Annotated in this window: 52 protein-coding genes and 2 pseudogenes (2 of these 54 cut by a window edge); 16 read left to right on the top strand and 38 right to left on the bottom strand. The window is 63.8% G+C overall.

The window, feature by feature from the left end:
• The 3 genes from ACO550_RS23295 to ACO550_RS23285 all read left to right on the top strand — a co-directional run.
• Positions 1-1,322 carry the 3' portion of a L,D-transpeptidase family protein gene (locus tag ACO550_RS23295; protein ID WP_315594442.1) on the top strand. 334 nt of this gene lie to the left of the window's left edge, so 1,322 of the gene's 1,656 nt are visible here — the last part of the coding sequence; the start codon falls outside the window, past its left edge; the stop codon is at positions 1,320-1,322.
• A gap of 25 nt (positions 1,323-1,347) precedes the next feature.
• Positions 1,348-1,914 carry a peptidoglycan L,D-endopeptidase MepK gene (gene mepK, locus ACO550_RS23290; RefSeq protein ID WP_315594441.1) on the top strand — a complete coding sequence of 189 codons (567 nt, stop codon included), beginning with the start codon at positions 1,348-1,350 and terminating at the stop codon, positions 1,912-1,914.
• Between the two features lie 130 nt (positions 1,915-2,044).
• The gene (locus ACO550_RS23285) at positions 2,045-4,012 is read left to right on the top strand and encodes a phosphatase PAP2 family protein (RefSeq protein ID WP_315594440.1); all 1,968 of its coding nucleotides are present in this window, start codon (positions 2,045-2,047) and stop codon (positions 4,010-4,012) included.
• Positions 4,013-4,159: 147 nt separating this feature from the next.
• Here ACO550_RS23285 and ACO550_RS23280 read toward each other — a convergent pair whose 3' ends face one another.
• Positions 4,160-5,101, bottom strand: a complete 942-nt coding sequence (locus ACO550_RS23280; RefSeq protein WP_315594462.1) for a helix-turn-helix domain-containing protein — start codon at positions 5,099-5,101, stop codon at positions 4,160-4,162.
• 110 nt (positions 5,102-5,211) lie between these two features.
• Between ACO550_RS23280 and ACO550_RS23275 the strand changes: the two genes are divergently transcribed.
• Complete coding sequence (locus ACO550_RS23275) at positions 5,212-6,012, top strand: SDR family NAD(P)-dependent oxidoreductase (RefSeq protein WP_315594439.1); 801 nt, start codon at positions 5,212-5,214, stop codon at positions 6,010-6,012.
• A 3-nt stretch (positions 6,013-6,015) separates the two neighbouring features.
• Here the strand turns inward: ACO550_RS23275 and ACO550_RS23270 are convergent, their stop codons facing one another.
• The 6 genes from ACO550_RS23270 to argH all read right to left on the bottom strand — a co-directional run bounded on the left by ACO550_RS23270 (position 6,016) and on the right by argH (position 12,266).
• Positions 6,016-6,870 (bottom strand): transporter substrate-binding domain-containing protein, encoded by an 855-nt coding sequence (locus ACO550_RS23270; protein WP_315594438.1) that lies wholly within the window; start codon positions 6,868-6,870, stop codon positions 6,016-6,018.
• The gene (locus tag ACO550_RS23265; RefSeq protein WP_315594437.1) at positions 6,863-7,648 is read right to left on the bottom strand and encodes an ABC transporter permease subunit; all 786 of its coding nucleotides are present in this window, start codon (positions 7,646-7,648) and stop codon (positions 6,863-6,865) included. Before ACO550_RS23265 ends, ACO550_RS23270 begins: the two co-directional genes overlap by 8 nt.
• Positions 7,645-8,520, bottom strand: coding sequence for an ATP-binding cassette domain-containing protein (locus ACO550_RS23260; protein ID WP_315594436.1), 876 nt, complete (start codon positions 8,518-8,520; stop codon positions 7,645-7,647). The genes ACO550_RS23265 and ACO550_RS23260 overlap by 4 nt, the downstream gene beginning before the upstream one ends.
• 13 nt (positions 8,521-8,533) lie before the next feature.
• The gene (locus ACO550_RS23255; protein ID WP_315594435.1) at positions 8,534-9,613 is read right to left on the bottom strand and encodes an ABC transporter substrate-binding protein; all 1,080 of its coding nucleotides are present in this window, start codon (positions 9,611-9,613) and stop codon (positions 8,534-8,536) included.
• A gap of 116 nt (positions 9,614-9,729) precedes the next feature.
• A complete protein-coding gene (locus ACO550_RS23250; protein ID WP_315594434.1) occupies positions 9,730-10,698 on the bottom strand; it encodes a tripartite tricarboxylate transporter substrate binding protein in 969 nt (322 codons plus the stop codon).
• A 59-nt stretch (positions 10,699-10,757) separates the two neighbouring features.
• Positions 10,758-12,266: an argininosuccinate lyase gene (gene argH, locus ACO550_RS23245; protein ID WP_315594433.1), complete on the bottom strand. Its 1,509-nt coding sequence runs from the start codon at positions 12,264-12,266 to the stop codon at positions 10,758-10,760.
• 149 nt (positions 12,267-12,415) lie between these two features.
• Between argH and ACO550_RS23240 the strand changes: the two genes are divergently transcribed.
• Entirely contained in the window at positions 12,416-13,291 is an 876-nt protein-coding gene (locus ACO550_RS23240; RefSeq protein WP_315594432.1) for a LysR substrate-binding domain-containing protein, read from the top strand.
• 6 nt (positions 13,292-13,297) lie between these two features.
• Here the strand turns inward: ACO550_RS23240 and ACO550_RS23235 are convergent, their stop codons facing one another.
• Positions 13,298-13,939: an FMN-binding negative transcriptional regulator gene (locus tag ACO550_RS23235; RefSeq protein ID WP_315594431.1), complete on the bottom strand. Its 642-nt coding sequence runs from the start codon at positions 13,937-13,939 to the stop codon at positions 13,298-13,300.
• Between the two features lie 101 nt (positions 13,940-14,040).
• Here ACO550_RS23235 and pdxR point away from each other — a divergent pair, with 101 nt between their 5' ends.
• Positions 14,041-15,513, top strand: a complete 1,473-nt coding sequence (gene pdxR / locus ACO550_RS23230; protein WP_315594430.1) for a MocR-like pyridoxine biosynthesis transcription factor PdxR — start codon at positions 14,041-14,043, stop codon at positions 15,511-15,513.
• A gap of 78 nt (positions 15,514-15,591) precedes the next feature.
• Here pdxR and ACO550_RS23225 read toward each other — a convergent pair whose 3' ends face one another.
• Positions 15,592-16,587, bottom strand: coding sequence for a substrate-binding domain-containing protein (locus tag ACO550_RS23225; RefSeq protein ID WP_315594429.1), 996 nt, complete (start codon positions 16,585-16,587; stop codon positions 15,592-15,594).
• 294 nt (positions 16,588-16,881) lie between these two features.
• On the opposite strand from ACO550_RS23225, the gene ACO550_RS23220 reads away from it, so the two are divergent.
• Positions 16,882-18,021, top strand: a complete 1,140-nt coding sequence (locus ACO550_RS23220) for an L-talarate/galactarate dehydratase (protein WP_315594428.1) — start codon at positions 16,882-16,884, stop codon at positions 18,019-18,021.
• A 39-nt stretch (positions 18,022-18,060) separates the two neighbouring features.
• Positions 18,061-19,017 carry a tripartite tricarboxylate transporter substrate binding protein gene (locus ACO550_RS23215; protein WP_315594427.1) on the top strand — a complete coding sequence of 319 codons (957 nt, stop codon included), beginning with the start codon at positions 18,061-18,063 and terminating at the stop codon, positions 19,015-19,017.
• Between the two features lie 89 nt (positions 19,018-19,106).
• Here ACO550_RS23215 and ACO550_RS23210 read toward each other — a convergent pair whose 3' ends face one another.
• From ACO550_RS23210 to ACO550_RS23145, 14 genes are all read right to left on the bottom strand, one after another.
• Positions 19,107-20,096: a DUF58 domain-containing protein gene (locus ACO550_RS23210; RefSeq protein ID WP_315594426.1), complete on the bottom strand. Its 990-nt coding sequence runs from the start codon at positions 20,094-20,096 to the stop codon at positions 19,107-19,109.
• Between the two features lie 10 nt (positions 20,097-20,106).
• On the bottom strand, positions 20,107-21,087 hold the full coding sequence (locus ACO550_RS23205; protein WP_315594425.1) for a MoxR family ATPase: 981 nt from the start codon (positions 21,085-21,087) through the stop codon (positions 20,107-20,109).
• Positions 21,088-21,101: 14 nt separating this feature from the next.
• Entirely contained in the window at positions 21,102-23,618 is a 2,517-nt protein-coding gene (locus ACO550_RS23200) for a fused MFS/spermidine synthase (protein WP_315594424.1), read from the bottom strand.
• A 29-nt stretch (positions 23,619-23,647) separates the two neighbouring features.
• Positions 23,648-25,456: an arylsulfatase gene (locus tag ACO550_RS23195; RefSeq protein WP_315594423.1), complete on the bottom strand. Its 1,809-nt coding sequence runs from the start codon at positions 25,454-25,456 to the stop codon at positions 23,648-23,650.
• A 32-nt stretch (positions 25,457-25,488) separates the two neighbouring features.
• Positions 25,489-26,580 carry an HAD family hydrolase gene (locus ACO550_RS23190; protein ID WP_315594422.1) on the bottom strand — a complete coding sequence of 364 codons (1,092 nt, stop codon included), beginning with the start codon at positions 26,578-26,580 and terminating at the stop codon, positions 25,489-25,491.
• Between the two features lie 67 nt (positions 26,581-26,647).
• Positions 26,648-27,841: a formylglycine-generating enzyme family protein gene (locus ACO550_RS23185; RefSeq protein WP_315594421.1), complete on the bottom strand. Its 1,194-nt coding sequence runs from the start codon at positions 27,839-27,841 to the stop codon at positions 26,648-26,650.
• Positions 27,842-27,976: 135 nt separating this feature from the next.
• Positions 27,977-29,035, bottom strand: a complete 1,059-nt coding sequence (locus tag ACO550_RS23180) for a BatD family protein (RefSeq protein WP_315594420.1) — start codon at positions 29,033-29,035, stop codon at positions 27,977-27,979.
• Entirely contained in the window at positions 29,032-30,612 is a 1,581-nt protein-coding gene (locus ACO550_RS23175) for a vWA domain-containing protein (RefSeq protein WP_315594419.1), read from the bottom strand. Before ACO550_RS23175 ends, ACO550_RS23180 begins: the two co-directional genes overlap by 4 nt.
• Positions 30,609-31,625 (bottom strand): VWA domain-containing protein, encoded by a 1,017-nt coding sequence (locus tag ACO550_RS23170; RefSeq protein ID WP_315594418.1) that lies wholly within the window; start codon positions 31,623-31,625, stop codon positions 30,609-30,611. The genes ACO550_RS23175 and ACO550_RS23170 overlap by 4 nt, the downstream gene beginning before the upstream one ends.
• A complete protein-coding gene (locus ACO550_RS23165) occupies positions 31,622-32,110 on the bottom strand; it encodes a DUF4381 family protein (protein ID WP_315594417.1) in 489 nt (162 codons plus the stop codon). Before ACO550_RS23165 ends, ACO550_RS23170 begins: the two co-directional genes overlap by 4 nt.
• 115 nt (positions 32,111-32,225) lie before the next feature.
• Positions 32,226-33,854 (bottom strand): tyrosine-type recombinase/integrase, encoded by a 1,629-nt coding sequence (locus tag ACO550_RS23160; protein ID WP_315594416.1) that lies wholly within the window; start codon positions 33,852-33,854, stop codon positions 32,226-32,228.
• A gap of 112 nt (positions 33,855-33,966) precedes the next feature.
• Positions 33,967-35,301 carry a HAMP domain-containing sensor histidine kinase gene (locus tag ACO550_RS23155; protein ID WP_315594415.1) on the bottom strand — a complete coding sequence of 445 codons (1,335 nt, stop codon included), beginning with the start codon at positions 35,299-35,301 and terminating at the stop codon, positions 33,967-33,969.
• Complete coding sequence (locus tag ACO550_RS23150) at positions 35,298-35,969, bottom strand: response regulator transcription factor (protein WP_315594414.1); 672 nt, start codon at positions 35,967-35,969, stop codon at positions 35,298-35,300. Before ACO550_RS23150 ends, ACO550_RS23155 begins: the two co-directional genes overlap by 4 nt.
• Before the next feature lie 6 nt (positions 35,970-35,975).
• The gene (locus tag ACO550_RS23145; protein ID WP_315594413.1) at positions 35,976-36,290 is read right to left on the bottom strand and encodes a PepSY domain-containing protein; all 315 of its coding nucleotides are present in this window, start codon (positions 36,288-36,290) and stop codon (positions 35,976-35,978) included.
• Between the two features lie 178 nt (positions 36,291-36,468).
• Here ACO550_RS23145 and ACO550_RS23140 point away from each other — a divergent pair, with 178 nt between their 5' ends.
• Complete coding sequence (locus tag ACO550_RS23140; protein WP_315594412.1) at positions 36,469-36,609, top strand: hypothetical protein; 141 nt, start codon at positions 36,469-36,471, stop codon at positions 36,607-36,609.
• A gap of 16 nt (positions 36,610-36,625) precedes the next feature.
• Here ACO550_RS23140 and ACO550_RS23135 read toward each other — a convergent pair whose 3' ends face one another.
• The 3 genes from ACO550_RS23135 to ACO550_RS23125 all read right to left on the bottom strand — a co-directional run bounded on the left by ACO550_RS23135 (position 36,626) and on the right by ACO550_RS23125 (position 40,663).
• On the bottom strand, positions 36,626-38,272 hold the full coding sequence (locus ACO550_RS23135) for an S-layer protein (RefSeq protein WP_315594411.1): 1,647 nt from the start codon (positions 38,270-38,272) through the stop codon (positions 36,626-36,628).
• Between the two features lie 193 nt (positions 38,273-38,465).
• The gene (locus ACO550_RS23130) at positions 38,466-39,437 is read right to left on the bottom strand and encodes a transporter (protein ID WP_315594410.1); all 972 of its coding nucleotides are present in this window, start codon (positions 39,435-39,437) and stop codon (positions 38,466-38,468) included.
• A gap of 164 nt (positions 39,438-39,601) precedes the next feature.
• Positions 39,602-40,663, bottom strand: coding sequence for an SMP-30/gluconolactonase/LRE family protein (locus tag ACO550_RS23125; RefSeq protein ID WP_315594409.1), 1,062 nt, complete (start codon positions 40,661-40,663; stop codon positions 39,602-39,604).
• Between the two features lie 227 nt (positions 40,664-40,890).
• On the opposite strand from ACO550_RS23125, the gene serA reads away from it, so the two are divergent.
• Both serA and ACO550_RS23115 read left to right on the top strand, forming a co-directional pair.
• Complete coding sequence (gene serA, locus ACO550_RS23120) at positions 40,891-42,096, top strand: phosphoglycerate dehydrogenase (RefSeq protein ID WP_315594408.1); 1,206 nt, start codon at positions 40,891-40,893, stop codon at positions 42,094-42,096.
• A 168-nt stretch (positions 42,097-42,264) separates the two neighbouring features.
• Positions 42,265-43,248: a tripartite tricarboxylate transporter substrate binding protein gene (locus tag ACO550_RS23115; RefSeq protein ID WP_315594407.1), complete on the top strand. Its 984-nt coding sequence runs from the start codon at positions 42,265-42,267 to the stop codon at positions 43,246-43,248.
• A 61-nt stretch (positions 43,249-43,309) separates the two neighbouring features.
• Here the strand turns inward: ACO550_RS23115 and ACO550_RS23110 are convergent.
• The 3 genes and pseudogenes from ACO550_RS23110 to soxR all read right to left on the bottom strand — a co-directional run.
• Positions 43,310-43,549 (bottom strand): annotated as a pseudogene (locus ACO550_RS23110) (DUF4148 domain-containing protein); the annotation flags it as partial.
• Positions 43,550-43,588: 39 nt separating this feature from the next.
• Positions 43,589-43,798: pseudogene (locus ACO550_RS23105) on the bottom strand (DUF4148 domain-containing protein); the annotation flags it as partial.
• A gap of 110 nt (positions 43,799-43,908) precedes the next feature.
• The gene (gene soxR / locus ACO550_RS23100) at positions 43,909-44,427 is read right to left on the bottom strand and encodes a redox-sensitive transcriptional activator SoxR (RefSeq protein WP_315594406.1); all 519 of its coding nucleotides are present in this window, start codon (positions 44,425-44,427) and stop codon (positions 43,909-43,911) included.
• A gap of 131 nt (positions 44,428-44,558) precedes the next feature.
• On the opposite strand from soxR, the gene ACO550_RS23095 reads away from it, so the two are divergent.
• Positions 44,559-44,984, top strand: a complete 426-nt coding sequence (locus tag ACO550_RS23095; RefSeq protein ID WP_315594405.1) for a Rid family hydrolase — start codon at positions 44,559-44,561, stop codon at positions 44,982-44,984.
• A 50-nt stretch (positions 44,985-45,034) separates the two neighbouring features.
• Here the strand turns inward: ACO550_RS23095 and ACO550_RS23090 are convergent, their stop codons facing one another.
• On the bottom strand, positions 45,035-45,307 hold the full coding sequence (locus tag ACO550_RS23090; protein ID WP_315594404.1) for a hypothetical protein: 273 nt from the start codon (positions 45,305-45,307) through the stop codon (positions 45,035-45,037).
• A 72-nt stretch (positions 45,308-45,379) separates the two neighbouring features.
• Complete coding sequence (locus ACO550_RS23085) at positions 45,380-46,816, bottom strand: BON domain-containing protein (protein WP_315594403.1); 1,437 nt, start codon at positions 46,814-46,816, stop codon at positions 45,380-45,382.
• Positions 46,817-47,072: 256 nt separating this feature from the next.
• Here ACO550_RS23085 and ACO550_RS23080 point away from each other — a divergent pair, with 256 nt between their 5' ends.
• Both ACO550_RS23080 and ACO550_RS23075 read left to right on the top strand, forming a co-directional pair.
• Positions 47,073-47,426 carry a hypothetical protein gene (locus tag ACO550_RS23080; RefSeq protein WP_315594402.1) on the top strand — a complete coding sequence of 118 codons (354 nt, stop codon included), beginning with the start codon at positions 47,073-47,075 and terminating at the stop codon, positions 47,424-47,426.
• 318 nt (positions 47,427-47,744) lie between these two features.
• A complete protein-coding gene (locus ACO550_RS23075) occupies positions 47,745-48,230 on the top strand; it encodes a hypothetical protein (protein ID WP_315594401.1) in 486 nt (161 codons plus the stop codon).
• A gap of 19 nt (positions 48,231-48,249) precedes the next feature.
• Here the strand turns inward: ACO550_RS23075 and ACO550_RS23070 are convergent, their stop codons facing one another.
• Entirely contained in the window at positions 48,250-48,762 is a 513-nt protein-coding gene (locus tag ACO550_RS23070) for a malto-oligosyltrehalose synthase (RefSeq protein WP_315594400.1), read from the bottom strand.
• A 232-nt stretch (positions 48,763-48,994) separates the two neighbouring features.
• Here ACO550_RS23070 and ACO550_RS23065 point away from each other — a divergent pair, with 232 nt between their 5' ends.
• The gene (locus tag ACO550_RS23065; protein WP_315594399.1) at positions 48,995-49,303 is read left to right on the top strand and encodes a hypothetical protein; all 309 of its coding nucleotides are present in this window, start codon (positions 48,995-48,997) and stop codon (positions 49,301-49,303) included.
• Positions 49,304-49,416: 113 nt separating this feature from the next.
• On the opposite strand, the gene ACO550_RS23060 is transcribed toward ACO550_RS23065, so the two are convergent.
• The 6 genes from ACO550_RS23060 to ACO550_RS23035 form a co-directional block, all read right to left on the bottom strand.
• On the bottom strand, positions 49,417-50,259 hold the full coding sequence (locus ACO550_RS23060) for a BON domain-containing protein (protein ID WP_315594398.1): 843 nt from the start codon (positions 50,257-50,259) through the stop codon (positions 49,417-49,419).
• Positions 50,260-50,453: 194 nt separating this feature from the next.
• Entirely contained in the window at positions 50,454-51,827 is a 1,374-nt protein-coding gene (locus tag ACO550_RS23055; RefSeq protein ID WP_315594397.1) for an MFS transporter, read from the bottom strand.
• A 319-nt stretch (positions 51,828-52,146) separates the two neighbouring features.
• Positions 52,147-52,596, bottom strand: a complete 450-nt coding sequence (locus ACO550_RS23050) for a short-chain fatty acid transporter (RefSeq protein WP_315594396.1) — start codon at positions 52,594-52,596, stop codon at positions 52,147-52,149.
• Positions 52,597-52,748: 152 nt separating this feature from the next.
• The gene (locus ACO550_RS23045) at positions 52,749-53,276 is read right to left on the bottom strand and encodes a helix-turn-helix domain-containing protein (protein WP_315594395.1); all 528 of its coding nucleotides are present in this window, start codon (positions 53,274-53,276) and stop codon (positions 52,749-52,751) included.
• 47 nt (positions 53,277-53,323) lie between these two features.
• Positions 53,324-54,862, bottom strand: coding sequence for a DHA2 family efflux MFS transporter permease subunit (locus ACO550_RS23040; protein WP_315594461.1), 1,539 nt, complete (start codon positions 54,860-54,862; stop codon positions 53,324-53,326).
• Positions 54,863-54,954: 92 nt separating this feature from the next.
• Positions 54,955-56,088 (bottom strand): HlyD family secretion protein, encoded by a 1,134-nt coding sequence (locus tag ACO550_RS23035; RefSeq protein ID WP_315594394.1) that lies wholly within the window; start codon positions 56,086-56,088, stop codon positions 54,955-54,957.
• 170 nt (positions 56,089-56,258) lie between these two features.
• Here ACO550_RS23035 and ACO550_RS23030 point away from each other — a divergent pair, with 170 nt between their 5' ends.
• On the top strand, positions 56,259-56,282 hold the beginning of the coding sequence (locus tag ACO550_RS23030; RefSeq protein WP_315594460.1) for an efflux transporter outer membrane subunit. It continues 1,422 nt past the right edge of the window; only the first 24 of its 1,446 coding nucleotides appear in the window; it begins with the start codon at positions 56,259-56,261; the stop codon falls past the right edge of the window.

Raw genomic sequence — 56,282 nt, 5'->3', positions numbered from 1 at the left:
AAGCCGATGCGGCGCAGCGCTTCGACAGCGCGCTAACCGCCGCGATGACCCGCTATCTGGCCGATCTGCACCGGGGACGGGTCGATCCACGCAAGGTGCATGCGAATTTTTCGGCGAGCAATCTGCCGCCGTTCGATCCCGACAGCTATCTGCGCAATGCCATGGCCGCCAACCGGCTCGCGGACGCATTGCACGAGGCGGCCCCTTCGTTCCCGCTGTACGGCACGCTGCGCGAGGCGCTGGCACGTTATCGCAAACTGGCCTCGCTGCCGTATTGGGGCACGCCATTACCCGGGTTGCCGGAAGGCAAGCTCAGTGCGGGACAAGCTTACAAAGGACTGCCGCAACTGGCACAGCGACTTGAAGCATTGGGAGACCTGCCGCCCGGCACGGTGGTGCCGCAGCGTTATGAGGGCGCGCTGGTCGACGCGGTCAAGACTTTCCAGACGCGCCATGCGCTCGACGCCGATGGCGTGATTGGCACCGGCACGCTCGCCCAGCTCAATGTCGCGCCTGCCGCGCGCGTGAAGCAGATCATGCTGACCATGGAGCGGCTGCGCTGGACGCCGTTGGCCGAAGGCCCGCGCATGATTGTGGTGAACGTGCCCGAGTTCGTGCTGCGCGCCTATGACTACGAGAATGGCAAGCTCGATATCAAGCTGGAAATGAAGGTGATCGTCGGCAAGGCGCTCGATACCCGGACACCGTTGTTCAAGGAGGACATGCGCTATATCGAGTTCAGTCCCTACTGGAACGTGCCGTCGTCGATCACGCGCCGCGAGGTCATTCCGCGGATACAGCGCGATCCGGCATATTTCACGAAGCAGGGCTTCGAGTTCGTGAATGGCACCCAGGCCAGCACCGCGGTGAGCCAGGCCAATATCGATGCGGTGCTGAACGGGCAGGCACGCATCCGGCAGCGGCCAGGTCCGCTCAATGCGCTGGGCGATATCAAGTTTGTGTTCCCGAACAACCAGGCCATCTATCTGCACCATACGCCATCGCCACAATTGTTCAGCCGTGGGCGGCGCGATTTCAGCCATGGCTGCATCCGCGTCGAAGCGCCGGTTGAACTGGCCAAGTTCGTGATGCAGGGCATGCCCGAATGGACCGAGCCACGCATTCGTGAGGCAATGTCGGCTGGCAAGTCGAAGACCGTGTCGCTGCAGCAGCCAATTCCGGTGGTATTGGCGTACGGCACGGCCATCGCGCGCGCCGATGGGCGGGTATACTTCGTGCCTGATATTTACGGTCAGGACCAACTGCTGGACCAGGCGTTGCGGCAACGCGCTGGTACCAGGCCTGCCGTTCGGCCTTCCTGAATGCCGCCCCGTTGTAGAAATTTCCATGCCTGACTCGAATCCCAGCCAGCGTCGCCGTTTTTTGCATCGCACCGGCGCCATCGCACTTGGCGCCGGACTTACCACGCTGGCACCACGGCTTGCGCTGGCGTCCCAGAGCCCCGATGCGCGTTCGCTGTCGTTTGAACACACCCATACGGGTGAACACCTGTCGCTGGTCTATGCGATGGGTGACGAGGTGATTCCGCAAGCGCAGGCCTCGCTCAATCATTTCTTGCGCGATCACTACTCAGGCACCGTGGGCCAGATCGATCCCCAACTGTTCGGCCTGCTGTTCGCACTGCGCCGGGAGGTCGGCAGCGACGCGCCGTTCCAGGTCATTTCCGGTTATCGCTGCCCGATCACCAACGACCGCCTGCGCCGCACACGCGGCGGTGGCGTGGCAAAGCACAGCCTGCATATGGACGGCATGGCGATCGACGTCCGCTTGCCCGGCGTGGCACTGGCAGACCTGCGCGACGCCGCGCAGTCATTGCAGGTCGGCGGTGTCGGGTTCTACAAGACCGAGAACTTCATCCACGTCGATACCGGTCGCGTACGTCGCTGGGGCTGACGCTCGCTGCCGCCAATTAGTGGCACTCCACTAAGCTGGTGCCGCCCTCTTCACATAACTGACATACGACAACCCTAGACTGCGTCCTTTTTTGGCGGACCTTTTCCGCCGCGTTTTCCAAGGACCAGTCATGTCTTATTCCAAGCCGGGAATGCCGTCGGCCATTGCGGTCGCCTGCCTTGCCTTCCTGCTCAGCGCCTGCGGCGGTGACGACAATAACCAGAACAACAGCACCAATGCCACGCCGCTGGCAGTTCCGGCGGCGCCGGCCGACCCGGGCTTTGTCGATAGCGCACCGGTGCAGGCATCGGTAGTGCCGTTTGTCGACAATATCGCCAGCAACCAGCGCGGCCTGGCACGCTATGCCACGCTCGATACCAATGCAGGTGTACGACTGATGGCCCGCTTCCTCGACGTGTGGGAGCCGCTCACGCGTATCGTCGACGCTGGCCAGACCGCCCCGGCAGACGGTTCGTATCCGGCCGTGGTGGCATCCTCGTGGACTGGTGTGCCTACCGACGGTACCCCCGGCGGTACCGTGGTCAATGCCGCGGTTCACAATGCCAACGTGCAATACGTGGTGAATGCCACTACGTCGCGCACGGCCGCACAGGCCGACGCTGCCTACTACGATGACCGTCGCGGCAAGAACTACAGCGTGACCGACGGCATGGGTCCGCTTACGGCCGCATGGCGTGCCGCCGCGCAGCAAACCACCACGATCAACTCGATTCCGGCCGACGCCACCACCGTGCTGTACAACGACGGCGGCAACAATACCGGCGTGGCTGGCGCCACCAACGCGACGTTCGGCGATGTCATCACCATGGTCAACAAGGTGGGTGACAACGCATCGACCGAGCCGGCCAAGCGCTTCTACAAGTACGCACGCCCGTTCCGCTGGAGTGCCAGCGTGGTGGTCGCGCCGACGCTGGTGCCGGCTGAAAGCCCGACCCCGACCACCGATGGTGGCTTCGTCAGCGGCCATACCGCCGAAGCGCTGCGCAACGCCGTGGTGATGGCTTATCTGGTGCCGGAACGTTTCCAGGAAATGTTGAGCCGTGGCATGGAGCTTGGCGAGAACCGCATCATCGCGGGCATGCACTCCCCGTTCGATGTCATCGGCGGACGCATGCTCGGTATCGCCTCGGCTGCGGCCAACCTGTACGAACCCGCCAATGCCACGCTGAAGGCTTCGGCCTATACGCAGGCGCATACTGCACTGATGGCCGCGACTGGCACAACGGCGGCTACCTTCCGCACCTTTGCGCAATCGGGCACGGCCAGCAACGACCGCTTTACCGACTACGCCAGCAACAAGGCCAACTTCCTGCGCCGCATGACGTATGGCTTTGCACAGATCGGTTCCACCACGGTTGATCCGGTGGTGCCCAAGGGCGCTGAAGTCATGCTCGAGACCCGCTTCCCGTATCTGAGCGCCGACCAGCGCCGCGTGGTGCTGAAGACGACTGAAATCGCCTCGGGCTACCCGGTCATGGACGATGCCGAAGGCTGGGGTCGCCTGAACCTGTTCGCCGCGGGCGACGGCTATGGCGCCTTCAACGGCAATGTGGTGGTGTCGATGGATGCCAGCAAGGGTGGCTTCAATGCGACAGATATCTGGCGCAATGACATTGCAGGCGCGGGCAAGCTGACGCTGGCGGGTACTGGCAATCTGAAGCTCGGTGGTGCCAACACCTATTCCGGTGGCACGCAGGTCGCAGGCGGCGCGTTGGAGGCGGCATCTGCCAAGGCATTTGGTACCGGTGACGTTTATCTGGGCGCCGGTTCGGTGATCATCAACGCGCCAGCCAGCGTGGCCATTGCCGGCAAGTTCACGCAGCTTGCCGATACCACGCTTGACCTGCGCGTAGGCCCGAATGGCCAGGGCCGCATGACGGTGGCAGGCATGACGACCATCGCCGGCGGCACCTTGCGTATCGCATTTGTCGACGGCTACGCGCCCAAGGCCGGCGACACGATTGCCGTCATCACCGGCAGCAGCATCCGCGGCCAGTTCACCACGGTCACCGTCGACGGTTTCAAGGCCACGGCGCTTTATACGTCGAATGGCGTGCAGGTTCGCATCGACGGTTGAAACATCACCGCCGGTTTGCTCCCCTCTCCCATGCAATGGGAGAGGGGCGGGGGGAGAGGGCTTGGCGGTTCAAATTGCCGAGATCGGGTCTTGACGCGCTGGCCCTCTCCCCCGCCCCTCTCCCGCGCGCGGGAGAGGGGAGACAACCTACCCTCTTGCCTCGCGTCGTACCGCTTGCGGTGGCAGGCCGAAGCCGCGCATGAATGCTTCGCGCAGATGGCGACGGTCACGGAATCCCGTTTCCTTGGCCACCACATCCAATGAATGCCGGCTTTGCTCGACCATCAACCGTGCGGCTTCCAGCCGCAGGCTTTCTATCGCCTTGGCTGGCGACTGCCCCGTTTCCGCAGTGAACACCCGGCTGAACTGGCGTGGACTCAGATGGACTGTTTCGGCCAAGTCCTCCACAGTCAGTGAGCGGTGCAGATTCTTGCGCGCATAGTCGAGCGCGCTCTGGATACGGTCTGACTTCGGCGCCAGGTCCAGTAGTTCGGAATGTTGCGACTGCCCTCCTGAACGCCGCTGGTGCATCACCAGCTTGTGGGCGACCGAACGCGCCACGTCGGCGCCAAGATCCATTTCGACCATTGCCAGTGCCAGATCCAGACCTGCCGTCATGCCGGCCGAGGTCCAGATTGGCCCGTCGACGATATGGATGCGATCATCCTCGACCTGAATCCGCGGATGGAGTCGCTGCATGTCTCGTGCGAAAGCCCAGTGCGTGGTGGCGCGGCGCCCATCGAGCAAATCAGCTTCCGCGAGAACGAACGCGCCGGTACAGATCGATGCCACGCGACGTGCCCGGGGAGCCGCCTTACGAACGAATCCGAGCACCGGTTGCGGAGTTTGCACGGCCAATGGATCGCCAACACCGGTCAGTATCCAGGTGTCGATAGCCACTCGCGTGCTGGCTGCCCGGGTATCGACCAACATCCCAAGCGAGGACCGCACCTGGCCGCCGTCCACCGAAAAATTATCGATCCCGTAAAAAGGCTCGCCAGTCACCATATTGGCGTACTCGAATACGCTTTGTGCCGCCAGCGCCATGACCTGGAAGCCATCCATCAACAGAAATCCCACCCGATGCATGCCGGTTTCCTTTGTCATGACCGATGTCCTGAAAACTGACTATATACGTCATTTCAGCCAACGCCAACCCGGTCTACGATGCTTCCATACTCAATCAAAGGAGCAGCAACATGACCACGCAGCAACACGTTGGCACCGCCCTGGTGACGGGCGCATCGTCAGGCATTGGCGCGATCTATGCGGAGCGCCTGGCGCGCCGTGGCTACGATCTGGTCCTGGTGGCCCGTAACCGCGACAAGCTCGATGCACTGGCGCAGCGCATTTCGAACGAAACCGGGCGGGCCGTGGAAGTATTTCCCGCCGACCTCAACGATCGCACATCGCTGGCAACCGTCGAGAAGAAGCTGCGCACCGATGCCAGCATTACGCTGCTGGTGAACAATGCCGGTGTCGGCACGCATACGCCGCTGCTCGACAGTGATGTGGACCAGATGACGCGCATGATCGAGCTGAACGTCACCGCGCTCACGCGGTTGACCTACGCTGCCGTGCCGGGTTTCGTAGCACGCGGTAGTGGCACGATCATCAATATCTCTTCGATCGTTGGCATCGCACCGGAGATCCTCAACGGCGTCTATGGCGGCAGCAAGGCGTTCGTGACGGCCTTCAGCCAGTCACTGCATCATGAACTGGCCGCCAAGGGCGTACGCGTGCAGGCCGTACTGCCCGGCGCCACGGCCACCGACTTCTGGGAGACCGGCGGCCTGCCAGTGGAACATCTGGATCAATCGATCGTGATGTCGGCCACGGACATGGTCGATGCAGCGCTGGTGGGCTTCGACAACGGCGAACTGATCACGATCCCGCCGTTGCATGCCATCGAGCATTGGAACGCGTACGAGGCAGCGCGCGGTGCGATGGCCGGCGAATTGTCGCGCAATACACCGGCACCGCGTTACCTCAGGTCCTGAACCTCACGAGTGGCAGACCAATCCGTCCTGCAACTGGCTGGCCTCGAAGGCGATATCGCCGGCGCGCTGCTCGCGGGCGCGCTCCAGCGCGCCATTGCGGCGCCAGTCGCGTACGGCACGGTCCAACCATGCGGTGGATTGCGGGTCAGGCACGTGCAAGGCAATGCGGGCACCATTGCCGTCCGCTTGCACGACGGTGTCCAGCGCGCGATAGAAGCGCCATTCCTGCAGCGTGAGCAGCCGCGCGATCACGGGCTGGTCATCGGCCAACGCCTGGCATTCGCCTGCCATGAAGCCGCTGGCAGCACGAATCGACGAGGCATAGATCTTCGGCACCGCCTGCGCGTCGCGTTCAAGTTGCGCCACGTAGGCACTGCCCTGCCCTACGCACACCGGCTTGCCGCGCAAGTCGCTGGCGTGTTGATACGGGCTGCCGCGCAGGACCAGCAAAGTCCCTGCACCAGTGGCGTAGGCCGCTGGAGCCGTGGACATGCCATCGCCGGCCCGCGTGGCCCCTGCAACCACGATATCGACATTGCGCTGCGCGGTATGCCACGCCGCGGAACCGGGCTCTCCCGGCAGACCAACTACCTGGAGTTCGACGCCAAGCCGCTCGGCGATAAAACGCGCCATTGCCACGTCGAAATGATCGGGCTCCGGCGCGGTTGGCGCCTTGGGCGGTGCTGGACGCGCATACTGCCGCACGCCGACCACCAGCTTGCCGCGCGCCATGACCGCTTCAAGCAGCGGGCCTTGCGGCTGCGGACGGACCAAGCCGTAAGCGACCGAGATCGCCACGCCGATGCCGAGCAGGAACAAAGTCGCGGCGCTCCACCAGAAACGGCGCGGCCTAGGCATTGAGCGTCAACCCCTTGCGCCAGCGCGTCAGGCGGCGCTCCACCACGGCGAGCACATAGTTCAACGCCAGGCCCAGCAATGCCAGCAACAGGATGCCCGCATACATGGTCGGAATCTGGAACACCTCCTGCGAATTCAGCGTCAGGAAGCCCAGGCCCGAATGCGCACCAATCATTTCTGCGGCCACCAATGCCGTGATGCAGTAGGTGCCGGCCAGCCGCACGCCGGTGAAGATCGATGGCGACGCTGCGGGCAGCACCACCTTGCGGAACACGAACAGGCGGTTGGCGCCCATCGAGCGCGCAGAATCGATCAGCAGCCGATCCACCTGCTTGACCCCGCTGATGGTGCTGAGCAGTACCGGCCAGAACGACGCCCAGAAAATGATCGCCACTTTCGATGTCTCACCGATCCCGAGGAACAGGATAAACACCGGGAACAGCGCGAAGGCCGAGGTTTGCCGGAATAGTTGCAGGATCGGATCGACAATTGCCTCGAAGCGCGTAAACCAGCCCATCAGCAGGCCCAGTATCACGCCCAGCAAAATTGCCGACAGCAGCCCATACAACGAACGCTGCAGGCTGGCCAGCAGATGCTTGAACAGCGCGCCGCTGCTGACCAGATCCCAGATCGTGACCAGTACCTGCGAAGGCGGACTCAGGTAGGCTTCGCTGATGATGCCGAGCCGCGGCACCAGTTCCCACAGCACCAGGAAGCCGAGGATGCCAAGTATTCCAAGCGCGCGGTCTCCCACGCGCGATGACAGCGCGCGGCTCATGATGCCACCCTGGCGACTGCCGGTTCGCCATGCAGGCGCTCTGTCGGATTGGCGGTGGCGCCTAGCGGGCGTGGCGCGGTTGCGGCATTGGCAAATTGCACTTCGTCCTTCAGGATGTCCCACGCTTGCTGGCGCAAGCGGATGAACGCCTCGGAATTACGCACTTCCGGCGCACGCGGGCGGGGCAACGGAATATCAATGATCTGCTTGATGGTGCCGGGGCGGCGCGTCATGACCGCGATCCGGTCGGACAGGAAAATCGACTCGTCCAGGCTGTGCGTGATGAACACGATGGTCTTGCGTCGTTGCTCCCAGATGCGCAGCAGTTCGCCTTGCAGGATTTCGCGCGTCTGCGCGTCAAGCGCGGCGAACGGCTCGTCCATCAGCAAGACTTCAGGCTGGTAGGCCAGCGAACGTGCGATGGCCACGCGCTGCTTCATGCCACCCGAGATTTCGTGCGGATAGCGTTGACCGAAGCCTGACAGGCCCACCAGTTCGAGATACTCTTCGGCGATCTGGCGCCGCTTCGTGCGCGCGACGCCACGGATTTCAAGCCCGACCTCGATATTCTGCAGCACGGTGCGCCAGGGAAACAACGCGTAGCCCTGGAACACCACGCCCTGCGCGGGATGAATGCCCTTGAGCGGCTGGCTGTCGATGCTGATCTCGCCGCCGGTACGGTCGGTCAGTCCGGCCAGAATGCTCAGGAAGGTCGACTTGCCGCAGCCCGATGGTCCCAGGATGGACAGGAACTCTCCCTCGCGGATATCGAGGTCGAAGTCGCGTAGCACCGACACATTGTCGGGTCGCCCGGCTTCATTGCGCACGGCGTAGTCCATCGTCACGCCGCGCGCCACGATCTTGTGGCTCATGATGGTTGCCGCCTTATGCCTTGGCAGGCTTCGCGAACGGATTGAACTCGTTCGTATAGATATCGCGCGCGGCGACCTTGCCCTTCTGGAGCTTGCCTTCGGCTTCCAGAACGTCGATGTAGTACTGGATCGGCGGTTCGGTCACCACGAGATTGTCGACGTAGGCATAGCGATCGACAAAATCGAGCTGCAGATTGATGCGCTTCGACACCAGCTTGCGCGCTTCCTCAGGATTCGCATTGACCCAGTTCGCCGCCTTGGCCAGCGCGGCAACTACATCGCCCACCGACTCCGGGTGTTCACGCATGAACTTGCCGTGCACGCTGTAAGGCTGCATGCCGCCGAGCCCGCCATCGAGGTCGAAATCGCTCCACAGGCGCGTGAGCTTGTCAGCATGATCGGCGCGGCCCGAGAACGGTGCGTGGATAATGGCCAGGTCGGTATTGCCGGTGGCCAGCGTCTGCTCGGCCTGGTCATCGGGAATCACCACGAAGTTGATCTTGTTGACGTCGACGCCCTTCTGACGCAGGAAGGTCTTGGTCACGAACTCCGCGCACGCGCCAAAACTGTTGATGCCGATGGTCTTGCCTTCGAGATCCTTGGGTGCACGGATGCCGGAATCCTTGCGCACGAAATACTTCATGTGCGGGGCATCCTGCAGCGTCTTGTTGCCGGCCGCCACTATCTTGATGTCGGCGCCACTGGCCACGGCCGAGATCACAAGCGGCACCATGCGCGAGCCGAAGTCGATCTCGCCGGTACCGGTCAACGGAATGATCTGCGGCGCCGCCACCTTGCCGATGTAGTTCGGACGCGTATTGGTACCTTCGAAATAGCCAAGCTGATCCGCCAGGTACACCAGGTCGAAAGTCGGATTGTCCGGATAGCGGAAGCTGACCTTGTCGCCAACCTTGCCGACCACGGCCGGCGCCGCAGGCTGGGCGGCCTGCTTGCCGCCCTCGTCGGCACCCTTCGAGCACGCCACCAGCAGCGAACCCATGCTGCCGGCTACCGCCAGCGATGCCAGTTGTTTGAGCGCGCCACGGCGCGCGGGCGCAGGTAACGTTTGCGGCGTAAGGTCGGTCGAGGCCATAGTCAGATCTTCTAGTTGTGTGATGAGTGCAGTCCGGTTCGCAGTATTGCGAACCGGCGCACATCCACACAACGAAGACTTTTGACTATCGATATTGCCTGGTTGATGTGCCTATATCAGTCGATGCTGGCACCGGAATCGCGTACCAGCTTCGACCACTTCACGGTGTCATGGCGAATCAGGCCCGAGAACTGTTCCGGCGTCGAGGTCAGCGGCGATGCGCCAGCCTGCAGCAGCTTGTCGCGCATAGCCTTGTCCTGGGCTATGCGTGTGATTTCGCCGGACAGCTTGCCGACGATGTCAGCCGGCATACCCTTGGGACCGACCACGCCGAACCACACATCGGCTTCGTAACCGGTGATGCCGGCCTCTGCCATGGTCGGCACATCGGGTAGCGCCGGCGAGCGCATGGCGCTGGTCACAGCCAGTGCGCGCAGGCGGCCAGCCTTCACATGGGGCAGCGAACCGGGCAGGTTATCGAACATCAGCTGTACCTGGTTGGCCAGCAGGTCGGCCATCGCCGGGCCGCTGCCCTTATAGGGCACGTGCACAATCTGCACGCCCGCCATCGACTTGAACAGTTCGCCAGACAGGTGGTTGGTGGTGCCATTGCCGGCCGAGCCCATATTCAGTGCATTCGGGTGCGTCTTGGCGTAGTCCACCAGTTCCTTGACGTTCTTTGCCGACACCTTGGGATTGACCACGAGGATGTTCGGCACACCGGCAAACAACGCAACCGGCGTAAAATCCTTCTGTGCGTCGAACGGCAGGCGCTTGTAGAGCGAGCTGTTGATCGACTGGGTGCCCACCGTGCCGAACATCAGCGTATAACCGTCGGCCGGCGCTTTTGCCACCACGTCGGAACCGATCGTGCCGCCGGCGCCCGGACGGTTATCGACGATGACCTGTTGCCCAAGGGTTTCGGACAAGCGGTTGGCCAGCACGCGGCCCAGCAGGTCAGTGGTGCCGCCCGGTGGAAATGGCACTACCAGCCGGATCGGCTTGTCGGGAAAAGTCCCGGCAAAAGCCAGGGTGGTGCCTAGTGTGAGACAAACGGCAACCAGTGCACGCGCAATCGGTTTCATAGGGGCAGATCTCCGGGTCAAACATCCAAACCATCGTGGAAAAGAAAGTCGCTTGCCTGCTATGCACACAGGCTGGCGAGTTGTTCGACCGCATGCTTCATGGTGGCACGATCCGTGCCAATGCGGTTGCGCAACGTGTCGATTGCGTGCCGGTCGGTGGTCAGTTCAGCAAGCTGGGTCGCCACCTGGTCACGTACCAGGATTGGTGCTGGGCCACCTGCAGCCAAGCGTGCCGCGACGCCCTGCTCCGGGTCCAGACAGCGCGCCACTACCGTGGCATCGAGGTGCAAGGCGCGTCCGGTGTGATGCAAGGCGGCCTGGTCGACCATTGCGCTGTCGATCTCGCACGCGGGAATATGCCGGTCGAGTGCATCACGCACCACGGCACCCACCACGTGGTGCGCCTCGCGGAACGACATGCCGGCATCGCGCACGAGCAGGTCGGCCAGATCGGTTGCCGATGAGAAGTCACGGCGCGCACGCGCCAGCATGTTGGCCCGCTGCGGCGTCGCGTTGCCAAGTACCAGCTTCAGCAGGTCGGCGCAACGCAGGCTTTCGTCGAGCGCTTCCCAGAAACCACGCATGCTTTCGCGATTGCCATCGCCGCTGTGGGTAAAGTTGCTGCCCTTGAGCGCGGCCAGCGACGCAGTCAGCAGGCCGATCAGATGTCCGCCCTTGCCCTTCAGGTATTCGAGCACTACCGGGTTTTTCTTCTGCGGCATGATGCTCGACGTGCCAGCCACGCTGTCAGGAAAATCGATCAGGCCGAACTCGGGGGTCGACCAGATATACAGATCCTGCGCCACGCGACCCCAGGTGACCGTGGCAATCGTGATCGCGGACAGGATCTCCCATGCAAAATCGCGTGAAGCAACTGCGTCCAGCGAATTCGGCGCGTAGGTGGAAAACCCGAGCCAGCGGGCCGTGGCCGCGCGATCGATCGGAAAGGCCGTGCCGGCCAGTGCTCCAGCACCAAGCGGGCAAGCATCGAGCCGGTCCAGCGCATGGCGCAGGCGTGCCATGTCGCGCCCCATTGCTTGCGCCACGCCGGAGAGGTAATAGCCGAAGGTAATCGGTTGCGCTGCCTGCAGGTGCGTGTAGCCCGGCATTACGGTATCGGCGTGGGCGCTTGCCTGTTGCAGCACCACCTCACGTGTATCGGCCAACGCGCCAAGCAACGCCAGTACGCCATCGCGGGCGCGTAGCCGGTCTTGCGTGGCCAGGATGTCGTTGCGGCTGCGTGCCACATGTAGGCGGCCGCCGGCGTCGGCTCCCGCCACTTCCATCAACCGGGCTTCGTAGTTGAAGTATGCGTCTTCGCGTTCGGGATCAAGCGGTACGGCGTCGGGCCCTTCCTGCTCGATACGAACCAGTGCCTGCGCCAGCGTTGCCGCCACTTTGGCGGGAATCAGGTTCGCACCATGCAGCATCAGCAGGTGCGCCTGGTTGATATCGGTGAGATAGCGAAACCCGGGGCCGAACTCGCGCGTGAGGCGCGGCATGTAGATATGCGCGCAGACCTCGGGGGCCGTGGTTTGCGTCAGGCGACGGCTTACCTTCGATTCCATACAACGATCTCCTCTGTGTTGGAGACCAGTATGGGAATCGGGTGCTCATATCGTCAAATCAGTAGTTTCGTCCTCCACATACGGATTTGATATACCATCGATGCACCACTCCCTGGCACTTGGTCGCATTCCATGGCCGCCGATGCACGATGAATTTCAAGCAGATCGAAGCGTTTCGTACCGTGATGCTGTCCGGTTCCATGACCGTCGCCGCCGCGCAGCTTCATACCTCACAGCCGAATATCAGCCGCGTGATATCGCAACTGGAACGTGAAAGCGGATTCAAGCTGTTCACGCGCATCGCGGGTCGACTGACTCCGACGGTAGAGGCGGAGGCATTGTTTCGCGATGTCGAGCGCGCGTTCGTGGGGCTCGACAGTCTGCAGGCTTCGGCGCGCTCGATCCGGGAATCAGGCGTGGGCACGTTGCGAGTAGGTACTGTGCCGTCGATCGCGATGACCGTGATGCCACTGGCCATCGCACGCTTTCGGGAGCGGCATCCCGATGTGCCGATCGCCATGCATACCAGCGATTCGCCCACCGTGGCCAAATGGACTGCCGCGCGGTTTTGTGACTTCGGACTGGTGTCTTACCTGGCTGAGAGCGCGGGTATTCGCAACGAGCCGCTGCGGCGCGAAGCAGGCGTGTGCATTGTGCCGACCGGCCATCGGCTGGCAAGAAAGCGCCGGGTGCGTGCCGAGGATCTCGCCGGAGAGCGTTTTATCTCGCTGACGTATGGTGACGGCACGCGCGCGATCGTCGATGCCGCCTTCGTGCCTGACCGCCGCGTGCTCACGCTTGAAACTCCCTACGCCGCGACGATCTGCACCATGGTCGAGATGGGGCTCGGTGTCAGCGTGGTGAACCCCGTGGTCACTCGCAGCCTCAAGCTGCCAGGCGTCAAGGTGATCCCGTTCGAGCCGGCCATTTACTTCGAAAGCTATGTGTTGCACAGCCAGCAGCACCCGGTGCCGGCGCTGGCGCAGGAATTCCTGGACTGCGTGCACCACGTCACGCGAAGTTGAGGTTGATTACCCGCGCTCTTTCTGTTCCGCACTCGCCAGCATGGCCTGCCCGATGGCCGTGCTGCCCTGCTCCATCAGCGCGTTGCCGGCACCGCGGATATCGCGCACCTCCTTGTTCTGGCTCAGCTTTGATTTGCCCTGCAGCCGCGTGATCTCGATCTCGATGCCGACAATGGCCTTGACCAACGTATCGGTGAAATCGGCGGGCGCATCGGACATTTTCCATGGGCGCGGTTGCGCCGCTTCATGCCTGCGCGTCAGGCGCGCAACCACGCCGCGCACATAACGCTCGTCATCGTGGATCGTGATCCGCCCATGCGCATGCACGACCTGGTAGTTCCACGTGGGTACCTGCTTGTGCGCTTCGTGCTTGCTCGGATACCAGTTGGGCGAAATGTAGGCATCGCCTGCGCGAAACACCACCATCACTTCGTCGCCATTGGCCACGTCCTGCCACACGGGGTTGGCACGCGCCACATGGGCCTTGAGCATGCCCAGTTCGCCGCGATCGGCATCGAGTTCGAACGGAATATGGTTGGCGTCGAGGCCACTCGCACTGTGCGTGAACAAGGTGCCGAACGGGTGCTCGACCATCAGTGCGTGCATGGTCTGGGTACTGGAAACGTCGAAATGGGCGGGAACGTACATGACTGCTCCGGGAATTCTGGCGGACGATGGAACGGATTGTCGCGGTTAACTGGAGTAGAGTGTAGGGCCAGTTTATGTGTTTTCCACCAGACCACTTTGCCATGTCCAGAACCGCCAAGGTGCCCGAGATCCCCTTTATTGGCACGCTGCAGCGCGATGCGGGCCCCCTGAGCCGGCAACTGGTACAGGCCATGCGCGACGCCGTGGCACGCGGCGACCTGAAGCCCGGCGAATCCCTGCCGTCCACGCGGGCGCTGGCCGAGGCGCTCGGCGTGTCGCGCGGCACGGTGGTGGATGCCTTCGAACAACTGGTGGCGGAAGGCATTTTCTCGGCACAGCATGGTGCCGGTACGCGTGTGGCGGCAATGGCGAGTGCCCAGCCGGCGCCGCGCCGTCAGCGCAAGGTGGCCAATCTGCCGCCGTCCGCGCAGTCGTTTGCAGCGATTGCCAAGGAGTTCACGGCCTTGCCGCAAGCGCCGTTCGCGGTGTCGGTACCGGCCGGGGCTGCCGCGCCCAACGAGGCATGGCGCAAGCTCGGCAACCGCTTGCGCGCCGGCGGCCTGGCCGCACCGGCGGGCTATGGCGAACCGCAAGGCGCGCTGCCATTGCGCGAGGCCATTGCCGACTATCTGCGCCGGTCACGCTCGGTCCATTGCGATGCGAGCCAGATCGTGATTACCACCGGCACACAGCAAGGCTTGTTCCTGTCGTGTCAGGTGTTGCTCGACCACGCGGATGCGGTATGGGTGGAGAACCCCGCCTATCGCGGCATCACCGCCATTCTGGAAAGCATCGGGCCGCGCGAGCGCATCGTGCGCGTACCGGTCGATGACGGCGGAATCGATGTCGATGCCGGCACCGCCCTTGCCCCCCATGCCCGCGCCGCGTTCGTCACGCCCTCGCATCAGTATCCGCTCGGCATGCCACTCAGCATGGCGCGCCGCAAGGCGTTGCTGGCATGGGCCGAGGCCAACCAGGCATGGGTCGTGGAAGACGACTATGACAGCGAACTGCGCTACGCCGGCCATCCGTTCCCGTCGCTGCAAGGGCTGGCGCCCGAGCGCGTGGTCTACCTTGGCACGTTCAGCAAGATCCTCTATCCGTCATTGCGACTTGGCTATGCGGTGGTACCCGACGCATTGGTCGACGCCTATCTTGGCGCCCGCATCCTGATGGATCGCCATCCACCAACCGCCGACCAGCATGTGCTGGCCGCATTTATCGACGAAGGCCATCTCGACCGGCATATCCGTCGCGTACGCGGCGTTCATGCCGAACGGCGCGCATTCGTGATGCAGACCATCGAAAGCACCATCCCTGCCGATCTGGCATGGCTCCAGCCGTCGGACCAGGGCATGCATCTGGTGCTCTGGCTGGCGCCGGGCATCGACGATCGGCAGGTTGCAAAAGCAGCCGCCGACGTTGGCGTTGCGGTGCGCGCGGTATCGCCGATGTACGCGGACGGGAAAGGCCCGGCGGGGTTGATACTGGGCTTTGGCGGGTTCGGGGATCGGGAGATCGAGGTGGCGGCGGGGAGATTGGGTGGGGTTATTGGCAAAGCTGTTTGCGAGTAGTGGATGGGTATGTCGCATGTTGATGCGCCGGCCCTCTCCCCCGCCCCTCTCCCGCGTGCGGGAGAGGGGAGAGCACAATCACGTCGACTCGCGCTCGACGATGCGGAAGCCCATGTCGATCACTGATTCGGGGACCGTTTCGCCACGGCAGCGTTCCAGCAGCAGGCGTGCGGCGGTCTTGCCGATCATTGCGCCGTCGATCTGCACCGTGGTCAGCGATGGCGCCATATCGGCGGCAAAATCGGCGTCGCCGAAGCCACAGATCGCAAGATCCTCGGGGATGCGCAATCCGCGCGCCCTGGCCTCTTCGATCACGCCTTGTGCAAGCTGGTCCGAACTGCAGAAGATGGCCTCGATGCCGGGGTCCTGTGCCAGCAGATCGCGTAACGCCTGGCGGCCCAGCCCGAGGCTGCTTGGTGATGGCACGCGGGCGGTGGGCACAGCATGGCCCAACGTCGAGAGAAACCCCTCTGACCGGACGGCCGCGCGTTGATCGTCGCCAGTGGCAATGCCAAAGCGCCGCCAGCCCTTGTTAAGGAAATAGCCGGCCACGGCACTGCCAACTTTGAGGTGCGAGAACCCGACCACCATGTCGACCGGGCGGTCACTGAGGTCCCAGGTTTCCACCACTGGAATGCCCGAGCGGCGCAACTGATCGCGTGCGACCTGCGAGTGCACCAGGCCGGTAACGACAATACCGTCGGGGCGTCGGCTGATCATGGTGCTGAGCAGCGCCTCTTCGCGGGCGTGGTCATAGCCGGTCTGCCCAAGGATCAACTGGTATCCGGCCGCGTCGAGCGCATCGGTCAATGCCTTGACGGTCGGGATGAACTGCGCCACAGCGATGTTCGGCACCAGTGCCGCCACGGTCAGGCTACGGCGCGACTTGAGGCCGCCAGCGAGCAGGTTCGGGATATAGCCGGTGGCCTCCACGGCCTGCTGTACGCGGGCGATGGTCTTGGCCGAGACCAGGCCCGGATTGCTGAGCGCACGCGACGCAGTGATCAGCGAAACCCCTGCTTCGCGCGCCACATCGTGCAGCGTGACGGACTTGCGCCCGGATGAATCGGACATGCCAACTCTGGAAAATATTGGATTGGTGCGGGTAAACGACTACGCGATGTGCCCCCGTAGCAGTTGACCCGCCAAAATGACAACGTTAGCATTCATCCCACCTGCTGTGCGAGGCAATTGCCTTGAACCTGCAGCCCGAATGCATTTTCGTTGCCGTTGAGCGCCATTGTTGTGTAAAGAAACGCTGCGGCCCGCATTATAGCAACGCTGTCCGGCCAATTTCTGGCCGTTTTTTGACAACGATGTCATACGATGTCCGAAGTCTGTGATTGTTGATTCAGGATGCTCCAGCCCATGACTACCTCGCCCTCCGCCGACGCCATTACCTCGATTCGCCTGTCGTCCTGCTACCTGCCGCTGGCTACGCCGATCAGCGACGCCAAGGTGCTGACCGGCCGTCAGAAGCCGATGACCGAAGTGGCGATCCTGTTTGCCGAGATCCGCACCGCCAGCGGTCACGAAGGGCTCGGGTTCAGCTACTCGAAGCGTGCCGGTGGCCCTGGCCAGTTCGCGCATGCAAGGGAAATCGCCCCTACCCTGCTGGGCGAAGACCCAAGCGATATCGGCAAGCTGTGGGACAAGCTCTGCTGGGCCGGTGCATCGGTGGGCCGTAGCGGCCTGTCGACGCAGGCCATCGGCGCATTCGACGTGGCGTTGTGGGACCTGAAGGCGCGGCGCGCGGGACTCTCGCTGGCCAAGCTGCTGGGCTCGCACCGTGACTCGGTACGTTGCTACAACACCTCGGGCGGTTTTCTGCATACCCCGCTGGACCAGTTGCTGGTCAACGCCGCGGCGTCGGTGGAACGCGGTATTGGCGGCATCAAGCTCAAGGTCGGTCAGCCGGACGGCAAGATCGACATCCAGCGCGTCTCCGCCGTACGCGAGAAGCTGGGTGATGGCGTGCCGCTGATGGTCGATGCCAACCAGCAATGGGACCGTCCGACCGCGCAGCGCATGTGCCGCACCTTTGAAGCGTTCAACCTGGTCTGGATCGAGGAACCACTCGATGCCTATGACCACGAAGGCCATGCCGCGCTGGCGCAACAGTTCGACACGCCGATTGCCACGGGAGAGATGCTGACCAGCGCCGCCGAGCACTGGGACCTGATCCGTCACCGCGCTGCCGACTACCTGATGCCTGACGCACCGCGCGTGGGTGGTATCACGCCGTTCCTCAAGGTATGTGCGCTGGCCGAGCATGCGGGCCTGATGATTGCGCCCCACTTCGCCATGGAGCTGCACGTGCATCTGGCCGCCGCATATCCGCGCGAGCCGTGGGTGGAGCATTTCGACTGGCTCGAACCGCTGTTCAACGAACGCCTGGAGATCGGCAATGGCCGTATCAAGGTGCCCACCCGACCGGGCCTGGGCCTGAGCATCAGCGAGCAGGCACGTGCGTGGACGCGCGAGCAGGCCGAGTTCGGTACGCATTGAACAGCCAAATCTAATCCAATCAAACAAGAGGAGACAACCATGAAAAAGATGCTGGTATCGCTGTTGCTGGGTGCGACGATGACTGCCGCGCAAGCGGCCTGGCCCGAAAAGCCGGTCACGCTGGTCGTGCCGTTCCCGCCCGGTGGTTCCACCGACAATATCGCGCGCATCCTGAGTGCCAAGTTCCAGTCGACGTTCGGCGGCAGCTTTGTCGTGGATAACCGTCCCGGCGCGGCCGGCATGATCGGCGCCGCCGCCGCCAAGCGCGCGCCGGCTGATGGCTATACGCTGTTCGTATCGTCGCTCGGCCCGTTCGTGATCGGCCCGCACCTGACCAAGAACGCGGGATATGACCCGACCAAGGACTTCGACTACATCAGCGTCGCGGTGCAGGCGCCCAATGTGCTGGCGGTGCCCGCCAGTTCGCCGTACAAGTCGCTGCAGGATGTCATTGCGTTTGAAAAGGCCAATCCGAACAAGATGACCTTCGCATCGGCTGGCAATGGCACCAGCGACCACCTGACCGCCGAACTGTTCTGGCAACAGACCAATACCACCGGCCTGCATGTGCCGTACAAGGGCGGCGCTCCGGCGTTGAACGACCTGCTCGGCAGCCAGGTCGATGCGACGTTCATGAACATCAACACCGCCGTGCCGCATATCAAGGCCGGCAAGCTGCGCCCGCTGGCCATCACCAGCAGCAAGCGTTCGCCCATCCTGCCGGACGTGCCGACCATGGAAGAGCTGGGCTACAAGGGTGTGACGGTCTACTCGTGGCAGGCCATTGCCGCGCCCAAGGGGCTGCCCGCCGATATCAAGGCCAAGCTGTACAACGCCGTGGTGGCCGCGATGAACGACCCGGCGGTCAAGCCGAAGTTGCTGGAACTGGGCTTTGAAGTGGTTGCCAGCACGCCGGAGCAGTTCACGGCGTTCCAGGCATCGGAGTTCCAGCGCTGGAAAAAGGTGATCCAGACCGGCAACATCACGGCAGACTAAACCTGCTCGTAGCCTGTCTTGCTCCCCTCTCCCGCGATGCGGGAGAGGGGCCGGGGGAGAGGGCACGGCGATTCAAATCGCGACCAGTTTCAGAGCGAACCGCCAGCCCTGCCAAGCAAACGGCGCAATTGCGCTGCCGTATCCTCGGCAGCGGACAACGGCAGCAGCGGCACGCCAATGCCCTTGTGCCAGTCCATCAGCGCGGCACTATGCGCATCGGCAAAGCTGCGCACGTTGCGCCGCAGTGCTTCCTGCCCCAAACCAAGCTCGACTTGCAGCTCGCCGTCGCTGACCACCAGATGGCCCGATGGCGGAAGCTCGAGCAGGAAGGGGTCGTAGACCAGCACCGACAATATGTCGTTACGGCCGCGCAGCGCCAGCATCAGGTCACGCGTGGCGGTATCGCCGCCGTCGAAATCGCTGATCACGATTACCAGATGATCATGATGGGCCAGCCGCAGCGCGCGCTGGAGCGCGGCGTTGAGTTGGACCGCGCCACGCCGCGCCGGCGCGTCGGCGCGCAGGCGCTGGTTGTGCCGGGCCAGCTCTCCGAGCAGGTGCAATACGCCATGCCGGCTGCGTTGGGGCGCAACATTGCTTTGCTCGGTGTCGCCAAACACCACGCCGCCGACACGATCGCCGTCCGACAGGATGCGCCACGCGGCCAGCGCGGCTGCTTCGGCGGCCGTCACCGACTTCATGGCGCGCCGGCTGCCAAAGAACATGTTCATGCGCTGGTCCACCACCAGCAGCACCGGCCGCTCCTTCTCCTCGGCATAAATCCGCACATGCGGCTTGCCGGTACGCGCCGTGACACGCCAGTCGATGGTCCGCACATCATCGCCGGGCAAGTAAGGCCGCAGCTCCTCGAAAGCCAGGCCGCGGCCGCGCACGCGCGACCCATGGCGCCCGGACAGCAGGCTATGCACGGGCTGGCGCGTGCGAAAGTGGAAGTCACGTACGCTGGCTTCAAGCGCAGCCAGCGCGGCCAGGTCCACGCTGACGCCGGGCACGGCCTCTGAGGTAGCGGCCGGCGCATCCACATGGGTGCGTGCGCGCGCGGCGGTATCGCTGACCATGGTCGGCTCCCTACGCCACCGCCACGCGCTGCAACAGTCGATCGATCACCGCATCGGCTGCAATCGCCGCTGCGTGGGCCTCATAGGACAGGATCAGCCGATGGCGGAACACATCGTGCACCACGGCCTGTACATCCTCTGGCGTGACGTGGTCGCGGCCGCGCAGCCACGCTATCGCGCGCGCCACCTTGTCGAGTCCGATCGAGCCACGTGGACTCACCCCCACCTGGATCCAGCGTTTGAGCTCATCATCAAAGCGCGCCGCATCGCGCGTGGCTTGCACGAGCGTGACGATATAGCGCTCCACGGGCTCGCTGACGGTTATGCCATGAATCGCTTCGCGCGCGGCAAAGATGATCTCCGGCGACAGGCGCGCTCCGGCACCCTGCCCGCTTGCCGCGCCCCGTGTGGCGGCCTCTTCCGCGCGTGCCAGCCGGACGATCTGCACTTCGGCGGCGGACTCCGGATAACCGACGTTCACGTGCATCAGGAAGCGATCCATCTGCGCCTCGGGCAGCGGATATGTGCCTTCCTGCTCGATGGGGTTCTGCGTCGCCATGACCAGGAACAGCGATTCAAGCCGATGGGTGTTGCCACCCACCGTTACCTGCCGTTCCTCCATGGCTTCCAGCAATGCCGCCTGCACCTTGGCAGGCGAGCGATTGACTTCGTCGGCCAGGATCAGGTTGGCGAACAGCGGCCCCGGCTGGAAGCGGAACTCGCCTTTGCCGCCGTCGGTCACGTAGATGTCGGTGCCGGTGATATCGGCAGGCAACAGGTCCGGCGTGAACTGCACGCGCGACAGCCGCGCATCGAGTTGCCTGGCCAGGCTCTTGATCGCGCGGGTCTTGGCCAGTCCTGGCAGGCCTTCCACCAGTAAGTGCCCGTCCGCCAGCAGGCCCAGCAGCAGCCGCTCGATCATCCGTTCCTGTCCGACGATTGACTCGCCCATACGCGCTTGCAGCGCCAGGATCTCGTCGCGCGCGCTCATGGCATGCCTCCGTCTCAGTGGCCCGGCCGGCCGCCGGTGAACCAGTTGTAGTAAGGGTTGTCGGGGTCCGCACGCATCACTGCCGTGATGTCGCGCAGCCATTCCTCGCGGTCGCCGCGATAGGCGTCGAGCCCGGCGGCATAGAACGTCTGCAGCGTGGCGCGTTCGCGGCGGATGTCCTGGAACAACGCATCGCTGGCGCCGACCAATGGCGGGTCCGACGACAGGTCGATCAGTTCACGCAGCACCGGTGGAAAATCCTGGCGCCGCACCCAGGTCGCATATTCGATGCGCGGACGGTCATCGGTTACGGCCGGCGCATCACCGGCAAACCAGTCCAGCCCCGCGCGATCGGTGACATAGGTGGCCAGCAAGGCGGCGGGCGACGCCACGCCCACCGCACGTAGCGCAGCGGACACCTCGGGCTGGGCAAAACGCGACGCGATGCGTGCGGCATCGAGCGTCACCGGTTGCAGCGATCCAACCAACAGCATCTCGTGCAACTCGGTGGTCCATAGCGTGGCGTGCGGAAACACATCCAGGAAGCTGCGCACCAGCGAGCGCGTGTCGTCGCGGTTCTGGGTAGGCAACGGCAACCATTGCGCCACGATGCCGCCGTCCTGCAAACGCGCCGCAGCCAGCCGATAGAACTCGCGCGAGTAAAGGTTGACCACCCCACTGGCCGATGGTGGCGGCGGCTCCAGCGTGATCAGGTCATAGCGCTGCGAACTCTGCAGCAGCTCGCGACGCCCATCACGCAGGCGCACGTCGATGCGCGGATCGGTGCTTGCGCCATAGTTGCCCTGGAAGCTCGGTACCGCGCGTACCACGGCCGGCAGCAGCTCGGCCACCACGCGCTGCTCCAGGCCTGGATACTGCAACGTGGCACCCGCCGTGATACCGGTGCCAAGCCCGATCACCAGCGTGGCGCGCGGCGTACCGTTGTGCACGATCAACGGCAGCAAGGCCTGCAAGCGCATATAGCGCAGCGACGTCATGGTGTCGCCGGAGTTGGAGACACCCTGGATATAGAGCCGGTGAAAGCGTTGCGACGCCTTGCCCTGCTCCACCACGGCCACCGTGGCCCCACGGCTTTCTTCATAGAACACCAGCGATCCGCCACGCGACTTGGCCAGCAAGGTGGCGAAGCGGTCGGCAGGCGTGGCCACCGCCACGATCAGCGTGATCACGGCCAGCAACGGTACGGCAAACCGCGCGCGGCGTTGTACGCCATCACCAAACGCCACGGCCAGCACCGCGACAAAGCCGCCTGCTGCGGCCAGCACCCCGAGCGTCTCGACCACGCCAAGCCATGGCACCAGCACGAAGCCAGCCAGCACCGAACCGGCGATGCCACCGACCGTATTCAGCGCAAGCACGGTGCCGACACCCGTACCGACGCGTGCGGGATCGACCGACAAGCGCACCACGTACGGAAACGCCGCGCCCAGCAACAGGGTCGGCACGAAAACCACGCACAACGCCGCCACCGCAAAACTGGCACAGGTAGCAGCCAGCAAACTGCCGGTGGCCCCTAGCACGCGCTGCGACACCAACTGCTGTGCGGCCGGTAGCCATTCGCCAAGCCATGCGAATTCAACCAGCGCCGCGAGTCCGGCGCCCACGATCAGCAGCGCAAACATTCCCCAAGGGTCGCTGGTGCGGTCGACGCGCCTGGCCACCATGGCACTGCCGATTACCAGACCGGCCAGATAGGTGGCCAGCATCACCGCAAACGCAAAGGCGCGCGTGCTCATGAACTGGACCATGGCTTGCGACCAGACCACCTCATAGCCGAGCGCGATGCCGCCGGCCAAGGCATAGAGGCCCAGCGCAAGCATGCGCTGGCCAGACCTATGGGAAGCGGTCGCGCCGGCTGTGGGGGCATCACCACGCGTCAACGTCGCACCCCTGCCGAACCACCACGCGCCGAACGCCGCCAGCGCATTCAGCAATGCCGCGGTCACGGCGCTGCCCGTGATGCCGAACTGCGGAATCCAGACGAATGCGGCAAGCAGTGTCCCGACAATCGCGCCGGCGGTGTTTACCGCATATAGCTGACCACCATGCGCGCCCAGTTGCGCACCCTCGGTACGGATTGCGCGCATCAGTGCGGGCAGTGTTCCACCCATCGCGATGGCCGGCAGGCCCACCAGCAATACCGGCAAGGCCCATGCCGCGGCGCCAACGCGCAATTCCAGCCACGCAAAAGGCGCGGCCGCATGAGCCAGGCCCAGGGTTGCGCCAATCGCCAGCACGGCGATCGCGCATTCCAGCCACAGGTAGAGCCGCCATGCCGACGTTGCTCGATCCGCGAGTCGGCCCACTACCCAGCCGCCGAGTGCCAGCCCACCAAAAAACGCGCTGATGCCAATCGTCACGGCGTGTATGTCAACACCCACCACCAGCGACAACTGTTTGATCCACAGCACCTGGTAAACCAGGCCGGCCACGCCGGAAAGGAACAACAACGCCGCAGCCTGCCAGAGGCCGCGGCGCATGCTGGCACGATGCGCATGATTGCGTACCATGCCAGCTCCCAGTTTGCGGCTATTCGCCGTCACTTCTTCTGCTGCTGTTGCTGCTTCTGAAGCTGATCCGCTACCTGACGCTTGATCTTCTCGCTGGCCTGGTCGATGGTGAAACTTGCCGGGATCTGGCTCGGCGGGTAATCAACAAAGGTCTGCAGGAAATTGATCGCGCGGCGGTTGCCCTCGATAAACAGGTACGGATTCTCGGTCTCCAGCTGGTGGTAGAGGTTGGTCGGGCCGGTATCGGCACGTTCGTACGGATCCATCCTCAGATTGAAGTACTTCGGCGCGCGCAGGCATGTGAACGGCTCCTTCCAGACCATGAACCCACCCGGCGCCCGTTGCTCGCAGAAGACCACCTTCCACGCCGTGGGCGTGGTGGCGCCTTGCGTCAACACGTCGTAACGCATGGCTACCAGTTCGGCATCGTCATTGAAGTAATAGAACTCGCTTCGCGCACTCTTGTCGGTCTGTCCAGTCAGCATGGGCAGCTGGTTATAGCCGTCCAGATGGACCTTGAAGCTCTTGCCGCCAAGGCTTGCTCCTTTCAGCAGCCGGTCCTTGACGTCGCCGTCACCAGCAGCCGCAAGCAGTGTCGGGAACCAGTCGAGGCCCGACATCAGACCGTTGCTGACACCGCCGGGCTGGATCTTGCCCGGCCAGCGGATCATCGCCGGCACCCGGTACGCACCTTCCCAGTTCGAATCCTTCTCGCTGCGGAATGGTGTGTTGGCGGCATCGGGCCACGTGAAGAAGTTCGGCCCATTGTCGGTGGTGTAGACCACGATCGTGTTGTTGGTGATACCGGAGTCGTCCAGCGACTTGAGCAGCTTGCCCACGTTCTGGTCCATCTCCCACATGCCATCGGCGTACTCGTGTCCCGCGCCGAGTCCGGCCTTGCCGCGGTTTTCGGCGCGCACATGCGTGAACAGGTGCATGCGCGTGAAGTTCATCCAGACAAAGAACGGTTGCTTCGCATCGGCCTGCTTCTTGATGTAGTTGATCGCGGCGCCGGTGGTTTCGTCGTCGATCGTTTCCATACGCTTGCGGTTCAGCGGACCCGTATCCTCGATCTTGCCATCCGCGGTGCTGTGCATGACGCCGCGCGGGTTGTAGAACTTCAGGAAGTCGGGGTTGTCCTTGGGCCAGTACGGACGCTCAGGCTCTTCCTCGGCATTCAGGTGGTACAGGTTGCCGAAGAACTCGTCGAAACCGTGCTTGGTCGGCAGGAAGCGGTCCTGGTCGCCAAGGTGGTTCTTGCCGAATTGCGCGGTGGCATACCCCAACGGCTTCAATGCCTGCGCGATGGTTACATCACGGTCCTGCAGGCCAACCGGCGCGCCTGGCAGGCCCACCTTCGACAGGCCGGTACGGAACACGGTCTGGCCGGTGATGAACGTCGACCGACCCGCCGTACAGCTGTTCTCGGCGTAGTAGTCCGTCATCATCATGCCTTCGCGCGCGATGCGGTCGATGTTCGGCGTCTTGTAGCCCACCACGCCGTGACTGAACGCGCTGACATTGCCCAGCCCCACATCGTCACCAAAGATCACGAGGATATTGGGCTTGCCGGTCTGCCCGCCCTGCGTACCGGCGGGCGTGGCCGCCACCGGCGAGGCGCCGGCAGCGTCGGGCGCGGATGCCACCGGTGCTGGCGTGACCGGTGTTGCCGGCACCGATGCCGTCGGCGGTGGCGCAGCAGGAGCCGGTGCCTGTGCGGCGGGCGTCTGTGCGGGCTTGTTCTCGTCGGCCTTCTTGCAGCCGGCCACGGCCAGGATCGCAATGACCGCTGCGGTGGTGGCCAGCCTGCGCAGGCGGGTACGCGGTATGGGGCTCATCGATTGCTCCCGTTGTTGTGGACGTTATGCGTTCACGGTTGGGGTCGTGCGGGCGGATAGATCTGCGACCAGTCCTGCTGCATGCTGATGACGGTCCAGCCACGTGCCCTGGCTTCGTCCAGGGCACGGTCGAGCTTGCCGATACCGGACTTGCGGTCATAGGCGAACTCGCGCTCGGCGTCGTCGTGGTGCACCAGCACGGCCAGTCGCGAGCCCGTGCCAGCCATCGTGTACTGCAGCATCTGCAAGTCGCCGTCGGAGTTGCCCACGGCCAGGATCGGCCGTCTGCCGATCTGGCGGTAGATGCCCACTGGCTTGCCGGCGCCATCGTTGATGAATTCAAGCTTGGGGCCGCGTACCAGCGTGGGCTGGCCGCCACGCATTTCATAGGTCACCGACTGTGTGGACCCGACCACCTGTTCCGGCGGAATGCCATACACGCGCTCGGACCACGGGCGCATGAACTCGATGGTGCCGCCGGATACGATAAAGGTCTTGAAACCATTGGCGCGCAGGTAGTTCAGCAATTCGAGCTGAGGCTGGAAGACCAGGTCGGTATAGCGCCGGTTGAACTTCGGGTGGCGCGCGGTATCGAGCCACGCGCGGATCGTGCGATCGTATTCGTCAACCGTCATGCCACTGTTTGCCTGGGCAATCAGCGGCAGCAGGCGCTTTTCCTCGCGCATCAGGCCAGCCATGTCGTTGGCCATGATGGCCTTGAAGGCAGGATTGCTTTTCCATTCGGGATGCTGCGGCGCCGCGGCGCGCACCTGGTCAAGCAGGAAGAAGAACTGGAAGTACAGCGGCTGCTCGCTCCATAGCGTGCCGTCGTTGTCAAAGACCGCAATGCGCTCGGCTGGTGGCACGTACTCGGGCGAGCCCTGCCGCGTAACGCTTTCCACGAAACGGACGATGGTCTGGCGCGACGCGCCGTCACGCCACGACGGCAGTGCAGTGGCGGCACTCGCGGCGTTGGCTGCGCCGGATGGTTGCGTGGCACCCGCCGCGCTGCTGCCCGGTGTCGATGCGCACCCGCCCAGCGTCGCAAGCAGCGACGCAAGCACGACGGCATGTGCGAGCCCATGACGAATACGCTGAACGCTTCCTGCCCCGGCAACTGACATGCGCACGTCTCCTGTCCGTTGGTAGTGTCCGAACTGTCTGCTGCTACTGCTACACCTGCTGCTGTGGCTATTGCCTGATCGATGCCAGTGCCGGCGGCTCGCGCGTGGCCGCCCAGCGGCTGTCATCCATCACCAGCCGGAAGCCCAGGTGCGACATGCTCGTGTAGGGATCGGTACCGCGCCGCGCGCTGGGGCGATAGCTGAGGCAAAAGTCTTCGTTGCACAGGAACGAGCCGCCGCGCGTGACGCGCTTGGGCGCTTTCACGGGCACGCCAGGCTCGGTCGGATCCCATGAGTCGGTAGGCCCCGCCGGGTTCTGTATCAAGGCCGCCACCGTGGCTTCACGCCGGAACTGGTCGGCGCGATACCAATCGGCTACCCATTGCCACGCATTGCCGGTCATGTCGAGCAGGCCATAGCCGTTGGCGGGAAACGTGCCCACCGCGCTGGTACCGGAGGCGCCGCCGGCCTTGGCACTGACCACCGGGAACGGCTGCACCTGCTGTCCCTGCCAGACATTGGCCATCTGCCGGCCATCGGGTGCGAACTGGTCACCCCAGCTATATGTAGCCTGCTCCAGTCCGCCACGCGCCGCGAATTCCCATTCGGCTTCGGTCGGCAACCGCTTGCCGACCCATTTGGCATAGGCTTGCGCATCCTCGTACGAGACCTGCACTACCGGGTGGTTATCCTTGCCGTCGATCGAACTGCCCGGGCCTGTGGGATGCTTCCAGTCGGCGCCGGGGACAAAGCGCCACCAGCGCCAATACTCGCGCAATGGCACCGGGCTATTCGTGCCGACAAACACCATGGCACCTGCCACCATTGCACTATCGGGCGGACGTGGCGTACCGGGCGGCAACTGGACCTTCATGGTCTCCCAGTCCGGCACGCGTTCGGCCGTGGTCAGGTAGCCGGTGGCCTCGACAAACTTGCGGAACTCGGCATTGGTGACGTGATGCTGGTCCATCCAGAAGCCGTTGACGTGTACCTTGTGCGCTGGCCGTTCATTGGCCTGGGACAGCTTGTGGTCGCTGCCCATCAGGAAATCACCGCCGGGCACGTGAACCATGCCACGCGGGCCATTCACGCCATCGCCGGGCTGGATGGTGGTGGCTGCACTCCTCTTGACGTGCGCGGTGTACCAATAAGTCGCGCCGGCGCCGGCCACTGCCATGACCAGTGCGAAAGTCGCCAGCAATGCGTACCGCCGCCTTGCGGTGGAAGCGGCTACCGCCCTGCCGCTCTGCCTCGATCCCATTGACACTCCTTGCGCGTTGCCTCGCAAATGCGCTTTCCGTTGCCGTCAGCCGGACAATCCACCCAAGTATGGGTGGCGACCCCATGCGAGAGGAATGCAATCTTTTGGTTGTTTGATCTGAATGATTTTGTCGCGCTACGGATTCAGCGGCGGTAGGTGCGAACCGTCGTTTGCCCGGGCGTCCGCCTGCCGCACGTGCAGCAGGCGTGGCCCGCGATGCCAGCGCCATGCCGCATAGCCGAGCACGACGGCCAGCGCGGCCAGCCCCGCCATAAGCCGCCAGTCCAGCCAGTCTGGCCAGCTGAACGGTGCGCCGCCGGTCGGTGCCAGTCCGATGCCGGGCGCGGCGCGGCTGACTTCCACCGTCACGGCCGGGGCAGAAGACTGCGCCCGCTTGCCGCTGGCCGGGTCGTACCACGCCACCGATGCGGCCGGCAGCGTAAAGCGGCCGCTGCCTTCGAACACATAGGTGATGGTCTCCACGCGCCGGCCACCGCTAGTGCCTGCCGGCTCGTCACCAGTCGCCGCTACGCCGTCGCGCAGTTGAGGATCGGCGTGGAACTCCTTCACGCCGCGGGTGGCCGCCAATGTGGGCGGTTCGATCATCATTGCCGGGGTGCCCGGCGCGAAGATGGTGATGGTGCGCACCAGCGCATCGCCTGCGCGCAGGTGGGCATCCTTGCCGCTGAGCGGCTGGTCGAACTGCTGGGTGATATGGATGGGTGCGGCCGGAAGCGTCGAGGGAACGTTGGATGCCTGTGCCGGTGCCCCCTGCTGGCCGCCCGCGTGGATCGTGGTGGCGGGCAACGTGACGCTGGCCTCGCGCGGTTTGCCGTCGTCGCCGGCATAGGTAAAGCGGATCTCGGGCGATGGCAGCGTAAAGTCGCCGGCCGTCTGCGGCGTAAACGAGTAGGTCTTGCTGATACCTGCATAACTGACGCCATCGATCGATTCGGTCGAGTTTGCGGCGCGCTCATCCGGCATGGTTACCACGGCACCCGGCACCTGCAACGATGGAAATGCCGGCGCCGACAGAAAGAAATTCGGTGCCAGGATCGTCACTTCGATCTGTAGCGACTGCCCCGCCACCACGGGCTGCTGCCCGATAACCTTGATGCGGATGGTGGGCTCCGCTGCCCACGCCGTGGCGCTCACGCATACCAGCAAGGTACCCAGCCAGTGCACGATCATCATTTGGCCTCCTGCAGTGCAAACTTGCGCGCCAGCATTTCGGTGGGTGAAGTCTGGATCGCACGCATCCACATGTCGGCGTTCTGCTGGATCAGCCCCTGCTGCGTCTTGTCACCATCGGGCGGCGGAGGCGGCTTGCTGGCATCGAGCTCGATCTTGTCGGGTTTCAGGTCCGGTGGTTCCTCATCACCCTTGTCCTGGTTCTGCTTTTGCTGCAGCCGTTGCTGCACCAGCGCCAGGTTGCGTTGCGCAGGTTGCCAGCCGGGGCGCTGCTGTAGCACCAGGCGGTAGTGCGCCACCGCCTCCTTGTACTTCTGCTGCTGCGCCAGTGCATTGCCGAGGTTGAACTGCGCGTCCGTGGTGTTGATCAGTTCGAATGCGCGCGCGGCATCGGCGAATTTTCCGGCGCGATAGTAGGCCACGCCGCGCCACATCGGATCATCGAACAGTGTGGCGGCAGCGTCGAAGTCGCCACGCTCGAATGCGCGGCGCCCTTGCTGGTCATGCGTGAGCCACAGGTCTACAAAACGCCATGGGCGCGCCGCCGCAGTGGCTTGCGCCTGGACATCGGTCAGTGGCATGCCAAGCGCCATGGCCACCGCCAGTCCGGCAATCCAGCGGATGGTCCAGCCCTTGCGGAACCAGAGCAGTGCCAGCAATGCAACGGGGATGGTCAGTGGCCAGCCGGCGTCGTGCCAGCGCAAAGTGTCCTGCGAGCTGGACTGTTCCAGATGTGACTGGACGTGACGCTGCACCCACGCCACGTCGTCATCGCTATCGGGCGTCAAGGTCGCCACCGCAACGCCGGCATCGCGCAACCGGTGCAGTGCCGCGGCATCGAGCCCCGGTGCCGACCCGTCTCCCTGCTTGAGCGGGCCGCCGGCCTCGGTGCCGATTGCCAGCACCACGACCTGGGTGTGCGGATCACGCTTGCGCAGGCTTTCGGCCGCCGCCGGTTCGACGCCATCGGTCAGCAGCAGGATCGTGCCGGGTACCGGTTCCTTTGCCATGGCAGCGCCAATGGTGCGCAGCGCCAGCCCGGTATCCTTGCCCGGCACCGGCATGATGCGGGTCTGCAGCGCATCGGCAAAGGTCTGCAGCAATGCCGCGTCTTCGGTCAGCGGCAGCACCAGGTGCGTGGACCCTGCGTAGACGTACAGGGCGGTACGTCCGCCGTCACGATGGGCCAGTAGCGCCTTCAACTTGAGCTTGGCCCGCTCTAGCCGCGTGGGCGTGACGTCGATCGCGTTCATCGTGGGCGTCAGGTCGACGGCAATTGCGAGCGGCGCCTTGTCGGCCAGGAATGGCGGACGCTCGCGCTCCCATGACGGACCCGCCAGTGCCAGCGCGCCCAGGGCCAGCGCCAGCGTGGTCAGGTGGACCGGACGCAGCGCACGATGGCGGCGTTCGCCGACGATCAGCGCGTCAAGCAGATGCGGTGCGATGGTGCCGCGCCAGCGACGCCGTACATCGCCTTGCCGATTCACAGCCCACGGCAGCCATATTGCGACGAACAGCATCAGCAGCCACCATGGCCGCAGGAAATGGAACTGCGCGATAGCGTGGAACCAGTCGCTCATGCGGCAGGCTCCTTGCGCGCAGCTGGCAGCGGCGCGCGCGCTACCCACCTTGCGTAGCCGGCCATCGCCAGTTGGTAGGCCATGATCAGGAGCATGGCCGCGCCAAGCGGCCACATGAACAGCTCACGCCGCGGCCGCCAGCTCAGCTTCTTTTCCCGGTGCGGCGTCACCCGGTCAAGCGTGGCGTAGATCGAGGCCAGCGCGGTCTGGTCGGCGCCAAAGAAGTAGCGTCCGCCGGTGGTGCTGGCTATGCGCTGCAGCGTATCCAGATCCACCTTCTGTTCACCGGTGGCGGCCGGGTCGCCAATGCCGACGGCATGCACGATCACGCCACGCGCCTTGGCAATGGCCGCCGCCTGCACTGGCGGCATGCGGCTGGCGGTATCGTTGCCATCGGTCAGCAGGATCAGCACCTTCTCCGCGGCATGGCTATTGTCGAACAGCTTGATCCCGAGTCCGATCGCATCGCCCAGCGAGGTACTGGCGCCTGCCATGCCTGGCACCATATCGTCGATCAGGGTGCGAACCAGCGCATGGTCGAGCGTGAATGGAGCCAGTGGATACGGCGCATCGCCGAATACGATCAGGCCGATGCGGTCCCCAGGGCGATGGGCAACGAAGTCACTCACCACCTGCCGCACGGCCTGCACCCGCGCTTCCACCGCGCCCGAGGGATCCTTGAAATCGCGGGTGTCCATCGATTGCGACAGGTCGAGCGCCAATAGCAGGTCACGCACCGGCTCGGTCTTGTAGATCGGCGGTTCCAGAAACTGTGGACGTGCCAGTGCTACCACCACCAGCGCCCACACCAGTGGTGCCAGCAGGTGTTGGACGAGGTTGCGACGCGGCACATGGGCGCCAGCGGCAGGCTGCAGTCCCGCTGCGTCGGCCACCTCGCCAAAGAATGGCAGGCGCACCGAGGCGCTCGCTTCACGATATGGCGGCAGCCGCCACCAGACCAGCAGGGGCAACGGCAGGAGCACGAACAGCCACGGGTAGGCAAAGGCGATCATGGCACCGGCGCCTGGTGTCCGGCTATCCAGCGCCGGCAAGCCACTGCGGTGGCGTCAGCCTGCTGCGCGGGCCATTGTGTCAACGCCACGGCGCCGCGATATTCGCTTTCCAGCAGTACCGCCAGCGGCGCCACGGCATCGCCGGCCTTGCCGGCATGGGCTTGCAGGAAGTCACGCCATGCCGCGCCCGAAAGCTCGGCCACGGCCTCGCGCGGCCACGCTGCCAGCACGGTGCGCTTGAGTAGTTCCGCCAGAGCCAGCAGCGCCTGCACACGTGGTGCTCCATCGCTACGCAGGGCGGCCTGCAGCCGCGCCAGTTCCGCCAGTGCTTCGCGCCGATAGCGATTGGCCCGCCAGTGACGCCATGCGCGCCAACCCAGCCATAGCGCCGCACCGAGCAGGCAAATGCCCAGCACCAGCCAACCCGCCGTCCGGGGTAACCAGGCAGGTGGCAGCGGCAAGACGATATCGGCCAGGTCGTTCACCGTCGGCAATCTCCGTCGCAATGCCAAAGGCTGGCATGCCCGCAGGTTAGCGCGTGGTGTACGGAAACCGAATTAAACGTTTTAGTCGAGCCAATTGAACGATTTCGGCGGCAACTCAGCCAGCATCCGTGTCCAGATATACCGCCGTGGTGCTGACCGACGCATGGCCAAGCTGCTTTTGCACGGCCTTGCGCGTCACGCCACGCGCGAGGGCGTGGGCGCCGGCTGTATGCCGCAGCCAGTGCGCGCTGGCCTGCGCGAAATGCGTGGCGCCTTCGGCATCGTCGCCTTGCAGTGCCTGGCCCGCGTGCGTGAAACAGCGCTTCCAGATGGCGGCGACCTGTGCCACCGATAGCGGACCGTCATCACCGCCTTCCTTGATCCGGCCAATCAACGGCGTAGCGGCCGGTAGCCGCTCCACATCGCGACCGAGACCACGCGCCTCGGTATGGTTGCGTAGCGCATCGATCGCCGTTTCCGGTAGCGCAATCGTGCGTGGCCGTGTGCCGCTGACGGTGAGCGTCCATCCATCGGCAAAGGAAAGGTTGCCGACGGTGGCTTGCGCCTGCTCTGAAATGCGCAGCCCCGTGGCATAGGCCAGCCGCAGCATGAATAGCAACCGTGTGGTGCGTGGATCGACGTCAGGCAGCGTGGCGACGAAAGTCTTCAGGTATTGCCATTGCGCGCGGCTGAAACTGCGGTCCGCCTGGATGCGCGGCGGCGTGCCGTCTGGCCGAGCCACCGTTGCGAACGGATTTGCCGTCAAATGCCCTTGCTCGACCAGCCATGCGCAGAGCGCTTTCAGAATCTTGCTGGCGTGGCCAATGCTCGATGCCGATAGCGGGCCTTCGAATGGGCGCCAGTCGTGCCGGTCACGCGGTGTGCCGCGTGGGCCCACCCATTGCGTGGCAGGTTGTGGATCGGCAAGGAAAGCCTGATAGGCGTGGCAGTCTTCCGCCGTGAGCGCCGCAAGCGTCTTGCCTCGCGCGAACACGGCCCACAGCAGGAAACGTTCAGCCTGTGTGCGATAGGCACGCCATGTGTGACTGGTCTCGGGCCGATAGCCTTGCAGCCAGGACTGGATGGCCGCTGCATCGGCTTGCGCGGCGCGGCCTTGTAGCGATTCAAGCGGCGCCACGGCCACTGGCCGATGCGCCATGCCGGTTGCCATCGACTGCTCAGCGAGCCACGCCTCGATCTGGCGTGCCGTGGTCGCGCCAATTCCAGGTGCTGCGCGATACCAGTTTCGCAGATCGTCGGCTACGGCCTGCCGCAGGGTGCCCAACGTCGGCCATCCTGCAGTCACGAGCTTGTTGGCGATGGCAGGCGCGAACCAGCCGGCCACCGCGTCGCCGGGTGCGGGCCGCGTCAGCAGCAACGGCTGCAGCGCGTCGAGTGCGCGTAATAGCTTGCGCTGACGCGTCTGGCGCGTAGCCACGCTTTCGTTCGCCGGAGGCTGGATCATCGCCAGCCAGGATTTTTCCGTCAGGATCGCGGCTTCGCCATCATGGCGCGGCCGCGTGGCTAGTCTTTTGACACCACGCACCAGTTCGCTTTCGATCCAACCCAGCATCGTGCGCGCCTGCCGCAGGTCAAGCCCAGGCGACAGGTAGCGACTGGCCAGCCGCCCCAACTCCAGCCCTTGGAGGTAACCTCGGTAGTAGGCAAAGTGATGCGGTCCGAGCAGTTGGGCAGGCGCGACCGGCGGACGCTGGCGCCGACGGACAGGTGTGGCATTGGACAAGGCGGTAATACAAAAACGGCGAAGGGCGCGATGATATCCCAATCTGTTTGCTCCCCTCTCCTGCTCGTAACACCGCTCCCCTCTCCCGCGCGCGGGAGAGGGGAGCAAACCCTCAGCATGCGGTCGTCATTGGAAACCGCAAACTCACCGACAGCCCACCCAGCGGTGACGTCCCCAGTTCGAACACGCCGCCATACAGCGCACTGACATCGCGCACGATGGCCAGGCCCAGTCCGCTGCCTTCCACCGATTCGTCGAGCCTGGCAAATGGCTGCACGGCCTGGGCCATGACGTTGGCCGGCATGCCGGGACCGTCATCGTCGATGCGGATCTCCACGGTGTCCGGATGCCGAGCCAGGGTTACGTGAATCGCGCCGCGTGACCACTGCCAGGCGTTGTCGAGCAGGTTGCCCAGCATCTCCACCAGATCCTGCCGGTCGCCTGGAAAGTCGGCCGAGCCATCGATACGGACCTCGATCGGATGTTCCGCATGCAGCCGCGTCAGTGCACGTACCAGTTCCTCCACCGCCGGGCGGATGGCCACCTTGCCGCGTGAAGCCCCGCTCGCCCCCGCAGCGCGGGCACGGGCCAGATGGCGATCCACCTGCTGGCGCATGGCGTTGACCTGTTGCGTGACACCTTGCGCTGCTGGCGCAGGCAGCGAGGCGGCACTATTGGCCAGGATTGCCAGCGGCGTCTTGACCGCATGCGCCAGATCCGCTGCCTGGCGGCGCGATCGTTCAACGGCTTCGTGATTGCGCTGCAGCAGCACGTTGATCTCATCGACCAGCGGCTGCACTTCCGGCGGCCACGTGCCAGGCAGCGTCGGTTCGCGCTCCGCATGCAGGCGGGCCACCGCAGCGCGCAGTTGTGACAGCGGTGCCAGCCCGAAGCGGATCTGGGCCCAGACCGCGCCAAGGATGCCAAGTCCCAGCACGCCGAGTGACAGCCAGAGCAGATGCCGGAACGAACGCTTGGCCTGGCGCAGCTCGGTACGATCCAGTGCCACCGTGATATCGACAAACCCGTCAGCACCGGCCAGTTGCAACCGGCGGGACTTGACCAGCAATGACTGGTCCTTCGGTCCGATGCGGATATCGGCATCGCCATGGCCCACCTGCCGCTCGACCACCGTCGGGATATCGATGTCCCACAGCGAGCGCGAGCGCAAGGTCTGGGTGCCCGAGCTGGCCTGCCAGTAGGCACCCGAGTACGGCAGGTCGAAGCGTGGATCGGCGGGCTGCCGCGTAAGTTCAAGCTGACCGTCGGCGCGCCACTCCAGCGCAGCGGCAAGACTGGTGAGGTCGCGGTCGAGTTCGGTAATATAGGTGCGGTCGACATGCCGGCCAAACAGCGTGTCGAGCAACCAGCCGGTGGTACATAGCGTGCCCGCGATCCATAGCGTGGCAATCACCAGCAGCCGACGGGCAATCGAAGTGCGTTTCATGCAGCCCCGGCCGGCGCGCGCATGCGGTACCCAAGGCCTCGCACTGTCTCGATGACATCGACGCCGAGCTTTTTGCGCAACCGCCCCACGAAGACCTCGATCGTATTGCTGTCGCGATCGAAATCCTGCGCATAGATATGCTCGGTCAGCGTGGTCTTGCTGATGATGGTGCCCTGGTGGTGCATCAGGTAGTCAAGCACCTTGAGTTCATGGGCGGTCAGCGTGATCGGGGTACCGTTGACACTGACCTGCCCGGTCCCGGGCACCAGCAGCACCGGTCCGCATGACATCGTCGGCGCAACACGGCCGGCCGAACGCCGGATCAGCGCGCGAATCCGCGCCAGCAGCTCTTCGGTACGAAACGGTTTGGTCAGGTAGTCGTCGGCGCCGGCGTCGATGCCCTCCACTTTCTCGACCCAGCTGTCGCGCGCGGTCAGGATCAGCACGGGAACGTTGTTGCCGGCCTGCCGCCAGCGCCTGAGCACGGTCAGGCCGTCGAGCCGGGGCAAACCCAGGTCGAGCACGATGGTGTCATAGGGATGTTCGCGGCCCAGATGTTCGGCGTCGATGCCATCGGCGGCATGGTCCACCGCATAACCGGCCTGGGTCAGCGCCTGCGAGAGCTGGTCGGCCAGCGTGCTTTCATCTTCGACTAGCAGGATGCGCATGGATGATCAGGGCTTGCGTGCGCGGTCGAGATCATGGCCCTTGGCCTTGAGCAGCTTCGCATCGCGTGCGTCGTATTCGAGCTTGGCGATGGTGCTGGTAGGCAGCAGCAGCTTGACCTCGTACTTCCAGATGCCATCGTCGCGATCGAGCTTGACGTCGATCACGTCACCGGCGTACTGGCGCGAGACGGTTTCCAGGATGCGCGACAGCGGCAGGATCTCGCCGGACCGCAATGCGGCGCGGGCACGGTCCGCATCAGTGTCGGCATGCGACACGCTGGCGGTGCCAGCCGCACCGAGCACGGCCAGCAGCAGCAACATTCGGGCGCCAGCACGCAGCAAAGCGTTAAGGCGGAATGGGAAGAAACGAGAAAGGGGCGCAGCAGTCATCGGCAGCATTGTCCGGCAAGCAAGCTGAACGGTACCTGAACGGATTGCTCAGGCGCCATTCAGGTTCCCCGGCGCATGATGCCCTCAAGATTCCCACAACATCGGCACCATGTCACGCTCGAACCCATCTCCCTGGCTGCATTCCTCAACGCTACGCAGCCTTGGCGCCGGCCTGGCCCAGCTTGCACCGCTGGCCGTGGCCATGGCCGCTTCCGCCCTGCCCTTCTGGTTCCATACGCTGGGCCGCTAGGCTGGGCGGACCCCGCTTACGATCCGACCGTCACGAACACCGGGTTCGAATAGAACCACAGGTCGTTATAGTTGCGCGCATTGATCGCGTTGAAACGCGCAGTGTCCTCGGTCACCGTGGTCTTCAGGTCGGGCAGCGGATTCCCGTTCGACGTTTCACCGGCCACGTTCATGCCCAGGTTGGTGCCGCGCAGGCGGAAGTACTGGTTCTTCGTCGCCGTATAGGTATAGGTCACGCTGTTATACCCATCCTTGTCGAGCTTCCAGTCGGCCGACGTAAACGTGGCGATGACCTTGGTCGAATCGTTGGTTTCCTTGCTGTAGCCCGGCGTACCGGCGGCCGCGCGCGGCGTGACATCGCCGGCAATCAGGTCGATATGATCGACGACCGGGCGCATGTTGACGTTGACACCGCCATTGATCGGATACTGGTAGTTGTTACGATCCGGGCTCTTGAAGCGGATCGTCACCGTTACCGTTTCGCCTGCCTTCGCCTTCAGCTCGCCCCCCATCTCGCTCTTGCTGGCGCCACTGGCAAGGTTGAAGTCGAGTGCGTTGATCAGGTCACCGAACACCGAGAACATCCGGCCCGAGCGTACGCCTTCGAGCACGCCCTTGATACCGGTGTTCTGGTTGTCGATCCACACATAGGTCCTGGCGTACTCGCCCGGGAAATAGCCGCTGCTGTTGGCCCCGATGGTCTTGAAGTGATGGTCGGAATTGCCCACGTTCCAGAAACGGCGGCCGTCACCCAGCAGCGCATCCCAAATACCGCCGACTTGCGCCACCACATAGTCCACGCCACCGTAGACGCGGTTCTTCAGGTTGGCATCGACATAGGCCGTGGTGTACCCACCGCGGTCCGGCTCCATCTGGTTGCCGACCATGCCTTCCACGGCAAATACGATCTTCGGCGCCGTGTCGTTGAACTCGCGATAGTCCGCCGCGGTGTACTTGCCGGTATTGCGCGACGGATGGTTGATCAGCGCGTAGCTGCTATCCGGATAGTTGTCGCGCAGCCACGCCACGGCCTTGACGGCGTCGGCATGGGTCGTGAATGCCCGCGCGCCGGTGGCATTCCAGTTGGCCACGTCCACCGCGTCGAACTGGGTATCGGGACGATTCGTGAAGTAGTACTCGAACTGGTTGGCAGCCTTGGCCGCGGTGCCCAGCGGTGCGCCCGTGAAGATGCCCACGTTCATATGGTCATGCGTCGGCATGTCCCATTCGAAGGCCGAAAAGATCAGCTTGCCGGTGTAGCTGCCATTGACCTGCAACTGGCGTACCGCCGGCATTTCATACTGGGCCATGGCTTGCGAGAACGGCAGCGGGCCGCCAACGATGGCCGTGCCGTTCTGGTCGCGCGTGGATACGCGCAGGTGATTCGAGATCGCGGTCCAGTCGAGATTATTGGTGACCATGGCCTGGTCTAGCACGTCGACGAGTTTGCCCTGGGCATCGTCCGATTCGATCGTATGGACATGCAGGTCGCCGGTGGTCCATTTGCCGGTGACCTCGGCGGCCGGCGTGGACGGCGCGGTCGGCTGGGTGGCAGGCGGCGTGGTCGTATTTGTGGTCTTGTCGTCGCTGCCGTTGCAGCCGTAGAACGACAATACGACGGTCATGGCCGCCGCAGCGCTGATTGCAGACTTGATGTGACGCATGAAACTTCCCTGATAAGCTTTTGATTTCTCGACCCATTTGGCCGTGCGTCTTCGGCCTGCAAGGTTGATATCGTTCGATCAGTCCGCGCAAGGTCCCAGCCGCACTGGCATGGCATTAGCGGGCGCGATACTGAACGACAGGCGTTACAGGAAAGTGATGTTTTCGTGATTTTTTAGCGTCGTGTTCTGAATATCAGAACACCAGCGTCGCCGTGGCCAGGACCGTGGCGGTACTGTCGAGGCGATTCTTGCTGGTCACGGTCGGCACCCAACGCAAGCTGAATGACAGTGGCGCCTTGCCGCCAAGCTTGGTGTCATAGGTAACGATCGGGCCGATCGTGAAATCGTGCCCGCGAAAGCCGTTGAGGCGGTCGGCCGTAGGCCCGGTATCGTTGCCAAGCTGCTGGACCGTGCCCATTACCAGCCCGGCGCCCCAGTTGCCAAACTTCTTTACACCCATCACATCGAGCGTAAACAGTGGCGCGTTCTGGTAATCGGTAGCCGAATTGCGTGTGTAGAACTGGAACGCCGCAACGGCATTGAACTCCAGCCCGTACTGCGGCATCAGGTGCGTAAAGGCTACCTGTGGCACGAAAGTCCAGGTGTTCAGGCTCGGATTGGCCAGCGCGTTCTTGTCATATTGGCCGGTCGGCGCCCACACATTGAAGCTCAGCGCCATATGGCTGGTCTTCGAGAAGTGGTAACCGGCGATCAGTGGGCTGAAATAGATGTCGTAGAGGTTCGATGCCCGGTCCGACGTGCCGCGGGAAAACGAGTTGCCACCGGGGCCGCTGAAGACGGCGTTGGTCCTGACCGTGGTCCACACATACGGTAGCGTGAAACTCGACGCAAAATTCCACGCGCCAGGGCCGGTATCCCATACCTTCATGATCGTCGCCAGCGTGAACGCGATCTTGGCGTCGATACCCGCCGTAGTGCGCCCGCCCACCGGCACCTCGCGCCCGCCGCTGATCGAACCATCCATATACAGCTCTTGCAGGTTGGCAATCCAGACCGGCTGGTCCGGAATCACCCCGATATTGGCTGACACACTGGTACCCGCCACCGGCCGGCCCAGCGCGCCCTCGGTCGCATGCGCGGCCACCGGCGTCAGGATTCCGCCCGCGGCCAGGGCACCAAGAACTGCGGTACTTGCGCGTTTCATGCGGTCTCCTTGTGGACGTGTGCCGGCATCCATCATGGCGATGTGGATGCAGCATCGTCGCAGATTCCACAAGGAATGGAATTTAGTTTTCTAAGTTCGAGAGTTGAATGTTTTAAGGCCCTGCCAGCGGTAATGCCGGCAGGGCCTGCGGCCAGGCACCAGACTCAGACCGCGCCGCGCGTCTCCACATAGAGCGCGTAGACCGAATGGCTGCTGGCCATATAAAGCCGGTTGCGCTTGGGACCGCCAAAGCACAGGTTCGGGCAGCGTTCGGGCAGGTGGATATGGCCAATGGCCTTGCCCTGCGGGTTGAAGACCCGCACGCCGTCGAGCTTCGACGGATCGGCGCCCGGCGCGCCGCTGCTGCCCCAACCCGCCCAGATATTGCCGTCGGCATCGACCTTGAAGCCGTCGAGTGCACCGGGGCCGTTGGCGTCGATCACCTTGGTCTTCCCACCAAGCTGACCATCGGCACCCACGTCATAGGCCCACATCACGCGGTACGGCTGGGCGCGCGACTCGATGACATAGAGCTTTTTTTCGTCCGGAGAAAACGCAAGGCCATTCGGGCCGGCCAGGTCGGCAATGACCTGCGTCACGCTGTTGTCTTTCGGGTCGATTCGATACACCGCATGCGGCAGCTCCGACGCTGCCTTGTCGCCCTCCCAGTCTCCCGCGATGCCGAATGGCGGATCGGTGAACCACAACGAGCCATCGGACTTGCAAACGATGTCATTGGGCGAGTTGAAGCGCTTGCCCTGGTAGCGATCGGCCAGCACCGTGATCGAGCCATCGTATTCGGTGCGCGTCACGCGCCGGGTCAGGTGTTCGCAACTGACCAGGCGGCCCTGGCGGTCCCGGCAATGGCCATTGGTGAAGTTGGCCGGCGAACGGAACACGCTCCACTGGTTCGACGTTTCATCGAACTTGATGATGCGGTTGTTTGGAATGTCCGAAAACAGCAGGTAACGGCCGTCTGCAAAATAGACCGGCCCTTCCACCCAACGGAATCCCGTGGCTACCTGCTCGACCGTGGAGCTGAACAGCCGGTACTTGCCAAAGCTGGGATCCAGGATCTCGACGGCCGGATCCGGATAACGCTGTGCAGCCTTGAACTCAAACGCCTGCGCCAGCGCCGAGCCGCTGGTGGCCACGGCGCCCAGCGCTGCGCCGGTCTTGAGCAAACGACGGCGTTGGGCATCCACGCCCGTCTTGTTGTCTTCCATGCTGTCTCCTCATCGATGGGCTTTGCCCGTTATCAAACTTTTATAGTTGTCCGACATCCTATGAGGAAAATTACTCATAAGCAAGCACTTGTACGACAACATCGACCTTCAGTGTCTTGCCCACTTCACCAGCACGGGTAAGGCTCGGTGCTATTGTCTGGATGTGCGCGTCCGGGACAGGACGCCCGACATGCCTTCTCAACTCTCCTGAAGTCCGCCCGACCATCATGGCCAGCGCTATCCTCCTCGAAAACATCCACGCCAGCGGGCAGCAACTGCTGGGCCGCCACCAGATCGACGTAGCCACGCAAAGCAAGGCCCTCGCCGGCGATGCACTGCTTGCGGCGGTGCGCGACCACGAATTGCTGGGCATCCGCTCGGCCACCCATCTGGGCGCCGACACCTTCGCCGAGGCCCGGCGCCTGCTGACCGTGGGTTGCTTCTGCATTGGTACCTCGCAGGTTGACCTCGGTGCCGCCGCGCACGCGGGTATTCCGGTATTCAATGCGCCGTTCTCGAATACCCGCTCGGTCGCGGAACTGGTGATTGGCCAGACCGTCATGCTGATGCGCCGCATTCCCGAGAAGAGCCGTGCGGCCCATCAGGGGCAATGGCAGAAAAGCGCCAAGGGGTCGTTCGAGATCCGTGGCAAGACCATGGCCGTGATCGGCTACGGCAATATCGGTGCCCAGGTCGGCATCCTGGCCGAAGCCATGGGCATGCGCGTGGTGTTCTACGACATCCGTCCGCGCCTGTCGATCGGTGGCGCGGTGCCCATGCACTCGTTGGAAGACGCACTGGCGGCGGCCGATGTCGTAACGCTGCACGTACCGGCCACGCCGCAGACACGCAACCTGCTCAATGCCAAGGCGCTGGCGGGAATGCGTCCGGGCAGCATCCTGCTCAATGCGTCGCGCGGTACCGTGGTCGATATCGAGGCACTGGCAAAACTGCTCGACACGGGCCATATCGGTGGTGCCGCCATCGACGTGTTCCCGGAAGAGCCGCGCAGCAATGCCGATCCGTTCATCACGCCGCTGCAGGGCAAGCCCAACGTCATCCTGACCCCGCATGTGGGTGGCAGCACCGAGGAGGCCCAGGAGAACATTGGTGTCGAAGTGGCCACCAAGCTGGCCAATTTCCTTGAAACCGGTGCGACCATCGGCGCGGTGAACCTGCCGCAGATCCAGCCTAATCCGCTTGATTCGCCGGCCCGCGTACTCAATATCCACTACAACCGGCCCGGCACGCTGTCGCACTTCAACCAGGCACTGGCCGAGATCGGCGCCAATATCGAAGCGCAGCAACTGCAGACCGAAGGCGATATCGGTTATGCCATCACCGATATCAGCCTGGTGCCGCCGGCTGGCTGGGCGGAGCGCCTGATGGAGCATGAGGCCTTTATCCGCACGCGCGTGATCGTGGGCGCCTGACCCTGCGTGCCGCATGCGCACGATGCATGCGGCAGATGAAATCGGCGGATATGCGACGCCAGTCCGCCGATCCCTGATAGCCGCCACCCGGCGGCATTGTCATACTGCGCGAACAACCTCGCAGACCGGACATGACAGATCCGGCAGACATATTCAGGAGACAACTTTATGCAACGACGTCGCTTGCTTCGCATCGCGCTCGCCGCTACCGGTCTGGCGCTGGCACCAACGCTGTCCACCAGCGCTCTGGCAGCCGATGATTTCCCTACCCGCCCGATCAAGCTGATCGTGCCCTATGGCGCCGGTGGCGTGACCGACCAGGTGACGCGCGCGCTGGCCGATGCAGCGGGCCGCGAACTGGGCCAATCGATCGTGGTGGAGAACAAGCCCGGCGTCAGCGGCACACTAGGTGCCACGCAGATGGTGACTACCGAGCCCGACGGCTACACGCTGAGCATGGCGCCGGTGGTGATCTTCCGGCTGCCGCACGTGCAGAAGATGCGCTACGACCCGCTCAAGGACCTGACGTACGTGTCGATGATTGCCGATTACAACTTCGCCGTAGCGGTAAAGAAGGACGCGAAGTGGCAGACCATGCAGGAACTGATTGCCGATGCCAAGGCCGACAAGAAAGGCATCAGCTATGGCACCACTGGCATCTACGGCAGCCAGCACCTGACCATCTCGGAACTGGCGCGCGTATCGCAATCGAACTGGACACACGTACCGTACAAGGGCGATGCCGAAGCCATTACGGCACTGCTGGGTGGCTCGTCCGATGTGGCGGTACTTTCGAATACGCTGCTGCCGTATGTGCAGAGCGGGCAGATGCGCGTACTGGCCACGCTGTCCGAGAAACGCGCCGCGGATTTCCCGAATGCGCCAACGCTAAAGGAGATCGGCTATCCGGTCTGGTCGAACTCGCCGTTCGGCATCATTGGCCCGGCCAATATGAAACCGGCGGTCGTGAAGCGGCTTGACGAGGCCTTCCGCAAGGCGTTGACCGATCCAAAGTTCCTGAACGTGACACGCCAGTACGGCATGGTCACCAACTACATGAACCCGGAACAGTACGCGGCCTATGCGCAGAAGGCGTTCAAGAGCGAAGGCGAGATCATCGAGCGCCTGGCTGCCGCGATGAAGAACCAGTAGCAGGAATGGACGCCAGCGCACGAGAGATGCGCTGGCGGTCGCCGGTGGCGCTGCACGACGCTCAGGCCCCATCGAAGAACGGATTGCGCGGACGGTCGATCCGGTAGGTTGCCTGTCCACCTTGCACCGATGCCATCTTCACCACACGCGGCTGCGTTGCGGTCGATACGGTGGACGCAGTCGATACAGTCGTCGCAGCCTGAGCGGACAGTTTGGCTTCCGCCGCCTGGATATCGGCGGGATAGTCATTGCTGACCCGGAACGGATTGTAGCCGGCCTTCTCCACCTGCAGCAGATCCTTGCGAACCTGGGCACGCGTTTCGGGCTGCACCGCCGGAATGCCTTCGCTGGCGGCGACCTTGGCTTCCGCAGCCTGGATATCCGCCGGATAGTTGTCACTGTTGCCCGCGGGGTCATAGCCAGCCTTCTCCACACGGACAAGATCGGCTACCACCTGGGCGCGGGTCACAGGTGCCTGGATGCTTTGGGCGAAAGTCAGGGCCGGTACCGCAACAAGCGCGGCGGCGGCCAGCAGGTTCAACGTTTTCATGAGGGTGCTCCTTGTCAGAAGTTTGAACAACGACGCCTCTCAGCGTCTGCACCCATCATGCGCTGCAACAACGATCCACTCTTGCGCGATTGCACGGTATTGTTGCGATGTCACGGCTTGCGTTTGCGGTGCTGGCAAGTGCCTTCCTCCACATGCGCCCCGGGCCCCTGCATGGCCATCACGTCCTGCGGATTGCGCAGCGGACACGCCTTCAGCGACAGGCATCCGCAACCGATGCAGCCGTCGAGCTGGTCACGCAACATGGTCAACGTGCGGATGCGCGCGTCAAGGTCCTCGCGCCAAGCCGCTGACAGACGGCGCCAGTCGGCCACGGTAGGCGCCTTGCCAATCGGCAATTTTTCAAAGGCCTCGGCAATCACCGATAGCGGCAAGCCCATGCGTTGCGCCACGCGGATCACCGCCAGCCGGCGCAGGATGCCCCGCGGATAGCGACGCTGGTTGCCCGTGCTGCGCGCGCTTGAAATCAAGCCCTTCGATTCATAGAAATGCAGCGCGGATACCGCGATGCCACTGCGCTCGGCGACTTCGCCGACGGTAAGCGGATCGCGCGAGCGCTTGGGGCGCTCGGCAAGCTCGGTAACTGTAGAGGATTTTAGCTGGCGGGCCATGGTGACTGAAGCGAGTACTGAGGCAAGGACTGCGGTAAGAAACCGTACCGGCAGCATGGTAGCGCAATCGTGCTTGACCTCAAGTGCACTTTAGGTTTGATACTGGCGCCCCATCCATTGAGGACCCTGCAATGCTGCTTGAATCGCCCCGCGCACCCTACCTCGAATTTATCAATCCGCCCGATCTCTATGACCCACGCATCAACGGGTATTCCCACGTTGCCGTGGCCAACCACGCTGCAAAGATCATCTTTGCCGCAGGCCAGGGCGGCGAGGACATGTGTGGCGGCTTGCGCGCCGATTTCGCGGTGCAAGTCAAACAGGCGCTGGCCAACCTGCGCACCGCACTGCAAGCCGCAGGCGCCGATATTCCCGATATAGCCAAAGTGACCGTGATGATCGTCGACCACTCGATGGAGCGCCTGGCCATCTTCAGCCGCGCATGGCGTGAACTGCTGGGCGACTGGCCTGCGCCGGCGTGCACGCTGATCCCGGTGCCACGCCTGGCGCTGGACGGCATGCTATTCGAAATCGAGGCGGTTGCCGTATTGCCCTAGCTACCGTTCCGGGCCCTTGGTCATTTGGGGCGGTGCGGCCTTATCGCATGTCACGAATGGTTATCGGTGGAAGGCGCATCAGGGTCACGGCTACCGGGATCCAGCAGATCCTGACTGCCACCGCGCGGTGGCGCCTCGCTGCCCTGCGTGTCGCGTGCTACGGGAACATCGGGGTTGGATGCCCGGCGCGTTGCAACCGGGTCACGCTCATCACGTGCTTCGGCACCCGACGGTCCTTCCTGCTGCGTCGTGTTGTGTTCGTCGGCATTGCGGCGACGAGCCCGGTTGCGACGGCGTCGGGTACCTGCATAGGCGAATGGCATGGCGTCTCCTGCGTCTCGTTGTCATTGTCCAGGCGCGGCCGGCACGGACCACATGCCGGCCGGCGAGGCTGATCAGGTATCTGATTTGCCGGAAGTGGAACTGCCGCTCAAACCACCGAGGCCACCGCTGCCGAGCCCACTACCCAGGCTGCCGCTGCTGCCTGCGGCACTTGACGAAGCGGTACCCGTCGACGACCTGCCTTGCCCACTGTTTTCAGCAAGACCGCCGCCTGCCTGCGCCATCTGAGACAGGCTCGATGACCCGGAGCGACCGGCCGTTTCCCGTGTGACGCGAATCTGGTTGTGAACGTCCTTGACCCCGAACACGTCGTCGGCCATATCCTCGATCCGGTATTTCTGTTGACGGTCCTGCACGGTACCGCTCAACGTCACCACGCCCGCGCTGACCGCCACCTCGACTTCGCGCACATCCACGCGACTGCTCAGTGCCAGCCGCTCGCACAGATCCTCGCGAATCCGCTCGTCGGAACGTTGATAGCCTTTGGGACCAACCTGGCGCGCGCGCCTGGCCATTGCCGAACCACCGGCACCGCCATAACCGCGGTTCATGCTGTCGCGCTCGCTGGCGCCCGTGAAGTGTTCATACGCGCGATCGTCGGTGCGATCGTCGGAACCATAGCCGCGCTGTCCGCTGCGCATGCGATTGCCACCGTAACGATCTTCGCGCCGGTCCTGGCCCTCGAGCCAGTCCGCAGCCGCACCACGTTGCCATGTGCGATAGCTCTGACCTTCGGGCGGCTCGTAGTCCGAGACACCATAACCGCCGCGATAATGCGTGCGCATGTCAGGGGCCGGCAACGAACTGTCGCGCCATGCCTCGCGGCCACCCTGCCTCTGGTTTTCCCATCCGCCTTGACGGCTACCCTCACCACGCGAGCCGCCTCGCGCAGGCTGGTCCCACTGCGCACGCCCCTGACCCCACTCATCGCGCTGGCTGCCCTGCTGGCTGGACCATTGACTACCGCGTCCGGCTCTTTCCTCCTGATGCCAGTCCCCCCATCGTTCACGACCTTCGCGGCCTTCGCGACCGGCAGCCTCGTCCGATCCGAAACCGTAGCGTCGGCCCGCATCGCGATCTTCACGCTGTCGGCCTTCACCATATTCGCCATAGCGCCCTTCACCATACTCGCCACCCTGCGGTTGCGACTGACGTTGCGAAGGACGCTGCGGCTGCGCTTCATAGCCACCGTAGCCACTGGAGGAAACCGACGATGCGCTGCGCGCGCCGCCCGGTTGCTGACCACTGCCCTGCCAATCGCTGCCTGACCCGGGCTGAGAGCTGGCGCGCCCTTGCCAGTCGCTGCTACCGCCCTGCTGCCGATGCGTCAGCCAATCGCTGCTGAACTGCTCTTGCTGGCGTTGCCGCGACGGATACGACGCGCGACGTGTATCACGGCTGCTATCGTCGTCACGAGCGTTGTCACGATCCGTTTCATTGTTTCCGTAGCGGTCGTCGGAACCACTACCGCTGTTATGTCCCTGGTTCATGAGCGTCTCCGGTTTAGGGCAATACGGGTATGCCGACGCAAGTTCCGTACCGCGCCATTCGCGCTGTCCAGATGCGCTCCAGCCGGCGCGTTCCGCCCGAGACGAAAGCTCCTATTTACATGACCCTATAAATCCTGCAGGCGGCTCCCACAACCTGTAGTCGAGTTCCTACAGCCGATTCAGGCGCATGCCCCTGAGCGCGGGGGTACGTGGCACATATCGTGAAGACACCGTTACCAATATCGGGAGACGCAATATGAAACGCATCCTTGCCACCACCGCGCTGGCCCTGAGTTCGATTCTCTGTGTGCCCGCCATGGCGCAACAGGCTCCGGTCTCGCCCAACGCGCCGAATCCGAGCGCACCACCCGCCCCGGAAGGCCCAGCAAACCCCCGCAGCAATACCGCCCCGGGCACCATGCCGGGCAGTGCGATGAGCGGAAACATGAGCAGTGGATCGGGCATGCAGCACGATTCCACCAAGTCCACGACGAAGAACACCGGCGATCGGGCCAAGAAGCCGCGTCAGCAGAATGCGCCCCCCTACCCGACCGCGGATGCCCCTTCCGGCCCGAAGGGTGACTCACCCGATCCGGCACCGAAACAGTAACGTGATCGCGTAACACGGAATCTGCCAAGACGGTCCATACTGGTATTGCCGCGACTTCCCTTTCCCGGGGCTTCGCCCTTGCAAGTCACGGCGGGCGCGCCGCATTCAGGCTTTCGAGCCTGGATGCGGCGCGTTTTTTGCGTGTGTTGGTTTGTGCTTGTCTGGCTTCTTTTGTGCTTCTTGGGTGCGAGTGAAGTTACGCAACTGAATTTCGGATCTGCACAATATTAACCACGCCCGCGGTATCGAATCTCACTGTCTGGCCGCGTGCGTCATCTACAGTTAGAACGTGAATGAGTACGGGAACCGGAGACGTACATGGATGCACTGAACACCACACTGGCACGGCTTGCCCGTCTGGCACTGGCGTGTGCGGAATCATTGTCGGCCGTGGCCGCTTCCGCCCCGGACCCGCAGATCCGGGCAGTGCTCGCGCATCGGGCCAACATGCAGCGTTGTGCGGCAGCCGAGTTGGGCAGACGTGCCCAAGACGGTGCGCCCGCGGCACCGGAGCCATTCTCGGCAGGCCAGCGGCGCGGTGATCCGCCACACGTCTCGCCACCGGTTGAAATGGGAGAGTTGCCGTTGCTGCGCCATGCCACGCAGCAAGCTGCGCGCGCGGCAGCCGCTTACGGCGAGTTGCTGCGCGAGCCGCTGGCAGATGCCGAATTGCGACTGCTGCTGGCGCACTACTATCGGGGAGCCACCGAATTGCAACGGCTGCTTGAACAACGGGCGCTGGAATTCACGCCTTCGCGCACGCCGGGTGCTGCCGCCCGCCGTTCCGTGCCACCGCTTCATTGAACATGGAGGTTTCAGGACATCACGCCTGCCGATGTGCGGTAAGTTCCTGCTGAGGCTGGTAGGGACGAATCACGACTGCAACGTAGTCCTGGTCATCGGGATTGACTACCAGATAAACCAGGCCTGACATGACCAGCGCCACCTCGCCGATCTGCGCGGCAATCCTTGCAGCAATAAAGTACTGCAGCAGATGGGGATCGACACTGGCATCGATCGCGCGCGCAGCGACGGCGATTGTCGACATGCACTGCTCGGCAGCCCGACAGACCACCACCACTTCATCGATGGCATAGCCAGTCTGCGCAGCACGTACCAGCACCGAAATGCCTTCACTGGTCCTGGCGCGATGCCAGCCCGGTTTGGCGCGAAAGTCGGGGAGCTTGAGCTTGGCGCCGAGGTCGTGGGCCACGGCATTGAACTGTTGAGCGAAATCATGGGGACTGATACCCAGCAACTGCTTCTCGACCGGGGTCGACGATACGGCCACCGATGATGCCAGGCTCAGGGTGACCAGAATGCTGGAAAGGTTCATCGCTCGCTCCCTTGCGCGATCCACGCCACACGCCCTCGTGCACGCCTGCATACCGCAATTGCCGTTCCAGCCTCTTCCGGGCGACGGCACTGGCAGGGCGCATCGGGGTGGTCCCCTGTCATCACTATAGGCGTCGGGCGACACTCGTGGAAACCCGGATTGGACCACCCACTCTTCTGGCATGCAACTTGCCATTTTTGTACCTTCCAGCCACATCGAACCGACAGGAGTCATGATGAGCAAGATTTCTCGACGCAGTCATCCGGACATGCCGGTGGACGACACCGGCGCCAGCGATCCCGATAGCGTTCCCAGCACGCTCGATCCGGATCTGGAATACGAAGCCAGCGAGGAAATCGAACGTGAACTTGCCGATGCTGGACACAGGCGGCATATGGGATCCGACGATGAAATTCCAGAGGAAGAGATTTCGGACGAGGTGATCCACGCCGCCGAGGAATTGCCCTCGGATACACCCGTCGATCGCGCCGACCAGACCGACAAGCGGATGGAGACCCCGCCGAGCGGGCGCGACCTCTAACTGGAGCGGCCGGAGCAGCCTGATCAGCCGCGCTACGCGTCACCAGGACGAAAAAAGCCCCGGCAGGGCCGGGGCGCGCGGGTGGTCCGGAATGGCCGCGCGGTTGTTACTCGTTACTCGGATGCCAGCACGCCGTATGGTCGCACGTGAATCTGGTTGACCACGTCGGCAACGCCGTAGGTATCGTCAGCGATATCCTCGACTTCATATTTCATGCGCCGATTGTCAACGGTGCCGGTCAGCGTGACCACGCCGGCGGCAACCGTCACGGTCACGTCGCTGACATCCAGCGCCGGCGTATCCGCCAGGCGCTCGCAGACTTCCTCGCGCACCCGTTCATCCGAACGCGTGTAGTTCTTGGGACCGGCCGGCCTGGCGCCTGCATAGCCGTATGGCCCGCGCCGCTCGACGGATTCACCTGGACGCGGACGTTGACGGAAATTGCGTCCGCCCTCGACACCATAGTCTTCGTAGCCGCTGCCGTATCCGCTACGCGTGCCGCTCCAACGTTCATCGGGGCCAGCAGGCTGAGAAGGCTGCTCACGCGACGATTGCGAACCTGCGTGATAGCCATCCTCATAACCGCTGCTGTACGCGGTGACATAACCACGGCTATGCGGCGTGCTTTCATCGGGTGCTTCATCGTAGGTGGAGCGGCCGGGATAGTAGACCGTTGCGCCACGCGAACGCCATCCGCCACTCAGTTGTGCGGTACGGCCCTGGCGCCATGCGTTGTCATTACGAGGATCATCGTTTTGCCAACGCGGATCGCGCGCATCGCGGGTGGCGTACGGATCGTACGGATTGCGTTCACCGCCGTTGCCATACCGTCCGGCTGACAGGTCGCGACGGCGCCAATGACGGTCGTCGCCCGGCACGGGACCGTAGCCTTCCTCATAGCCTCCATACTGCTGGTCGGGCCGATGGCGACGGCCGTACTCGTCTGATCGCTTCATCGTCTTGCCTCCGTTGGACAGGGGCGCGTAGGCCCCGATACTCCAATGCGGGCAAGTTTCATACCGTCGCCGCAGGCCATGAAAAATGGCGCCTGAACCACCGGCGCCATGCAGTTTCTACAAATCCCGCGCGAATCATGCGCGCAGGTCTTGCGCGTCGATGTCGCAACCCGTGCCGTGAAGCTCGTTGTGTCTCAGGAAGACTTGCGGGCGCCTTGCATCGCCGCACTATCCGAGCTTTGCGGCGTCACCAGCCGCAGTCCGCTGGCCACTGCCGCGGCGGCGGCAAAGCCTGCGCCCAGCGCCAGGGCCAGCGTCGGACCATGCGATCCGGCAATGCCGAATGACAGTGCCACCAATGCCGCGCCAGTGGCCTGCCCCAGCAGACGCGCCGTGGCCACCACGCCACTGGCGCCGCCCGCACGTTCACGCGGCGCGCTGGCCATCAGCGCCTTCAGGTTCGGAGACTGGAAGAAGCCGAAACCCGCGCCGCAGATCGCCATCCGGATGCCGATATTGAGCACGCTGGCATCAGCCGGCATCATTGCCAGCGAAGCCATGCCCACTGCCATGATGGCCAGGCCGATGCCGCCCAGCAGGCCTGGTGGATAGCGGTCCGACAGGCGTCCGGCAATCGGCGCCATCAGGGCCACCACAGCCGACCACGGCGTCAGCAGGAAGCCGGTCTCTACCGGGTTGCGGCCAAGCACGTGCTCGAAGTAGAACGGCAGCGAAACAAATGCCAGGCCTTGCGCGGCAAACGAGCAGACGGCAGTCGCCGTCGACAGCGCGAACATCGGGCGCTTGAGCAGGTCGATCGGCAACATCGGCGCGGGATGGCCGCGCTCGCGACGCAGCAACAGCACAAATGACACCAGGAACACCGCGGCGGCGGCCACTACATATTCGGTAGGCTCACGTTGCACGCCTTCGCCCAGGGCGAAGATCAGTGCGGCAAACGTGATGGCGTTAAGCAGCGCCGCCACCGGGTCGAAGCCGTGCTGGCTGCGTTTGGTCTGTGGCAGCGACGGCCATGCAATAACCAACGCCAGCAAGCCGATTGGCAGGTTCACGGCGAACAGCCACGGCCACGGGCCGATGGAAAGAATCACGGATGCCACCGTGGGCCCAACCGCGAACGACACGCCTACCACCAGCGCATTGAGGCCGACGCCGCGCCCGAGCCGGTGAATCGGAAACAGCGCGCTGATCAATGCCGTGTTGACGCTCATGATGGCGGCCGCGCCAACGCCCTGCAGTAGCCGCGCCGCCGCCAGCGACGGCAGCGACCACGCCATCGCGCAAACCACCGATGAGACGATAAACACCATCACACCGCCCAGGTAGATGCGCCGGTGACCCAGGATGCCACCCAACGCGGCAAATGGCAGCAGCGTAGCCACCATGGCCAGTTGGTAAGCATTGATGATCCAGACCGAAGCGGCCGGCGTGCTGTTCAGGTCGGCGGCAATATTAGGCAGCGCGGTGTTGGCAATGGCCGTATCGAGCGTGGCCAGGGAGACCGCGATCATGATGGCGGCCATGCCACGCTTTTCGCGTGCGGTCATTGGACTATCGGGGGATTCCGCGGCTGGCGGGGTGCCGTTGGCTGGCTGGCTGGCGTGGTTCTGCACGATATCGATCCGGGGGCGGACTGGAACGGATGGGAGTCTGCGGCGCTGACCGCCGCAAAAAATCGTTGCAGCGTCAATTATCACCAGATCGAGACAATACGACAAAACGCCGGCGCGTGCTGGCAGCGCTTTGCCCTGGAATTACATGGATTTGAGTCGGATTCGGGCCCTTATGGCGCGATCGAGGTGACTTTCCACCCTTTTCTTGCAGAAACGCCGACCAACGTCGGTCAACCGCAGGTTGCCTGCCCTGTCAGTACGCGCCGTATTTCATTTGCACATCATCGACGCGATGCGTGCGGATGTTGTACAGGCACGTGTAGCGGAAGGTCATCGACTCGTCACTGGCATCGGGCTCGAAGGTACCCTCGCCGCTGACGGCGGTCTGGTTGGCGGTCGGCTGCGCGATACGCTCGCGGTCCGGCATCATCATGACGCTGCCGGGCTGCGGATAACGCGTCTTGACGGCATTGGCGACTACCTTCTCGCAGGCATTGCCGGCGGCTTCCAGCTGGGCGCGGCTGATGCCACCTCCAGGCGGCGTGGTGATGGTGGTCGGTTGTTGCGGCATGCGCTGTGGCGTCGGCGGGGGCATCGGTGTGCTGGCGCATCCGGCCAGCACAACGGCCAGGCATGTTGTTGCAACGGGGTAAAGACCGGCAAAACGATCGGCGAAACGATCGGCAAAACGAGAGCGTGGCATCGGGTCGTATCCGGAGTCGGCGAAAAACCGTCGGAAGACGGGGTGCGATGCCATCGACTCTATGCCAGAAATGCTCTCGGAGCAACCTGAGCGATCGTTGAGCGATCCCCGAACGATCGCTTTTTCCCGATGCTTGGCCGCGAGTTCGATGCTCAGGCTGTCGTCGCCGGGGTCTTGACCGGATTCGCCATATGCGATGCGGCAGACGACAGCCGCGCACGCGTACGCTCGTCCGCCGCCGGCCCGGGCTTGACCACATGCCGCTTGCCCATCTGCAGGGGCTCACCGTTGGTTGCATCGACCAGCAATGGCTCGACGACCTTGCCGGTATCGCGGTCCACAATCTGCACGCTGGCACCTTCCGGCGCGAAATTGCGATTCCCCCAGGCCAGCAGCGCCAGCAGTACCGGCCGGAAATCGCGGCCGCATTCGGTCAGCACGTACTCGTAGCGCGGCGGACGCTCCGAATACTGGCGCTTCTCGAGCAGTCCCTCTTCGACCAGGCCGTTGAGCCGGCGCGTGAGCATGTTTGGCGCGATATCGAGGTTGCGCTGGAATTCGTCAAAGCGCTTTGTGCCATAGAACGCATCGCGCAGAATCAGAATGCTCCACCACTCGCCCACGCGTTCAAGGCTGCGGGCAATCGGGCATTGCAGGTTTCGGAATGTCTTGCGTTGCATGTCGTTCGGACCCTTGTACGAAATTCAACTTCGATCATACCTACCTTTCAGTGGGCATCGGCTGATGGTGCCTTCGGCGGCGCCACCTTTCTCATCAACGGTACCAGCACCAGGGCGCCCAGGAAGCAGGCCATGATGACCAGGAACGTGTCGCCAAACGTCTGCGTCTGGGCTTCGCGCAAGGCCAGCAGCGACAACTGCTTCAACGCCGCGGCATGCGCCTCGATCGCGCTGTAGCCCGCCGACAGGTATTGTCGCGCCACGCCGTCGAGCAGGCCACCCATGGCCTCGTTGCTGGCGTTCAGGTGCTCGGCCAGGCGGAAGAAATGCAGGTTGGTGCGATCGTTCAGGATCGTCGCGCACGCGGCAATACCGATCGCGCCACCGAGGTTACGCATCAGGTTGAACAGGCCCGACGCCAGCCTGAGCCGCTCCGGCGCCAGGCTGCCCAATGTCAGCGTGACCACCGGCGCCACCGCGAACTGTTGCGCGGCGCCGCGCAATGCTTGCGGCAGCAGCAGTTCCTTCCAGCCCCAGTCATGCGTGATCGGCGTGAAGCACCACATCGACAGGCCGAACATCGCCAGCCCGAACATCAGCAGCCAGCGCAGATCAACGCGGTTGCCCAGGTACGTGTAGAGCGGGATCGACGCAACCTGGAACAGGCCCGTGGAAAATACCGCGAGCCCGATTTCCAGCGCGCTGAATCCGCGTACACGTCCCAGGAACAACGGAGTCAGGTACACCGTGGCAAAGATGCCGATGCCGGTCACGAACGAAAACAGGCAGCCCAGCGCGAAATTGCGCTGCTTGAGCGCGCGCAGGTCCACCACCGGTTGCGCATGCGTGAGGCTGCGCCAGATGAACGCCACCCCCGACAAGCCGGCAATCCAGGCCGTGGTCAGGATCACGGGGTCGCCGAACCAGTCCCAGCGCGGCCCCTCCTCCAGCGTGTATTCGAGGCAGCCGAGGAATGCGGCCATCATGGCCATGCCAAGATAGTCGGCACCGCGCAGCAACGACAGGTTCGGCTTGTCGATCTTGACCAGCAGCGGCACCGCGATGGTGACGAACAAGCCCGGCACGAGGTTGATGAAGAACAGCCAGTGCCACGAGAAGTTGTCGGTGATCCAGCCTCCGACCGTGGGCCCCAGCGTCGGCGCCAGCGATGACAAGCCGCCTACGGTGGCGGCCGCGATCACGCGTTGCGGCCCCGCGAAGAACACAAAGGCCGTGGTGAATACCATCGGGATCATCGAACCGCCCAGGAAACCCTGCGCGGCGCGGAACGCGATCATGCTCTGGATATTCCAGGCCAGCCCGCACAACATGCTGGTCACCGTGAAGCCTGCGGCCGAGGCTGCGAACAGCCAGCGCGTGGACATCACACGCGACAGCCAGCCCGACAACGGAATCACGACGATCTCGGCAATCAGGTAAGCGGTCTGGACCCAGACCGTCTCATCGGCACCGGCGGACAGGCCGCCACCAATATCGCGCAACGATGCCGACACGATCTGGATATCGAGCAGCGCAATGAACATGCCCACGCACATCGTGGCAAACGCAAACACCTTGGCGCCCATCGACAACTCGCCCGGCGGGGTCAGCAAACCACCCTGCCCCACCGGCGCAAGCGGTACGGCTGGTGGAACCGAAGCCACCGCGCTGCCGCCGCTCATGGCTTCACCTGCGCGACGGTGGATGCCTTGTGTTCGGCGCCGCTGCGACCATCCACTTCGGCCGTTACCGACAAGCCGGGACGCAGCAGACCCAGCCTGGCATCCTGCTCGTCGAGCACGATGCGCACCGGCACCCGCTGGACGATCTTGGTGAAGTTGCCCGTGGCATTCTCGGGTGGCAGCACGCTGAACTGCGCGCCGGTGGCTGGCGCCACGCTGGCAAGCCGGCCGTGGAATACGCGGCCCGGCAGGATGTCGGCCACGATCGTCACGCGCATGCCCGGTGACATATGCGCCAGCTGGCTTTCCTTGAAATTGGCATCGACCCACAGGCCGCTGGCCGGCACGATCGACATCAACGCGCCACCGCTCGCTGCGTACGCGCCCACCCTGGCCCGCCGATTGCCAATCGTGCCATCGACCGGGGCACGCAATTCGGTGTAGCCGACATTGAGCTTTGCCAGATCGCGTTCGGCAATGGCCTGCGTCAGGGCCGCCTGGGCCTGCTGCTTCTGCGTGGCAATCACATCGAGCTGGCGTTGCGACGCCACCAGCGCTGCCTGTGCCTTGTCTCCATTGGCGCGCGACTGCTTGTAGTCGGCGTCGGCCTTCTGCGAGCTCTGCACCGATACCGCTTCCTTGGCAACCAGGCTCGCGTAGCGTGCCTGATCGTCGCGTGCACGTACGGTCTCGGCATCGGTTGCGGATACCGCAGCCCGGGCCTGCCCAATTACCGCTTCCTGCAGCCGCTGCGTGGCATCGAGGTTGGCCAGCAGCGCTTGCTGCGCGGCAATCGCCCCTTCAGCCTTGGCCAGTACCGCCCGATAGTCGCGATCGTCGATACGTGCCAGCAAGTCGCCCGCATGCACGGCCTGGTTATCGGTCACCAGCACCTCGGTCAGATAGCCAGGCACCTTGGGGCCGATCACGGTCACGTCACCGCCCACGTATGCGTCGTCGGTTTCCTCCATGAAGCGTCCAGTGTTCCACCAGTGCGTGGCGTAGGTAATCAGGCCGCCGGCAACAACCGCCACGGCGACGATGGTCGCCAACCGTTTGCGCCCGAGACCGGGTCGCGTGGCGGGAATGGATTCCGAAGGCGCGCGCTCGGCGACTGTGCTGCTGGACATAGGGTGTTCCTTGAATGCGAGATCTGGAGAAAACGATGCGTGGAGCTGTGCAAGCATCTGGTCGCGTTTGGCGTGTACCGCGTGGGGCGGACTCTGCGAATTCGACTTGCTTTCACAATGCAAGTGAGTATAGTGACGTAACTATCGTTATGCAAGTTACTATGTTCGCCATGCCCGTCAAGTCACTTCCCGCT

The sequence above is a fragment of the Cupriavidus sp. genome (assembly GCF_057315035.1).
This window is presented reverse-complemented; position numbering and strand designations above follow the sequence as displayed.

Excerpts from the sequence above, each read along its gene's own strand:
- ACO550_RS23195 (WP_315594423.1), bottom strand. The coding sequence starts at position 25,456 with ATGAGCCCCATACCGCGTACCCGCCTGCGCAGGCTGGCCACCACCGCA.
- ACO550_RS23220 (WP_315594428.1), top strand. The coding sequence starts at position 16,882 with ATGACTACCTCGCCCTCCGCCGACGCCATTACCTCGATTCGCCTGTCG.
- ACO550_RS23140 (WP_315594412.1), top strand. The coding sequence starts at position 36,469 with ATGTCACGCTCGAACCCATCTCCCTGGCTGCATTCCTCAACGCTACGC.
- ACO550_RS23270 (WP_315594438.1), bottom strand. The coding sequence starts at position 6,870 with ATGCCTAGGCCGCGCCGTTTCTGGTGGAGCGCCGCGACTTTGTTCCTG.
- ACO550_RS23180 (WP_315594420.1), bottom strand. The coding sequence starts at position 29,035 with ATGATGATCGTGCACTGGCTGGGTACCTTGCTGGTATGCGTGAGCGCC.
- ACO550_RS23095 (WP_315594405.1), top strand. The coding sequence starts at position 44,559 with ATGCTGCTTGAATCGCCCCGCGCACCCTACCTCGAATTTATCAATCCG.
- ACO550_RS23135 (WP_315594411.1), bottom strand. The coding sequence starts at position 38,272 with ATGCGTCACATCAAGTCTGCAATCAGCGCTGCGGCGGCCATGACCGTC.
- pdxR (WP_315594430.1), top strand. The coding sequence starts at position 14,041 with ATGTCCAGAACCGCCAAGGTGCCCGAGATCCCCTTTATTGGCACGCTG.
- serA (WP_315594408.1), top strand. The coding sequence starts at position 40,891 with ATGGCCAGCGCTATCCTCCTCGAAAACATCCACGCCAGCGGGCAGCAA.
- ACO550_RS23125 (WP_315594409.1), bottom strand. The coding sequence starts at position 40,663 with ATGGAAGACAACAAGACGGGCGTGGATGCCCAACGCCGTCGTTTGCTC.
- ACO550_RS23205 (WP_315594425.1), bottom strand. The coding sequence starts at position 21,087 with ATGAGCGCGCGCGACGAGATCCTGGCGCTGCAAGCGCGTATGGGCGAG.
- ACO550_RS23190 (WP_315594422.1), bottom strand. The coding sequence starts at position 26,580 with ATGTCAGTTGCCGGGGCAGGAAGCGTTCAGCGTATTCGTCATGGGCTC.
- mepK (WP_315594441.1), top strand. The coding sequence starts at position 1,348 with ATGCCTGACTCGAATCCCAGCCAGCGTCGCCGTTTTTTGCATCGCACC.
- ACO550_RS23075 (WP_315594401.1), top strand. The coding sequence starts at position 47,745 with ATGGATGCACTGAACACCACACTGGCACGGCTTGCCCGTCTGGCACTG.
- ACO550_RS23035 (WP_315594394.1), bottom strand. The coding sequence starts at position 56,088 with ATGTCCAGCAGCACAGTCGCCGAGCGCGCGCCTTCGGAATCCATTCCC.
- ACO550_RS23145 (WP_315594413.1), bottom strand. The coding sequence starts at position 36,290 with ATGTTGCTGCTGCTGGCCGTGCTCGGTGCGGCTGGCACCGCCAGCGTG.
- soxR (WP_315594406.1), bottom strand. The coding sequence starts at position 44,427 with ATGGCCCGCCAGCTAAAATCCTCTACAGTTACCGAGCTTGCCGAGCGC.
- ACO550_RS23235 (WP_315594431.1), bottom strand. The coding sequence starts at position 13,939 with ATGTACGTTCCCGCCCATTTCGACGTTTCCAGTACCCAGACCATGCAC.
- ACO550_RS23260 (WP_315594436.1), bottom strand. The coding sequence starts at position 8,520 with ATGAGCCACAAGATCGTGGCGCGCGGCGTGACGATGGACTACGCCGTG.
- ACO550_RS23275 (WP_315594439.1), top strand. The coding sequence starts at position 5,212 with ATGACCACGCAGCAACACGTTGGCACCGCCCTGGTGACGGGCGCATCG.
- ACO550_RS23155 (WP_315594415.1), bottom strand. The coding sequence starts at position 35,301 with ATGAAACGCACTTCGATTGCCCGTCGGCTGCTGGTGATTGCCACGCTA.
- ACO550_RS23215 (WP_315594427.1), top strand. The coding sequence starts at position 18,061 with ATGAAAAAGATGCTGGTATCGCTGTTGCTGGGTGCGACGATGACTGCC.
- ACO550_RS23225 (WP_315594429.1), bottom strand. The coding sequence starts at position 16,587 with ATGTCCGATTCATCCGGGCGCAAGTCCGTCACGCTGCACGATGTGGCG.
- ACO550_RS23080 (WP_315594402.1), top strand. The coding sequence starts at position 47,073 with ATGAAACGCATCCTTGCCACCACCGCGCTGGCCCTGAGTTCGATTCTC.
- argH (WP_315594433.1), bottom strand. The coding sequence starts at position 12,266 with ATGGAATCGAAGGTAAGCCGTCGCCTGACGCAAACCACGGCCCCCGAG.
- ACO550_RS23045 (WP_315594395.1), bottom strand. The coding sequence starts at position 53,276 with ATGCAACGCAAGACATTCCGAAACCTGCAATGCCCGATTGCCCGCAGC.
- ACO550_RS23170 (WP_315594418.1), bottom strand. The coding sequence starts at position 31,625 with ATGATCGCCTTTGCCTACCCGTGGCTGTTCGTGCTCCTGCCGTTGCCC.
- ACO550_RS23040 (WP_315594461.1), bottom strand. The coding sequence starts at position 54,862 with ATGGGCGCCAAGGTGTTTGCGTTTGCCACGATGTGCGTGGGCATGTTC.
- ACO550_RS23130 (WP_315594410.1), bottom strand. The coding sequence starts at position 39,437 with ATGAAACGCGCAAGTACCGCAGTTCTTGGTGCCCTGGCCGCGGGCGGA.
- ACO550_RS23115 (WP_315594407.1), top strand. The coding sequence starts at position 42,265 with ATGCAACGACGTCGCTTGCTTCGCATCGCGCTCGCCGCTACCGGTCTG.
- ACO550_RS23255 (WP_315594435.1), bottom strand. The coding sequence starts at position 9,613 with ATGGCCTCGACCGACCTTACGCCGCAAACGTTACCTGCGCCCGCGCGC.
- ACO550_RS23185 (WP_315594421.1), bottom strand. The coding sequence starts at position 27,841 with ATGGGATCGAGGCAGAGCGGCAGGGCGGTAGCCGCTTCCACCGCAAGG.
- ACO550_RS23150 (WP_315594414.1), bottom strand. The coding sequence starts at position 35,969 with ATGCGCATCCTGCTAGTCGAAGATGAAAGCACGCTGGCCGACCAGCTC.
- ACO550_RS23070 (WP_315594400.1), bottom strand. The coding sequence starts at position 48,762 with ATGAACCTTTCCAGCATTCTGGTCACCCTGAGCCTGGCATCATCGGTG.
- ACO550_RS23280 (WP_315594462.1), bottom strand. The coding sequence starts at position 5,101 with ATGCATCGGGTGGGATTTCTGTTGATGGATGGCTTCCAGGTCATGGCG.
- ACO550_RS23210 (WP_315594426.1), bottom strand. The coding sequence starts at position 20,096 with ATGGTCAGCGATACCGCCGCGCGCGCACGCACCCATGTGGATGCGCCG.
- ACO550_RS23200 (WP_315594424.1), bottom strand. The coding sequence starts at position 23,618 with ATGGTACGCAATCATGCGCATCGTGCCAGCATGCGCCGCGGCCTCTGG.
- ACO550_RS23055 (WP_315594397.1), bottom strand. The coding sequence starts at position 51,827 with ATGACCGCACGCGAAAAGCGTGGCATGGCCGCCATCATGATCGCGGTC.
- ACO550_RS23065 (WP_315594399.1), top strand. The coding sequence starts at position 48,995 with ATGATGAGCAAGATTTCTCGACGCAGTCATCCGGACATGCCGGTGGAC.
- ACO550_RS23240 (WP_315594432.1), top strand. The coding sequence starts at position 12,416 with ATGAATTTCAAGCAGATCGAAGCGTTTCGTACCGTGATGCTGTCCGGT.
- ACO550_RS23285 (WP_315594440.1), top strand. The coding sequence starts at position 2,045 with ATGTCTTATTCCAAGCCGGGAATGCCGTCGGCCATTGCGGTCGCCTGC.
- ACO550_RS23060 (WP_315594398.1), bottom strand. The coding sequence starts at position 50,259 with ATGAAGCGATCAGACGAGTACGGCCGTCGCCATCGGCCCGACCAGCAG.
- ACO550_RS23265 (WP_315594437.1), bottom strand. The coding sequence starts at position 7,648 with ATGAGCCGCGCGCTGTCATCGCGCGTGGGAGACCGCGCGCTTGGAATA.
- ACO550_RS23085 (WP_315594403.1), bottom strand. The coding sequence starts at position 46,816 with ATGAACCAGGGACATAACAGCGGTAGTGGTTCCGACGACCGCTACGGA.
- ACO550_RS23090 (WP_315594404.1), bottom strand. The coding sequence starts at position 45,307 with ATGCCATTCGCCTATGCAGGTACCCGACGCCGTCGCAACCGGGCTCGT.
- ACO550_RS23250 (WP_315594434.1), bottom strand. The coding sequence starts at position 10,698 with ATGAAACCGATTGCGCGTGCACTGGTTGCCGTTTGTCTCACACTAGGC.
- ACO550_RS23175 (WP_315594419.1), bottom strand. The coding sequence starts at position 30,612 with ATGAGCGACTGGTTCCACGCTATCGCGCAGTTCCATTTCCTGCGGCCA.
- ACO550_RS23050 (WP_315594396.1), bottom strand. The coding sequence starts at position 52,596 with ATGCCACGCTCTCGTTTTGCCGATCGTTTCGCCGATCGTTTTGCCGGT.